Consider the following 57,671-nt stretch of genomic DNA (forward strand, 5'->3'; position numbering starts at 1 on the left):
TTGTTACATCACTCCGATCGTGGCTCGCAGTACGCCTGTGCAGAGTACCAAAAACGGCTAGCCAAATACAAAATGGTGGGTAGTATGAGCCGCAAGGGCAACTGCTATGATAATTCCTGCATTGAATCTTTTCATAGTACGCTGAAGAAAGAACTTGTGTATGTGACAACATTCAAAACCCGCGAGCAAGCCAAGAAGGAGCTCTACACTTATATAGAGTTCGATTACAACCGTAGCCGAATCCATTCCACATTGGGGAATAAGTCCCCTCACCGGTTCGAGCAACTCTACTATGAAAATCTTTTAGCATAAATCTATGGTAGTTCCTTAACTGCGTGTCCGTTTTATTGACAGAAGACCATTCCCCCTAAAATGTCAGCTTTTCAGCGAAATAAAGCCCTGTAGTTCCACCTAATACCGGAAAATGGCCCATCGAACTCAAATAGAGTCCTGTAGTTCCCCCGAACAAGTCCATCGTTGCGACAACAACGAAAAATAGACACAGCACCGCGCCTAGCTCTGCAAAAAAAGCCAAAGGGACTTCCCAAAAGTAGATAACCTACTAATGGGCAAGTCCCTTTTGACTTTAATCCAGCGACTGAAGCCTAGCTTCGTCCTCGCTGAGGGATTCCGCCGCTTGCTGCACAGCAGGCGCATCGGATTGATCCGTTGCCTGCGCCAACGAATTTTCCGCTTTGCCGATGGCATTCCGGGCCTCTTGCAGTGTTTGAGGCGTTGGGTGCGACATGGCGTGGCTAACGGCTTGGTGAACATTATCGACTGAATTTTGCGCGGATGATATCGGGTTCTGTGACTGTAAGCTTGAATCTTGCTTTGTCATCGCGAGTAGAAACCTCCTCAGAATTGAAATCGTTACAAGGGCTATGTTGAGGCAATTGCTCACATTTTATACCCTGTATTTCATTTCAATCCGATCTGAGCCATACCGCCTTTGGAAAACCGCAAATAAGCCATACGCCAGACTTGCCCCAATCGTGTTCAAAATCACATCATCCACGTCCATGCTCCCCACTCTGAGCAGCATTTGCAGCACTTCCAAGACAACAAGCGGACAGCCAAAAATTAACAGAAAAGCACGGTACTTTCGCGCCTTCCCAAACAAGAGCGGAAGCAGAACCCCAAAAGGCATGAAGACGACGATATTGCCAAATAAATTAATCACCCGCGTCCGTATGGGCAGAGAATCGGCGTTCCATATATACATCCCAATGGTCCTGAAAGGAACCACATTGTAATTGTAATCGAAATGATCGAAGGACAGCATACTCCGCCGCCCAAACCCCAAAAACATCCAATACAGCAAACAGCACGTGTAACCTATAAAGCACAGCCACATAAGCGGCCGGACAAGCTTCTTCCTCATAATGCCCGTCCCCTCTCCAGCCAACATAAGAACCCTCCCCTCAGCCTCAAGCTGATGAGAGGGTTCTTACGGAGCGCTATTTTTTCACGCCATCCAAAAATGTAAGAGAAGCAAAAGCTTTATTCAACCGGGCCTCGTTGGCTTCCGTACGAACCGCTTCGTCTATGCGCAGCGTTACGGTATAGGAAATCTGATTTTGATTGAAGATGTAGGTTGTTTCCGTATAAGGAATTTTGGCGCTTGTATAGTGAACTTCATATTTTTTGGCTTTCACGCCGCCAAATACAGTGGTCTCCTCAGCGGTAAAGGCATATTCCTTATCGTTATCATGACTCTTCTTATGCGCGGCGTCTTCGTCTTTTACCGCATCTTCATAAGATGCTTTGGTGTCCGCCCCGATCGTCAAGTAACCGCCTGTGAAGAGGAAGGACTTATTCACTTGATCTTTGTTGTTGTACGACTTGCTGCTTGTCCACATCTCCGGAATTTGCAGCGAATATTTATATTTCTCATTTTTATAAGTAACGGTACGATTCGGATCCATCAGCTCGTTCAAATCTTGAATGAACCCAAGCTCCTGATCCATGCTGGCTTTATCCACTTCGACCGTGGAGGTTAAGGTATGCAGAAGATCGTTCAGCTCAGTTCCTTCGTCATCCTGCGGATAGCTGACTTCGAGCTCGTACTTATATTTATCCTTGATGAACAAAAGGGAATACCCTGCGTTCCACTTGTTGCCCAGCGATTGCGCATAAGCTACCTTCAGAGCCGGAATGCCGGCCACAGTAAGCTCTTCAGGGTCCGAGATCTTACGGTATTTCGACACATACTGCGCTTCAAATTGCTTGCGTTCACGGTCAGCCCATGCGGCCAGCGTATCGCCGGAAGAAGCGGAGGTGACGTGTACCTGAAGCATTTGGGAATAATCGTCGTTAAAGAAAGACGAGCTTCCGGTGTAGCTGCTTTTCTGCCAGCTGGAAGGCAGTTCGAAGGTCAAGCCGTACTCATTCGTATAGGTCGTATTGCCGTTAGAGAAAACAGAGATATCCTTGAGCGATTCATCCTGCGCGTTAAAGGAAAGCTTGAAAGAATCCAGCAAATCATTATAGCTATTTTGTTTAAAATCGTTGTTATAGTGGTCTTTCATTACAAATAACTGCACTTTATACAAGCGCCCTTGGTGAAGGAATCCGCGGGTTTGAATATAGCCGCGATCCCCGGAGCGACCGACTATTTTGGCAAAAGGACTGCCCTCGCGCTTCACATATTGACGCTCCAGAATGGTCGACGGCATGTCGTCGCCGTAATCATCCTCATTGCCGCCGGTCAATTTATTCAAAAGCGCAGACGGGGACAACTCGTCGCTCTCATTGTCTACCTGGACGGACAGCGTGAATTCTCCTTTGGCATCCATGAAGTTGACGGAGTTCCCATCTTCGGACTGCCGCCCTTTCACTAAGCCGGCCGGATATTTCATCGACCATCCGAAATGGCTGTCGCCGATCTTCGTTTTACCGCGGTCTGCATCCAAATCGGAACCGTCGGCGTCTTCCTTCCATTTCGTTTCGGAATGACGCGCTTCTCCCAGCGTGACAGTCTTCGTGACGGTCGAACTCCCCGATTGGACGGTAACATCCACTTTATCATCCGGCAAATATTTCTTAATCGTTTCATTGTAGTCGACCAATGTCTTCACCTTGTTCGCACCGATGGAAACGATCAAATTATCCTGCTCGATGCCGGCTGCAGCCGCCGGCGAATCCGGATCGACGTAAGCAACCCTCAGACCTGTAGAACTTGGCAAGCCAACGACGGCTTCCCAGCTTTCTTCCAGCTCAAGTCCCAAATAAGGCCGTTTCACTTTGCCATACAATTGAAAATGCTTCAGTACATATTTGACGGTGTCCACCGGGATGGCAAACCCTAGATTTTCAACGCCGAATTCGGCATATTTCATCGTATTAATACCGATAACTTCGCCGTTCATGTTAATCAAAGCGCCCCCGCTGTTGCCGGGATTAATGGCGGCATCCGTTTGGATAAGCTGGTATTGCGAGCTCACCGAGCGGTCAAGTCCGCTGACAATCCCAACCGTAACCGAATTGCGCAAAGCAAAAGAAATCGGCGTGCCGATAGCCGCTACGGTTTCCCCCACTTTAATATCGGAAGACGAAGCGAAGGTCGCCGGCGATAAGCCGGAGGCATCGATTTTGACCAAGGCCAAATCGCTTTCCTCATCGATATTCGTGGCATGCCCGTTATAGGTGGTCCCGTCCGACGTAACAACGACGATATTCTTCATATTTTTGACAACATGCGCATTCGTCACAATGACCCCGCCCGCCTCAACAATGACGCCAGTGCCGTGCGCAAGGTTAAAACGGTTCTTCTCCAGGGTTTTATTCGAATCGTAGGAAGGTTTGCCGATAATCGCAACGACCGACGGCGAAGTCTTCTCAATAACTTTAGGAATCTCCGCGTTCGTTTCGGCTGCATAAGATGGCGACGGCCCCGTGACGGACACAAGCAAGAAGGCTGCGAGCAGCACTGTGACCCCTTTTTTCGTACAAGTACTCCAAATTCCCATGATGGTCTTCCTCTCTTAACAAAATATGGCAGTAGCTAGAATCTAGCATATTTGTGATAGAGAGACAATACAAATTTTCCCACTGACAGACTGCTTTATCGACATACCCCGATGCGATGCGGATGCGTGTAGACCGTTAGCTGGTCTCTTCGGATGAATCCAACGACGGTAATCCCCAAATCATGGGCGAGCCGAAGCGCCAAATCCGTAGGAGCGGATTTCGACAGCAGGATGCCGACTCCGATTTTGGCGGCCTTGAGAGCGACTTCGGAAGAGACTCTTCCGCTAAAAGCGATCACCTTATCCCGGACGGAAATCCGCTGCCTCAGCAGGTGGCCGTATATTTTATCCAAAGCGTTATGACGTCCGATATCCGACTTGCTTATAAGCAGCTCATCGGCCGTACACAGGGCCGCATTGTGCAGTCCGCCTGTCGCCCGGAAATCCGACGATTGCTCCTGCAGTCCGTTCATGAGATGAAAGCACTGCTGGACGGATAGCTGAAGCTTCGTGCTAACGGTTTTGGCGGTACGGGCGTCATTGTGAAAATAAAACTGGCGGCTTTTGCCGCAGCAGGAGCCGATGAACCGTTTGGATACCATTTGCCGGCTTAACTGGTGCAGATGACGCAGCTTCACATGCGCGAAGCCCCGCTCCTCTTCCAAGGCCAGCGACTCGATCTGATCCACGAATCGAATCAAGCCCTCGGAAGCCAGAAAGCCGGTAACCAAATCAGCCGTATCCTTTGGCGTGTACACCAGCGTGGCAAACTCCTCGCCATCCACTTTGATCGTAAGCGGCGCTTCCGTAGCGATCGTGTCCTCCTGAGGGAGAATCTCCGTGCCGTTATAGCGGTAGATAGACCAAGTTGTCGTTGATGAAAGCTTGGCACCCGCCTGCTTTTGCTCCTGCTCCTGTTCCTGCCCGTTATCCATCGTCCTCACCCCGCTTCGATCTCCAGTTCTTCAATCCGTCTCTCCACGTATCGCGTATCCTTGTGCGCATGGTACGTTTCCGCCTTCTCAACGATGACGGCGGTATTATATTCGGGGATGCCCGCGTGCGGCTCGTAGACGCCTTTGGGAATCAAGCCGTTCCCCTCGGGCCAATGCACTTCAATGTTGCCGGTTTTGACCTCGGCAAATTTGACACGGCCGTGCATGCTCCCGAACCGGTTGTAGACCACAATCGCCTCCCCTTCGCTTAGCGCAAGAGGGGCCGCGTCCCCGGGATGGATCAGCACATCGTAGCGATCCGCTTCATTGAACGGATCGATGTCGCTGTAGATCATCGAATTGAACTGCTTGCCGCGCCTCGTCGTCACGGCAAAGTGCCCCTCCGGCTTCCGCAGCTGCGGAAGCTCGATCGGCAGCAGCGCGCCGCGGCCATCCGGCGTCGGGCAGACGCCGTCCTCGCACAGCCACGCGCCGCCGTATTGAAACACATCGCCGCGCTCCTTCAGGTGCTGAATGCCGTTGTAGCTTGGCGCGGCCAGGGCAATCTCCGCGCGGATCGCTTCGGCGCTGCCCAAGCCCAGATGCAGCGCGGCGGCCTCGGGCTTCACGCGGCGCGCGAGATCCGCGTAGATCGCCCACTCCGCGCGAGCCTCGCCGATACGCGGGCCGGCGATCTCGGGCGAGAAGTAGACCATCCGCTCCGTCGAGGTGGATGTGCCTCCCCCGGGCTGCTCGTAGCGCGTCATCGCCGGCAGCACCACCACAGCCTCCCGCGCATCCAGCAGCGTGGAGGTGTTCAGTATGATGTCCTGGTGAACACGGACATCAACGGCCGTTAAGGCTTCGCGGACGAATGCCGGGTCCGGCATCGTCTCCAGGAAGTTGCCGCCGGATGTGTAGAACAGCCGGAGCTTCCGCTCCTGATCCTCAGGCAGGAGCGCGTTCTCCAGGGTGACACCGACGATGTCACCCTGCCAGCTTGGCAGCGCGAAGCCCCAAAGCTGCTCGATGCGGCTGCGGTCGGCGGCGCTGCTTATATCGCCGCCGGGCAGGGAGAAGGGGTCCGCGCCCATTTCGCCGGAGCCCTGCACGCCGCTGTGGCCGCGAATGGGCATCAGCCCGCAGTGCTCGCGGCCGAGGAAGCCCCGCAGGAGGGCGAGATTCGCCACCTGCGAGATGTTGTCCGTGCCGAAGCGGTGCTGTGTGAGCCCCATGCTCCACACGAAAACCGCGGAGGCGGCACGCGCCAGCAGCTGCGCGAACTCGCGCATGCGCTCGCGGGAGAGCCCGGACGACTGCTCCAGCGTCGTCCAGTCCTGCTGCGCCACGTGGGCGCGCAGCTGCTCGTAGCCGTTCGTGTGCGCCTGCACGAACGCATGGTCGATGGCGGAGCCTGGCGCAGCCTCCTCCATCTCGAACCAGACCTTCATGACGCCGTTCATGAAGGCAATGTCCCCGCCGATGTTGACTTGGTACACATCGTCGGCGAGCTTTGTCCCGAATAGCGCGGATTCGGGAATGGAAGGGATCCAGTACTGCTCCATGGACGGCTCGTAGTACGGGTTAATGACAATGATCTTCGTCCCTTTGCGTTTGGCCGCATACATATACTTCGTCGAGACCGGCTGATTGTTCGCGGCCACGCTGCCCCAGAACACAAGGACGTCCGTGCCGATCCAGTCCTTGTAATTGCATGTCGAAGCGCCGACGCCGACGGAGCGCTTCAAAGCCGTCTTCGACGGCGAGTGGCAGATGCGCGAGGCGTTGTCGATGTTGTTCGTCCCGAGCAGCCTCGCCACCTTCGCTGCCGCATAGTACGACTCGTTCGTAATCCCGCGAGCCGTCAGATAGAAAGCCATCCCCTTCGGGTCAATCGCCCGGGCTTTCGCCGCGATGGTATCCAGCGCCTCGTCCCATGTGGCGCGGCTGAATTTCCGCTCCCCGTGCCGGCGAATGAGCGGATAGGGAATACGCCCGAGCTGCCTGAGCTCGGTGCTGCTCATGCGGCTCAGCTCGTCGATGTCTGCATGCAGCAGCTCCTCGCGAATCGCCGGCATCGTATTCAGCCGCAGGACGTTCAGCCGCGTCGTACAAAGATGCGGCCCTGCCAGCGTCTGGTCGTACAGCCCGGACACCCCAAGCGCGCAGCCGTCGCATACCCCCTGCGTCAAAATCCGGTACGCATACGGCAGATTATCCCGGTTCTGCCAGGCGATTTTCGCCGTTTCCCGAATATGCTGCGGCTTCACTTTGCCGAGTCCGAACGGCACCTTGCTGACCCACAGCTTCGGATCCGGTTTGGCGGGCAGCTTGATCGGCCCGGTGTGCTTCGTTTTTCCCATGTTGAGCAGCTCCTTTATCTCGCTATTAGTTGTATATTCGTGAATTCGTGTATGTAGCAAAAAAACCACCGCAAAACACGCCCTTCCGGCTTCCTTCATAAGGAAGTCTCACAGCAATGTTCCACAGTGGTTAGTCTCCGGCAGGTTCGCTACCAAGTGCCAAGCACCTTTATTTTTTTACATGGATCGATCAGGTTCGCCGCGCGCTGTCCGGATCATCCGGTACTTCGCCTTATGCAGGTTGGCCCTTGCTGGCACAGCCTACTTCCCGCCGAACTTCTTTTCCAAATCCTGATCAAAGACGAATACCGACATCCCCAAATCCTGCTCAATGTCGATGTCAACGAACAGCTGAACGAATTTCGCCCCAAGCAGCTCCTCCATCTCCACAGGAGGATGGTCGCGGTATATTTCTTTGACCATTTCCGTGCGAGCCGTGCGGAGCATTTGCCTGCCATCGCCCGTCTTCGCCATAAACTTCTCCACCGGAGAAAGGTTTCCCGCCATCTCGCAGATCGCCCAGCATTTGCAGAAAGTCGTCATCACACGCTCCGGCCCTTTGCCCATATGCTTTTTGCGATAAGCTTTGACCAGGTTACTGAATTCGGCCTCTACTCGGTTCATCGGCCAGCCACCTTTATGTTTGCTGTTTCATTCATAGCAAGAAAGCGCATACCTGACTAGGGGAGGATGCTCTCCTCTCCTCAATCGTGATCCTCTTCATCCCATCTGCGGGAGTAAGCCTTCCGCGTTATCCAGAATGTTGCCCCAAGTATGATAACAAGGGCAATTATGCTCCAAATGATCGCACTCGTCATTTCCTTCCACTCTCCTTTATGCCTTATCTATACAATAACTGAAAAGCGCCGAGGCGCGCAAAGAACATTTTTCTTTGGATGCAAAACGAAACATCGTATTGACAGGAGGAAGAGACCTCTCTAAGATATTAATTAGCCGACTAAATAAAAAAGGAGGGTCTTCCATTGTCCCGTCACACTAATCCTGAATCTCTCACCCATATGATGTCTCATTTGCTGAAAATGCACCGCCGCACGATCGATCAGATCATTCATCCGTATGACGTCTATCCCGGCCAACCCCCTTTGCTGCTTGCCTTGTCCGTCGAGGATGGCCTCAGTCAACGCGATCTTGCCTCGCGCATTCACAATAAACCCGCCACACTCACGGTCATGGTCGACCGCATGGAGAAGACCGGCCTCGTTGAGCGCCGGCCTGATCCCGATGACCAGCGGGTGACTCGCGTCTATCTAACGGATAAGGGCCGGGAGGTCACCGTCCATGTCAAAGAAGCGATTAAAGCGACGGATGAGTTGACCTTTTCGCACTTTTTACCGGAGGAATTGCTCTTATTTCGCCGTCTTCTGCTTCAAATGCAGGAGAATTTGCGCCCTAAAGAAGATCAAAATTAGTTAGCCGACAAACAAAAGAAAGGATATCTTGCGATGTGGAAACTACGATCGTTTGTTAAACCTTATTGGCTGATTACGCTGCTTGCCCCTCTGCTGATGATTTTGGAGGTCTGCATGGATCTGTCTCAGCCCCGCCTCATGGCGACTATTGTCAATCACGGGGTTGCCGATGGCAATCTTGCCTTGGTGTGGTCGACTGGCCTGCACATGCTTGGCGTCGCCCTTGTCGGTCTTGTCGGCGGGGTCGGCTGTACGTTTTTTACCGTGAAAGCCGCTCAAAGCTTCGGCGCAGACCTGCGGATGAGCGTATTTGAGAAGGTGCAATCCTTCTCGTTCCGGCAGCTGGATACTTTTTCAACCGGCTCCCTGATCACCCGCTTGACCGGCGATGTGATGCAAATGCTGAATATCCTGCAAATTCTTCTGCGCCAATTTACGCGGGAAACTTCGCTACTCATTGGCAGCATTATCATGGCGATTGTCATTTCGCCGCGGCTTTCCTTGATTTTACTGGCTGTCGTCCCGATTCAGTTTCTTATTTTGTATGTGTTAATGAAACGCTCTACGCCACTGTTTCGCCTGATGCAGACAAGGCTCGATCGCGTCAATACCGTTATGCAGGAAAGCACCACAGGCATTCGGGTGATCAAAGCTTTCGTTCGCGCCGCTTTCGAGCGGACCCGCTTCGGCAAAGCGAACACCGCCTTGCTCGACGCCAGCCTCAGCTCCGCCCGCGCCTTGGCGACAAGCGGACCGCTGATGACATTGATTCTGAACATGAGCATTGTAGCGGTTCTCTGGTTCGGCGGCGGACAGACTTGGAGCGGCTCTATGGCTATCGGCGATTTGGCCGCTTTTATCATCTATATCACGCAAGTTTTGTATTCGCTTGTTTCGATCAGCAATACGCTGATGAATATTTCCCGGGCTCAAGTTTCCGCCGAACGCATCCGTGAGGTGCTGGAGACAGAACCGGACATGAATGAACCTGTGAAGGAGCGGCATGAAGCCCGTGCGGAGCCTAAATCGCCAATGGCCGGCTGTGAGCTGGAATTTGAGCGCGTCTCTTTCGTTTACGAGTCGGCTCCCGATCAGCCTGTGCTGGGGGATATTTCCTTCAAAGTGCTGCCAGGCCAAACGATCGGGATTCTTGGAGCGACCGGGTCCGGTAAATCGACGCTCGTCAGCTTGATCCCCCGGCTCTATGACGCAACGAAAGGACGGATTCTCCTGAATGGCGTCGATATCAAAGAGATGCCTGTAGAGCAGCTGCGCAGTCAAATCGGAATCGTGCTGCAGCAGTCCATTTTGTTTAGCGGGACGATTCGCGACAACCTGCTTTTCGGCAAGCCGGGAGCTTCCGATGCCGAAATCGAAGCGGCCGCCAAGGCAGCCGAAGCGGACAGCTTCATCCGCCAGCTGCCCGAGGGGTACGAGGCGAAGCTGGGACAGCGCGGCGTAAATCTGTCCGGCGGTCAAAAGCAGCGAATCGCGATAGCGCGGGCTCTGCTTATGCGATCGCCGCTCCTTGTGCTGGACGACAGCACCAGCGCCATCGATCTTGGCACGGAGAAACGCATCCAGCGCTCTCTGCAAGATTTGATGGCCGGCAGCACACGCATCATTATCGCGCAGCGTGTCTCATCGGTTCTGCATGCCGATCAAATTCTTGTTCTGGACGAGGGCCGCGTCGCCGCCCGCGGAACTCATGAGGAGCTGCTGGCGACAAGCGCCGTTTATCAAGACATTTACCGCTCCCAGCAAGGAAAGGAGACTGCCCTTCATGGCTAAAAAGATGACACCGCCGCGCAAGCCGCGTGCCAAACATATCGGCGCAACCCTCCTTCGCATGTGGGGCTACCTGCAGCATCAACGCGCCGGATTGCTTACCGTCATTCTTCTTACTGTCCTCGGCAGCGGTCTTGCCCTGCTCGGACCTTATTTAATCGGCGTCGCGATTGACGATTACATCGTACCGCGGGACCGGAGCGGATTGCTTGGACTCTGTCTCCTTTTGCTTGGCTGTTATTTGTTCAGCGGCGCCGCTACGTGGATCCAGTCGTATGTCATGGCCGGCGTATCCCAGCGGACCGTTTGGGAAATGAGGCAGGATCTGTTTCGTCACCTGCACAAGCTGCCCATCTCCTATTTCGACAAAACTTCGCACGGCGAGCTTATGAGCCGTACGACGAATGACGTCGACAACGTTGCGACCACGCTTAGTCAAAACTTAACGCAGATTATCACAAGTATCATTATGATTGCCGGATCTTTTATCATGATGCTGACTTTGAATATTTGGCTTACTCTCGTCGCGTTGATTACCGTTCCGATCGTTCTCTTCACAACGAAGCAAATCACTAGACACACCCAGCGCCTGTTCAAAGAGCAGCAGCAGCGGCTCGGCGAGCTCAACGGACTAATCGAAGAAACGATTTCCGGGCAAAAGGTCGTCAAAACGTTCCGGCGCGAAGCCGCAACTGTCCGTCAGCTCGATACAATCAACAAGCAGCTGCGTGCGGCTGGCACAGGCGCTCAGCAGCTTTCGGGCATGATGGGTCCCAGCATGAATATGATCAATCATTTCAGCTTTATTTTGCTGGCTGCCATCGGGGGCTGGATGGTGCTTAAAGGTTGGACGATGGTTGGGGTTATTATTAGCTTTTTGAACTATTCCAAACAGTTCAGCCGTCCCATCAACGATCTCGCCAATCAGTATAATATGATTCAGTCCGGCATTGCGGGGGCAGAGCGTGTGTTTGAGGTGATGGATCGAGAGACGGAATACGATGCGAGCGTTAGTGCCCAGCAGCTTACAGATGTTAAGGGCGAGGTCGTTTTTCAAAATGTTTCCTTCCGTTATACGGACGACGTGCCTACGCTGAGCGGTGTTTCGTTCGCTGCAGAACCCGGCGATTTGATCGCCCTGGTTGGACCGACGGGTGCAGGCAAAACGACGATCATCAACCTGCTGACCCGCTTCTACGACATCGGCGAGGGCTCCATCACGATCGACGGCCGCGATATTCGCAGCCTCGACAAAGACAGCTTGCGCAGCCGCCTCGGCATCGTGCTGCAGGATGTGTACCTTTTCTCGGATACGGTCCGAGAAAATATCCGGTTCGGCCGCTTGGACGCGACGGACGAAGAAGTCGAAGCCGCGGCGAAGCTGGCGAACGCGGACGGGTTCATTCGCAAGCTGCCTAACGGCTATGACGCCATGTTGACCGCCGGAGGCGGCAACCTGAGTCAGGGCCAGCGGCAGCTGCTGACCATCGCGCGGGCGATTCTCGCCGACCCCGCGATTCTGGTGCTCGACGAGGCGACGAGCTCGGTCGACACGCGCACGGAGCTGCACATCCAGCAGGCGATGGGCGTTCTGATGAAAGGGCGAACGAGCTTCGTGATCGCCCACCGGCTCAGCACGATTCGCGAAGCGAGTGCGATACTGGTCATCCACGGCGGCGAGATCGTGGAACGGGGCACGCACGAGGAGCTGCTGGCGCTCCGCGGGCATTATTATGAATTGTATGCCAACCAATTCAGCCAGGTTAGCTCGCTTTAGCTTTGGACAGTTCCTTCCCTGCCACTGGAACGGGAACTAGAGTCCGCTATTTCCGGCAAAAGCGGCTTTTGATCGGATTAAGAGGAACTATGATCCGTTATTCAGAGGGAATTGGCCTATTAGGGCCTCTCAACGGGCAAATAAAACCCTGTAGTTCCCCTCCATACTGAAGCCAGCTGATTTCGCTTAATTAGCGGACTCTAGTTCCCTCTCAGTAGATTCGTATAGAAAGAGCTGCTCTCCGTAGAAGATTCTACTCGAGAGCAGCTCTTTTTATTTGACCTTCCGGCTTCTGCCACAGTAGTCATTCACCGCAAAGACAAATGTAAATTAATAGAAATATATTGTATTATATAGAAAATAAGCATCTATATTAGGAGGATGAACGATTTGGACTTTTCGGAACTTCACCAGTTTTTTAACGATATTAGCAGCAGGATTGGAAATGTAGCTGATCAAACCAACAATCTTTCACTAAGACTACAAACAGATATAGCTCAGTTAAAGGGAGAACTGCATACCACGAATATTTTGCTTACTATATTTATAATCGTGAACATTGCTAGTTTGATTCTCAATTATGTTAAAAGAGAAAAAAATAAAGCTAGCTAACGATTTCTATTTCTAAACCGCCTTTCCCCTGCATAGCCGCATGAACTGTCGGATCATCAACTACTCCCGGTTCTCCTGCCGAACGTTCATTCCCGCAAGCATAACGCCGTATTGGATTGCATTTTAAACTGGGTGAGTATGTCTATTCACTTAGGTAGGTGCTCTCCTAATAGGGCTTTTTATGCTTGAAGGAAGTAAATCAGCGCCCAATCAGGGCAAGCTATCCCTAACACAAATTATCTTCAGCCCTAGTTATGCATCTTGAATCTTAGTTATATCAACACCATACAGGTATCGGGTACTCTTAGAGATGTAAGCACATTCATTTCAAAGTACTTGGGAGGTCATAGATTAGATGAAAAAATCACTCAAACAATGGATCGGCGCCGGCACGACGGCTGTTATGGCTGCAACGTTATTGGCAGGCTGTGGCAGTACGGCGAACACGGCGCAACCTTCTACTCAACCAACAGCGGGAGCAGCAGCAACGGCTAACGCAAAGCCATACGCAGGCAAAACGATCTCGCTCGTGACAGCCAACCATCCTTGGGGAGAGGCTATCAAGCCGTTACTTCCGGACTTTGAGAAAGAGACGGGCATCAAGGTGAATGTCGAAAGTTTCTTCGAGGATCAGCTGACACAGAAGCTGACGGTTCAATTCACGTCCGGTTCCGCAACGCCTGATGTTTTCATGTACCGCCCTCTGCAAGAAGGCAAGCTTTTCTACAAAAACGGCTGGGTACAGCCCCTTGATGACTATGCGCAAAAAGCAAAGGATTACGACTTTAACGATTTCTCCAAGTCAGCCATCGGCTCGACAACGGTTGAATCGAAATTAGCGGGTATCCCGATTATTACGGAGCAAGAGATTTTGTACTATCGCAAGGATCTGCTGCAAAAGGCCGGCATCGCCGTGCCGAAAACGATGGATGAGCTTACGGCTGCGGTGAAAAAGCTGCACGATCCGAAGAATGAAATGTACGGATTCGTCGCAAGGGGCCAACGTTCGCCACTCGTTACCCAGGTGTCTTCCTTCCTGTATTCGGAAGGTGCGGACTTCACTACGGGCGAGAAAGCCAGCATCAATACGCCTGAAGCAATCAAAGCTTTTACGACTTACGGCACGCTGCTGAAAGACTACGCGCCTCCGGGTGTGCTTAACATGTCTTGGCCGCAAGCCTTCGGAATCTTCGCTCAAGGGAAGGTTGCTTTCTTAACGGATGCGAACTCCCTGTATCAAAATGCGACAGATCCCGCGAAATCTAAAATCTCCGATCAAGTCGGCTTCGCTGTTTTCCCTGGCGGCAAAGCAGGCTCCAAGCCTTACAGCATCACTTCGTGGGGACTTGCGATGAATGCCAAATCGAACAATAAAGATGCGACTTGGGCGTTCATCCAGTGGGCAACGAGCAAAGATATCGTGCTGAAAACACAGCAAAAAGGCAACCCTGGCGCCCGCGCTTCGGTTTGGGATAAACCGGAAGGCACAACCGGCTTCCCGGCTGAGCTTGTCCCGGTCATCAAGGAAAGTGCCAAAACCGGTGTTGACCACGACCGTCCAACGGTTATCAGCGTAGGCGAAGCCCGTGATGCTGTCGGTGAAATCGTGCAAAAAGTGATGACGGGCGAAACGAATATCCAACCGGTTGCAGACAAGGCGAATCAAGCGCTGCAAACGATTATCGATAAAGACAAAACGAGATAAAAGCTGTTTGATGGGTGAAAAGGGTCATCTGATGACCTTTTTCTCCTTTCATGCGGGAAATGCCATAACATCAGGAAAGGGTGAATGCAGCGTGCAGTACAGTTGGTTTAACCGCAACTTAAAATGGATTTATACACTCCCGGCCGTCATCTTCGTCATGCTGATGATGCTGTTTCCAATCATCTACACCGTTCGAATCAGCTTCTACGAATGGAGCATGTCGGCTACCTCGCCTCCCGTTTGGGTGGGCCTGTCCAACTATTTAGCCTTATTCAAAGACGAGCGCTTCTGGCATGCCGCCGGCTCAACGTTTTATTTCACCTTCGCGGCGCTTGCACTGGAGGTTATTCTTGGCATCGCCATCGCTTTGCTGCTTTCCAGAGAATTCCGCGGGAAAAATCTCGTCAAAACCGTTTTCCTGCTCCCAATGGTCGCCACGCCGGTAGCCATGGGCTTGGTTTGGATGCTGATCTACGAGCCGACCATCGGTGTCGCCAACATGCTGCTCAAAACATTCGGACTCGAACCTCTGCTATGGCTGGCTTCCCCCAATCAGGTCATCCCTTCCCTTGTCATCGTAGACGTCTGGGAATGGACGCCGATGATCGCGCTCATCATCATGGCCGGTTTGGCCACGCTGCCAACAGACCCTTATGAAGCCGCTGACGTGGACGGCGCAAGTACGTGGAGAAAGTTTGTTTCCATCACACTTCCGCTTTTAAGACCAACGATTATTGTGGCTGCTATGCTCCGTTTAATCGACGTTTTGAAGACATTCGATATTATCTACGCAACAACGCAAGGCGGACCGAACTTTGCATCGGAAACGCTGAATCTGTACGGCTATGTGCTTGGCTTCCAATACTTTAAGCTCGGCATGGCTTCGTCCCTGCTTGTCATTTTCTTCGCTCTGGTGATGGGGCTTACTTTATTCATGATTTGGATGCGTAAACGAATGGAGGGAGCGACATCATGAAGAAAAAAAGAGGTCCAAGATTACTGCAAACTTTGCTCACCTTCATCGTTCTCATCGTGTTTGCGTTCCCCTTTGTCTGGATGCTGCTCGCCTCCTTTAAGACACAATCGCAAATTTTGTCGACAGGTCAAATGTTTATTTTCAAACCGACGTTTCATAACTATGTCAGCGTGTTTCAGGAATACGATTTCTTGAAATTCATCTGGAACAGCTTCCTCGTGGCATTTGGTTCAACGCTGCTATCCCTGATCTTAGGCCTCCCGGCGGCCTACGCGATTGCAAGGCATCATCTGCAGAAGCTTGGGCTTCTTATTCTAGTCGCGCGGATCATCCCGGGGATTACGTTCCTGATTCCTTGGTTCATTTTGTTTTCCAAAATCCACTTGGTGGACACATATACCGCACTCATTTTAAGTCATATGCTCGTCGGTCTGCCTTTTATCATCTGGATTATGATCTCTTTCTTCGAGGCGCTGCCGACGGAAATCGAGGAATCCGGGCTTATTGACGGCTGTACGCATCATCAGGTATTTCTGCGGATTATTTTGCCCATCTCGGGTCCGGGCGTCATTACAGCATCTCTGCTTTCGTTTATCTTCTCTTGGAACAATTTCATGTTCTCGGTCATTCTGGCCGGAGAAAAAACAAAGACGCTGCCGATCGCCGTATTTAACTTTATGTCGTATTCGGAAATCAATTGGGGCGCTCTCATGGCTGCCGCCTGCATCATTACGCTTCCGGTGTTGATCATCGCTCTGGTTTCACAGCGGTATGTTGTCAGCGGACTTTCCGCCGGTGCTGTTAAAGGCTAATCATTCAAGGTCTTCATTTGGATGGCTTCTCTTGTAGGCGTATACTCTAAGTTATAACGCTTAGCAGAACCGGAAGGTGATTTGGCATGCCCTATAAACTGAATATTTTCAGCAAAATCTTGATCATGTTGGTCTTATTGCTCATTCCTATTGTACTTCTCTACAGCTATACGAACCGGATCACGAACAACGTCGTGCAGGATCAAATTCAATCGTCGAATTTAAATCAGCTCTCCTTTTTCATGCACCAACTGGATACCGATGTGGAACGGCTGGCGATGTCTCCGGTTATTCTGGGCAGCGATCCTTATATGCGGGAATACATCAACCGAAGCGACTCGCCGAACTATGACGTGTTGAAGGAACAATCGCGAATCATTCAAAAGCTTAGCCTGCAAAGCGTATCCAGCGGCTGGGTCAATGAGCTCACCGTGGCCATTCCGAAGGGGAAGCAGGTGCTTTCCTCCAGCATTTTCGTCAATGGCACGGATGTATGGCCTTGGCAAAGAGCGATTCAGCGCACTTGGACCTACGAGGAACGCGAAAGCGACAAAGGCGTGGGTTCATTCATCCGGGAAATCAGCGAGCCGATTCGCGCCCAGACGGTGGATCAGGCCAATGTGCTCTATCAGGTGAGGTTCAGCGTCCAAAACATGGTGCAGCTGTTGGATGTGTACAAACAGGATAAACGAAGCGATCCTTTTTTTATGAATGGTCAACAGGGGTTGATCGTGAACGGCTCCTCTAACTCGAAAATTATTACAACCGTGAGGAATCAGCTCGCCCGACAGAGTCTCCAGGGCTCTGGTCAAGTTCAATTCAAGATCGACAAGCAGCAGTATTTGATCAGTTATGTGAAATCGGCGCAGCTCGGTTGGTATTTGGTGGATTATGTGCCGGTCGAGAAGATTCTCTCCCCTATTACCATGACGCGCAAATTATTTTATATCTCTATTGGGCTTCTGCTTGTGATGAGTGTACTGGCTTCTTTCCTGCTGTATCGAAACGTCCAAATCCCGATCGGCAAAATGATTCAAAGTGTGCAAAAGGTGAAACGTGGTGACTTGTCGGCCCGCATCAACTACAGCGCCAAGAACGAATTTGACTTTCTCATTCAACGTTTCAATGAAATGGCAGAGCAAATACAAGTGCTGGTCGAGGACGTCTATGCCGAGAAAATACGGTCCCGCGAGGCGACCCTTAAGCAGCTGCAATCGCAAATTCATCCGCACTTTCTATATAACTCCCTGTTCTTCATCATTAATTCGGCCGAAATGGAGGACAAAGAGTCTGTCGTGGCGATGGCGCAAAATTTGGCCGAGTTTTACCGTTATACGACAAGGGTTGAGAAGCAGGCTGTCAGATTAGGAGATGAGCTCGACTTGGTCGGGCACTACCTGAACATCCAGCACCTTAGAATTCATCGGCTGAGATATGACATTGCCGTTCCCGACGAGATGTTGGGCGAATGGGTCCCCCGCCTGATCCTCCAGCCTTTGGTGGAGAATGCGATTATCCACGGGATCGAGCGCAGCGCAGAAGGCGACCGGATCGCCATCACCGGCGAGCAGGATGAGCATTGGAACCGCATCATGATTGAAGATAACGGCGCTGGACTTGACGAGGCCGGATTGATTCAGCTTCTGAAGCAGCTGCATTCCCCGATGTCCGACGACATCGGCTGCGGGACATGGAATGTGCACCACCGGCTTTACTACCAATTCGGGGAAGGATCGGGGCTGACTTTTTATCCCGGTGACCAAGGAGGCTTGAAGGCTGTGTTAACTTGGAAGCGCGGTGCGCAGATGAGCCTTCCGGCTGATAGCGGGGAGAACAAGCTATGATTCAACTTTTGATCGTCGATGATGAGGCGCACGTCGTTGACCGGCTTCATGCCACTATTGACTGGGCGTCGCTTGGTATTGAGCAAGTGTTCAAAGCCTACTCGGGCAAGGAAGCGCTGGAGTTGCTGGAGCAATTCTCCATCGATATTGTCCTTACAGACATTCAAATGCCGGGCATATCCGGCTTGCAGCTCATCGCTGAAATTAACCGCAGATGGCAGAAAACGAAATGCATTCTCTTATCGGGCTACTCCGATTTCAATTATGCCAAAGAAGCGATCCTTCAAGGGACCGAGGATTATTTGCTCAAGCCCGTCACGGAGCACGATCTGTTAGCCGCTGTCGGGCGAGTGATGGACAAGCTGCGGAGCGAGTGGCAGGAGGTTTTCTCCAAACAGCGTCTCAGCTATACCGTCAAGGAAAATCTCCCTCTGCTGCGGGGGAATCTGCTGAGCGACCTGCTTCTGGGGCGCAAATTAACCGGGCAGTCGCTCCGGGACAAAATGCAGATGCTGGAACTCCCCGATTTCCACGAACAGCCCTGTGTGCTGATGATGATTCGGCTTGAGTCTGATTTTCTGGAATACGACATGAGCCGCCTATCCTTGATGGAATATGCCATCAGCAATATGGTGGAGGAATTGTTCGCAGAGAATTTTGACAGCTGGCACACGAAGGATGCGCATGATTATTTGATTTTTGTAATGAAAAAGAAGCCGCAGGTCGCCGGGCAAGAGGATCCGGCTTGGCTCGAACGCACCGCTTCCGTGCTTCAATCGGCCGTAAACAACTATTTGAAAGGGAAAATTTCCATTCTGTTGAGCAGTTGGGGGGAATTTCCACGGGATATGACGACCTTGTACAACGCCTCTTTGAGCGCTTTTCGCAAACAAATCGGAAGCGAGCATGAGCTGTTGATACGGCTCGGCGAAGAGTCGGTTCACCCTGAGCTTTCGGCGCTGCAAAGACTGTATGAGCCTCCTACGCTTAACCATTTGCTGGAGGCTGCCCGTTGGGAGGATACGATTGACAAGCTGACCTTGATTTTCGACGAAATGGATACGAAATTTTCCGAGTCGCAGGAGCATTTGCTCGAGGTTTACTTCTCGATCGCGTCCGCTTTTGCCTATATTGCTCATAAAAATGGCAGGCCCCTGCACCAGCTCATCGGCGGAGATTACGACCGTATGACCGAAGGCATCCCTTTCCGCACCGTCAATCAACTGCGTGAATGGAGCATTCGCTCCTTGCACCGGATGAGGGAGGATATGGATCAGGAGCGGAAGGACAGCAGAGTCACCTTAATTAATGACATCAGGTCCTTTATCGAGCAGCATCTGGCCGGCGATGTTTCGCTGCAGTCCATTGCGGATCATGTTTATCTGCACCCTGTGTATGTGTCCAAAATTTATAAGCTGGAAACCGGCGACAACTTAAGCGATTATGTCAACCGGGTGCGGATGGATAAAGCGGCCTATCTGCTGAAAAGAGATCAGGGCAAAATATATGAAATCGCTACGCAGCTCGGGTACCAACGTCCGCACTCCTTCAACCATGCCTTCAAAAAGCATTATGGCATGACCCCGCAGGAGTACCGCGATCAATATTCATAGAAACGGAGGATGCGGAGCTATATGTCTGACGTCTTGCAACGTTTGAAAAACTCAAAAGTCATTGCCATCATCCGGGGAATCGAGCCCGCGCAAGCACAGCCTCTCTTTGAGGCGTTGGAGGACGGCGGCATCGAGCTGGCCGAAGTGACGCTGAACACGCCGAATGCGCTCCAAATCATCCAGATGATGCGCAATAAATATGAAGGCCGCATGGCGATCGGTGCCGGAACCGTGCTGAACGCCGCATACGCCGATGAAGCAATTCGGGCCGGTGCGCAGTTCCTCATTTCCCCCAATATGGATCAGGGCATGATAGAACGGGCATTGGCTGGCGGCGTGCTCCCGATTCCCGGGGCTCTGACGCCAACTGAAATTGTGCAGGCCATGAACTTCGGCGCTTCGACCGTGAAGCTGTTTCCCTGCTCCTCTTTAGGCCCTTCTTATCTCAAAGAGTTAAAAGGACCGCTGAACGACGTTAACCTTCTCGCCGTTGGCGGGATCACGAAGGATAATGCTGCCGCTTATCTGGAAGCAGGGGCTTTTTCCGTCGGCATAGGAGGAAGTTTGATTTCGCTTAGCGAAATTCAAAACGGAAACTATCCTGCGATTACAACATACGCCAAGCAGCTTATGGCGGCAGTAAATCAGTAAGACCTGTAAATCATTCTTAGGTATGGGAGAGGAAGAATACCATGAAAATTACGAAGTTAGAACTGTTTAAAGTGCCGCCAAGATGGTTGTTTTTGAAAATAGAAACGGATGAGGGCATTACCGGCTGGGGCGAGCCGATCGTCGAAGGGAAGGCGGAGACCGTCGCGGCGGCGGTGACGGAAATGAGCGAGCATATTATCGGCAAAGATCCGATGCGGATCGAAGATATGTTCCAAGTGCTGTACCGCGGCGGCTTCTATCGCGGAGGTCCGATCCTGACGAGTGCCATCTCCGGCATCGAGCAGGCGCTTTGGGATATTAAGGGCAAGTTTTACAATGCACCTGTCTATGATTTGCTGGGCGGCGCTTGCCGCGAGCGCACGCGCGTGTATTCGTGGATCGGCGGAGACCGCCCGAGCGATGTCGGGCAGGCCGCTAAGCAGCAAGTAGCCGCCGGCTTCACAGCCGTGAAGATGAATGCCACGGAAGAGATGCATTATATCGACTCGCTCAGCAAGGTGGACGAGGCTATCGCCCGCATCGCCGCTGTGCGCGAAGCTGTCGGTAAAGACGTCGGCATCGGCATCGATTTCCACGGGCGCATCCATAAATCCATGGCCAAAATCCTCGTCAAAGAACTCGAGCCGTACCGGCCGATGTTCATTGAGGAGCCTGTTTTGCCGGAAAATAATGAAGCGCTGCGGGAGATCGCCCGCCACACCTCGTGCCCGATCGCTACCGGTGAGCGCATGTATACGCGTTGGGGCTTCAAAGATCTGTTGGCGCAAGGCTATGCGGACATTATCCAGCCCGACCTTTCCCATGCGGGAGGAATTCTGGAGACGCGCAAAATCGCCGCCATGGCGGAAGCCTATGACGTGGCCGTTGCTCCGCATTGCCCGTTAGGCCCTATTGCGCTGGCGTCCTGCTTGCAGCTCGACACCTGCTCGCCGAACGCGTTCATCCAAGAGCAAAGCTTGGGCATTCACTATAATCAGGGCAGCGACCTGCTCGATTATCTCGTCAATCCGGCCGTGTTCCAATATGAAGACGGCTTCGTCAAAAACTTAACCGCGCCGGGCCTCGGCATCGAAATCAACGAAGACAAAGTCCGCGAAATGGCCGCCATCGGGCACAATTGGAAGAACCCGGTTTGGCGCCAAGCGGACGGTACAGTGGCTGAGTGGTAGGGTCCAGCCGCTTTGCACCAATTGCTGTCCCCCAGGGTCTGTATCTCGACCTGTGGGGCAGCTTTTCTTTTAGGATGATTTTATAGAAAAGCGTGAATGAGAAATAAAACCGCGAATGCCAGTCCCGAACGCAGATGCCACTTCCGATCCAGCCGCTTATATCTAAACAAGCCTGAAACCGGCACCGGAAGCAGCACCAAAAGTGCAAGCAGCCCGCTAATGTTGTTGAAATCGAATTTGAAGCCATACATAAACACAGCAACCGTATGAAGCAAAATAAGAGCAATTGCGATTATCGCGATTGGAGTATGCCATCTTTTAGCAAATCGAAGCAAAACGACGATCCCCTTTTTAACCCTGTCCCTTTGATCCCAAATACGGAGTTTCACAATAAAAACAAGCACATAATTCGCTAATACGAAGAACAAGGCTAACCTTGCGTTCGAGCCAAAGCTCTTATACGTTTGCTCGAATCGACGATTGTGCAAAGTTGCCGCTGGCAGATGGATCAAGCCCCAAAGCTCCCATATCACAAACAAGACAGATACAAGGATGGCGCCGAACACCCATAGCCGTTCTTTTGGCGGGATCCATGCCGTTTTTGAATGCTGGGCTTCCTTTGTACTCATCTTAGATCCCTCCTTACTAGAATGAAATTAATATACCCTATAATTGTTAAAACCAAATGAGAAAACAAAAAAAGACCCGCAAAAAGCCTGGTCTTCAACTAAATCTTCCGTTCATCATTTTTCTACCCTAGCTTAAAATCTGACTTTATTTTGGAAAATATTATTATTCACGCCTAGATCATTGATATTTTGCGGCTTATTGCGCTTAAACTCGTTTCCGGACACTTGATTACCTGTATGTGAGGCTTGAATAAATACACCATTCTCATTGTTTCTCTCTATTTTATTCCCCTGAATATCATTAAAATCAGATAGGATATTTATTCCGCTTTGTCCATTTTGGATAATGAGATTGCCTGCTGCAAAGTTGTTGTCGAACATAGATAGAATCCCACTTCCGGAGTTATTCGTAATCGTGTCATATAAGATATAATTATTAGCGCTTTGAGCATTAACTCCGTTAGCACCGTTCTTGAATACCTTATTGCCTAGTACCAGCGTATTGTTAGGACCTTGCAAGAAAATTCCATCCGCTTTGCTATGAGATATCCGGTTGACGATGATCGCATTATTCGTGCTTTCAATGACCTCAATCCCATTGCTCGAAGTCTGATAAAGAGCATTCCCAATGACCCAGGTTCCGCTTGTATTATTCAGTTGTATACCAACGCCTAAACCTGTGCTCCCTATATTTTTCACGAAGTTCTCCGCAATCAAATTACTTTGAGAGACACTCACTCTAATTCCAATAGGGTCACTGGAACCGGCAATGCTGCTGATGTTATTTTGAATGACACGACTGGAAGAGCCATTGTCGATCCGAACGCCGCTCGAGATATAGTTTTTAATCGTAAATCCTTGAATCTCCACTCCACTCACGCTATTCAACGCGAACGCTTCGCTCAGAACATGGTTGCCATCCAAAATTGCACGATATTTTTCCTTTGCCATAATGCGGATGTTGCTTTTTTCACTTGGAACTTGTACATCCTCTTGATAAATCCCTCTATGAACCAGAATGACGTCTCCTGGGTTAGCAAGGGCAACAGCATCTTGAATAGCTGTCGGACTACCCGGAACCACATCAATAATCGACATACCATCACCTCGTTTGATAGGAATATGTTTCTATCAATAGTAGATTCATAGAGATGATAGTGAGAAACGAACAAATGACTAGTTGCCGCGCATATTTTTGGCTTTAAAAGAAGATCAGATCAAAACAAATCCAACTGCCTAGGCGCCAGACCTTCGTAATCGAGCCCCAGCATCGCCATAAGCTCCTTGGCATTCCCAGCCGCGTGTCCGCCCGAGTTATTGTTGAACACCACACATACTTCCCGTGTCTGCTCTTGAAGCTGCAGCAGCCAATTCTTCCATTCCAGTAGTTCCTGCTGATTATAGTTGTACAGATACCTCACTTCGCGCCAGTTCGCCTCGTTGTTTTGTACCCAACCGCCGGCATTCCGCCCGTGGAACCGAACCATCGTCATCTCTGGATGCGTGACTTCCAGCACTGTAGGAACAGAGCCTAGTCCCGCCTGCGGCTCATCGCAGATGCTGTGCATCCAACCCTCGCGCTTCATGAACGCAAGCGTCTTATCCCGCATGTCCTCTGTAAACCAGCTCTGATGGCGGAATTCCAAAGCCACTGGAACAAGCCCCATTCGCTCCCTGGCATCACGAAGAATGTCTACATTCGCTTTGCAGCAATCAAACCATGGCGGGTATTGAAACAACACCGTCTTCAGCTTTCCCGCTTCTTGGACAGGACGGATTGACTGCAGGAAAGCCTCGAACATCTCACCTATGCCACCGGCAAAAGGAGTCTCTACCCGCAGATGCCCCGTCATGCCTTGGTAGGCTTTAATGATGAAACCGAAGCCGTCCGGCGTTTCTTGGTTCCATTTGATATAATTGCGTTCCGGTTGAATCGCGTAAAAGGAGGTGTCCACCTCCACTACCGGAAAATGTGCGCCGTACTCGCGCAGTTTCCCTCTGCTGCCGCCAAGCTCATGGTCTCCCCACCCGGCGAGTCCGATATTGATCAAGATAAGTTCCCTCCCTTGCTTCTCTTTTTCTTTATTGTAACTTTCGCAGGGGATGTAGGACAACTAAGGCTCCTCCCAGCCGAGGAGTCGGTGGAAGGAGCCTTAGAGGAATTGCTTATTCAAATATAATTGCAAAATCAAATCCACCAACCTGGAGTATTTGGCCATTTAGTACATATTTTAACCCGTAAATGTTGTATAAATTGGCATTTATATACGGAACCGGCTGGTTGTAGAAGCTTATTTTGTAGTATGTTTTACCTTCTATAATTTCAGTTGTGCCTGTAACTGTAACCCCTGTTGGTGCAGCAACTAATCCAATTTCAGCTCCGGAAATGTCCAATGTTCCTTTTAACAATCCCGTCCCTGTACCTGGCACATAGTCACTATCCTTCAAACTAAGCAGTAAATAGTCAGCAGAGCTAGAAGCTTTAGGTAGTAGAAATCGGTATTCACTTATCTCTGCATCAACAACTAATGGAGCATACACCTGCTTAGTAACAGAGTTATACGGTTTTATTTGATCAATATGGAGGAGCAGCGGCATTTGTAAAGAAATTGTAGTTGGCGCTGCACAACCCACGTCATTACAAGCTTTGACAGCAATCGTATAAGCTTGATTTTCTTGAAGTGTATCAATGATCATCGAGGTCTGTCCATATGGAGACTCTATTTTGCGGTCATTGATATAGACCTCATAATAACTCTCATTCATTGTCCAAGAAGCTGGCTCCCATGATAAATATACCCTTGAACTCATTACCAGTGTATTCAATTTAATAACAGGCTTCGGTGCCGTATGCAATAAGAACATACCTCCCCAATAAGGCTCGCCTGATAAAAGGGCGAACTCAGCGGATTGAGCTTCCGAATACTTGTCTTTTGAAACACGTATCTTATAGGATATTCCTGGGGGAACCTGATCAAAGTTGAAGACTCCGTCTGCGTTCGTTAGAACGGAACGATCTGTTCCAATTAACTCTACTTTTGCATTTTGAATACTTAGAAGCCCATTTTCGGTTTGCTCTTGGACCATACCCTGTATAAAGCCTGGTACATTTACGCCCGGAAGCGGAATGGCTTTAATCAGGGATGGATATGGCAATGGGCATACGGTGTCTGAACACTTATTCACCGTGCTCCCGGCGAAAGATACATTCGTATTCTGCTGCTTGTATGTCACTTGATAGTTCATATCTTTCGTTTGTTTGTCAACCGTTAATAACACATAGTTCTTTAGATATGGATACTGTGTAACATTTATAACGTTAAGATCATGATCGATGCGGAAGTCCGTCACACGGGAATTCACTACGGGATAGTCGAATGAAACCAATACTAGATCAGATCGCAGGCTTTCGACTGCAACTACTTTAGAATCGTATTGCTTCACTTTTACTACAAACGTTTTTGTGGTTATAAAAGCCCCCTTATACAAAACCGCGGTTATCGTTACCGTGGCATCCCCTTCTCCCGATGCAGGTCTTCCTAACGGAGACCACGAGGAAACAAGGTCCGGTCGATCCGAACTCCATGTGACAACAGTCCCACTTAGTGAAGGAAAAATAATGTCTTTTGTAACAGAAGAAGCCGTATCGCCTGGTTGGTATTGCAGCTGAAGGGCGTTGGCCGCATCTCTTAAATCAAGAGCGATTTGCCTCCAATCATTATAAAAACTAAGGTTATACAAATCGGAATCTAATGCCTCATATTTCTTTGCAATTGCTATGGCTCTATCCGCATTTTCAATATTAACAAACTTGGTTGCAAAATCTGTTCGGTCACCGATAAATTGGGAAATAGCTTGATTAGCAAGTAGAATGGCCTTCGCTTTGACCTGTGTTTTAAGCTCATCACTCATCTGCAAAGCCCCGTTTTCACTCGAAACTTTGGCAATGGCTCCAGGGTCACCCTCAACTGCAACATTCGCGGCCGCATTTACTGTCTTAATATTCGCCGATGCGCCAACTTGAATAATTGTGCCTGTTAAACCGCTAGGCATCTCTACACGATTGATCTCTCCCGGACCATCCACTTTCAATGTGAGATTTGGAGAGGCTACGTTCACACCTTCTGTAACCGTCCCTTTTGCAGCGGTGATTTCCGCATTGCTTTTCAACACAAGAGACTTAACGACCGTAGGAAGCAAGTTCCCGCCAGATGGCGGATCGAGATTGATTCGTACACCAGGTGCTTCTACCGTCACGTCTCCATCAATTTTGCCTTTGAGCGTAACCTGCTTACCTGCTGCTGCGGAAGAAAGTCTAATTTTGCCTAATGTACCCTGCTTAGATGAGGATTCCAGAATGGCCTGGGAGCTTACCTCCGTATCCTCGACAGATGCTCCGCTCTGTGCTTCAATTCGTACATTTTGGCCTTTATTATTAACCGCGTTTACTTTCAACTGTTTTACGACAGTATTCTGCAATTTAATTGAACTTACATTTCCAGAAAGAACCTCCAACTGCGCAGAATTAATGTTCCTGAGTGTAACTTCGCCAGATGGGCCCGGATCAATAATTAGTTTTTGAACGGTAGTGGCTGGCCCGCTGACAGGACCGTATGTACCTGAAGCTTTCACAGTGATTGTATCTTGCGCGGTACCGCTGGCTAATTGCTGTTCCACAGACTGGCCTGCGCCTAACACACTTTTGTCTATAGAAATACCTTTGAAAGTGAGTTGATAGGACACATCCTTTGTTTGTGCGGAAGTCGTCAAAACAACGATCGATTTACTGCCGGCTTTGAACGCTGCCTCAACGACCTGCAAACCGTGATCGAAAACAAAATCATTTTTACTCACAGAAGCAAGCTCTAAAAGAAAGGTCACTTCAATACTGTTGTTGCTTATGGCCTCTATCGATGTAACGATAGCTCCCTTTGGTCCATTAACATCATCTCTTAAATCAAGAGCGATTTGCCTCCAGTCTTTATAACTGCTAAGTCTTCCGAAATCGGCATCAAATGCCCCGTATTTCTTTGCAATTGCTATGGCTCTATCCGCATTTTCAATTTTAGCAAGCAGGGTTGTAAGGTCTGTATTGTTATAGAAAAATTGGTCAATAGCTTGATTCGCAAGTAGAATGGCCTCCGCTTTGACCTGCGTTTTAAGCCCGTCGCTCATCTGCAAAGCCCCGTTTTCACTCGAGACTTTGGCAATGGCTCTAGGATCACCCTCGACTGCAACAATCGTGTCCGTAATTACCTGCTTAATAATAGCCGATGCTCCGATTTGAATAATTGTGCCTGTTGAACCGCTAGGTATCTCCACACGATTGATCTCTACCGGACCATCCACTTTCAATGTGAGATTTGGAGAGGCTACGTTCACACCTTCTGTAACCGTCCCTTCTGCAGCGGTAATTTCGGCATTGCTTTTCAACACAAGAGACTTAACAACCGTAGGAAGCGAGTTCCCGCCAGATGGTAGATCGAGATTAATTCGCACACCAGGTGCTTCTACCGTCACGTCTCCATCAATGTTCCCTTTGAGCGTAACCTGTTTTCCTGCTGCTGCGGAAGAGAGTCTAATTTTGCCTAATGTCCCCTGCTTAGATGAGGATTCCAGAATGGCCTGGGAGCTTACCTCCGTATCCTCGACAGATGCTCCGCTCTGTGCTTCAATCCGTACATTTTGGCTTTTGTTATTAACCGCGTTTACTTTCAACTGTTTTACGACAGTATTCTGCAATTTAATTGAACTTACATTTCCGGAAAGAACCTCCAATTGCGCAGGGTTAATGTTTCTGAGTGTAACTTCGCCAGATGGGCCCGGATCAATAATTAGTTTTTGAACGGTAGTGGCAGGCCCGCTGACAGGACCGTATGTACCTGAAGCTTTCACAGTGATTGTATCTTGCGCGGTACCGCTGGCTAATTGCTGTTCCACAGACGGGACGCTGACGCCTCCTCCGCCTCCCCCACCAAAAAAGCCGGTTGCGGCTACGCCTAACACACTTTTACCTATAGAAATACCTTTGAAAGTGAGTTGATAGGACACATCCTTTGTTTGAGCGGAAGTCGTCAAAACAACGACCGATTTACTGCCGGCTTTGAACGCCGCCTCAACGACCTGCAAATCGTGATCGAAAACAAAATCATTTTTACTCACAGAAGCAAGCTCTGATGGAAAGGTCACCTCGATACTGGTGTTGCTCACGGCCTCTATCGATGTAACGATAGATCCCTTTTGTCCATTAGCTAGTTCCTTAGCTTTCTCAACGTACTGTGAAGCATTTGTTTTAAACTCATATGCTAGTCTAGCAAGAGCTTGACGCTCTGCCTTGTCATTAGGATTAAAAAGAAGGGTACCATCAGCGCCCTCAGTCCCCTGAACGAAACCGATCCGGGCCGCTAAGGAAACTTGGTTTTTCGCCCAATCGGCAATCTGATCCTTATCAGAAAATGCATGGGTTACAGGCAGTTTAGCTGCCAATTCTTCCAATCCGAGCGCTCGAATGAAGAAAACGACCAGTTCTTGACGTGTCACGTTAGCTTCCGGAGAGAATGTCGTAAGCGAGGTTCCCTGTGTGATGCCTGAAGTAACCAGAGCGCCAACATATCCCCGATACCAGCTGTTCTCAGCTACATCCAAGAAATCGTTCGCTTTCGCCGGATCTTCTTTCACTCCGAGGGAGAGCACCAAAATTTTAGCTAATTCTGCTCTGGTCATCGCCTTCAGTGGCTGAAAGGTGCCATCCGCATATCCCGAAATAATCCCTGTATCGACCAGGTCATCAATCTCTTTCTTTGCATAAGAATTGCCCGTATCTTTTAATTCCACTTTCTCGGCCCCTGAAGCGAAGGCAGGCATTGCACTGCTGAAGACCATAGTCAACAATAGCAGAACAACAATAAAACGTTTAAACCTCATTAAAAGTCTCCTCCAAATGTCTGATAGATAGTCTTGTAGTCTTATGACTTCGAAACTATTATACTAAACTTTGGAATAAAAATATGGAAATTTAGGAAATTTTATAATTTGAAAGGATATATTTCGACACACGCCCTGCACCTAAAACGACACATGAAACAACTTCATCCAAAACATAGTCAGCACAGCCGAAAAACCATACGCTAACAGGGGTCTGATAGAAAACAACTTGAGCATAGGAAACATGACGACATTGAAAACAATCGACCACCCTAACGTCCAGCCATACTGATACTGGATCCGACCGGTTAGGGAGAACATGTACTCCACCCCGCCATAGATCAGCACCCATTGGATATAATGATAAAAGATTTTCATCCGGCTTTGCGGATAATTCGTCAGAAACAGCAGCGCTGTTGCCGGAAAAATGATAAAGGTATACATCAATTCCGTAATTGCATCCCCGAACCAGTCCGGAGTCAGCGTCCACAGCATTCGCTCTGCGCATAAATAGTTGTATAACAAATTGCCTATAGCGAAGTACATCATGGTTGACTGGTACTTTTGCCAGTTCCGCCAATCCCCCCATCGATAGGACAACCAAATCATGCAAATAGCTATAAATAAGTGCATAGTCAGCATGTCTCCTTCTCACGTTGTATGTATTATACAAACAAATTTACATTTTTATACAGTAAAATTACAATATTATACAGTTAGTGAGGGTCGCCATGCATATCCGCAAACATGTGGAAAAACTCCTTCGTTGCAGCTAAAAAAGGCTGCCTCAAAAGGTCAGGAACAACCCTTTAAGACAGCCTTCTCGGCTATGCAATTCCTATTTCGCCGCTTTCTCCCATTTCGCTTTCAGAGCGCTTTCCACTTCTGCAAAAACCTGCTCGGCGGTTTTACCATCCGTAGAGATGCCTAGCTTCGCGGCTCTTTTGTTCAAAGCGGCGGATTTCTTCGCATCTTGGCTTACTTTGAGCGCAGCTCGGATCTCTTTCGCTGTCTTGCCGTCCGTTGCGATGCCAGCCGCCGCTGCTTTCTCTTGCAGCTTCTTCAATTTCGCTGCTTGCAGTGCTTCTCTGAGCTCTTTACTCGTTTTGCCGTCTGTGCTGACACCGAGCTTAGCCGCTTCTTCTTGCAACTTCGCCTGCGCTGCCGCTTGCAGTGCTTCTCTCAATTCTTTGTTCGTTTTCCCTTCCGTACTGATCCCCAGCTTAGTCGCCTTCTCCTGCAGCTTCACCTGAACAGCTGCCTGAATATCCGCTTTCAGTTGGTCTGCTGTTTTGCCGTCCGTGGAGATCCCCAGCTTCGCTGCCGCTTTGTTCAAACGCTCCGTCTGTTTGGCTGCGCTCGCTTTTTTCAACTCCGCTTTGATTTCTTGGTTCGTTTTTCCCTCGGTCGATATGCCAAAAGCTTGCGCTTTATCCTGCAGCAGTTGCTTCAACGGATGCAAAGTGTTCCCTTGCGTCCCCTCCGCGAAAGCCGCCACCGGAACGGTTAATACAATCGCGCCTGCCAGCGCCAGTCCTGTTAGCTTTTTCAACATAAATATCACTCCTCGATTCGCCTATGGCTATCTTTGCCTTACGAACCTTATCTTAACGGATAGTTATGTCATAAGTTTGTCATGGTGCAAATCCGGCGCAGCCGGCAAAAATATTTTAAAAACTGTCCCTGTCCCAAGCTTGGACTCTACCCTTAAAGAACCGTTATGCGCTTCTATGATATGTTTGCAAATCGTCAAACCAAGCCCCGCGCCGGAGCGGTTGCGGCTTTCATCCGCTTTATAGAAGCGATCAAAAAGATGCGGCAGCTTCTCAGGCGCAATCCCCTGACCGTTATCCCATATTTCGATCCAACGCTCATTTTTGACCGCTTTCACCCGAATGCCTGCCTCCGCTCCCTCTGGGATGTGATTGATAGCGTTATCCAGCAGATTGATGAATACCTGTCTTAGCCGATCGGCATCCCCATTCACCATGAAGGGCACCCCGGCTTCCGCGCTAAGTTCGATCTGTTTGGATTTCGCCTTCATCTTCATCTGAGTGACGACAAGGACTATGACCTCGGACACGTCTATGGGTTGAAAGCTGAGTTTCACCTGCTTCTCTTCAAACGACGACAGCTCCATCAAGTCATCCACTAAGCTGCTTAGCCGCAGCGTCTCCTGGAGGGAGACTTGAATGAACTCCTTCGCATCCTCCGGCTCAACGACGCCGTCCGTTATGCCTTGCAATGAGGCTCGGATCGTCGTCAGCGGCGTCCGCAGCTCATGGGATATTTCGGAGAGAAACCTTTTGCGCCCCTCTTCGACTTTCTGCAATTTGCCGGCCATCCGATTCAGCGACCCTGACAGCGAGGCAATTTCGTCCTTCCCTCTGACAGGGACCCTCCCGCTAAAATCGCCCAAAGCCAGCGCCTCCGCTGTCTTACTCATAAGCTGAATCGGCTTCACAAAATGCCGTGAAACAAAGTACAGCACAGCCATCGCCAGCAGCGCGACCGACACCGCCGAAACGATGATCGCACGATTGATATCGTTGATCGTACCTTGAATATTCATAAGCGGCGTATATAGAAAAATAGCCCCAAGCACGCGGTTATCCTGCACCACAGGCCGCCCGACAATCAGCATTTTCACCGTACTGTTTTGAGCAAAATTGCTCCGCAGCGTCACCTGGTTCCCTGCCAGCACTTCGTCCACCCATTCCTTCTGTGCCGGGGACTCGCCGATTGACTGAATTTTATCCAGATTAGCTTTTGGATGCTTAATTAGAGCCACGCGAACGTTGGACGATTTCTCTATGGCGCTAATTTGCTTGCGGAAATCCCTCTGCAGCGTGGAGCCGTCGAACAGTTCCTTCGCCAGTTCATCGACTTGCACCGTTTTTTCCAGCAGAAGCTTTTCGCTGCGCTCATACGTCTTCTGATTCATTGAATAACCAATCGTACCTGAAATCGCCAAAATCGACACAATCGTAATGGACATGTAGATAAATAACAGCTTGCGGTAAAAAGAGTTCAGCATGCATCCGGTCCCTCAAACTTATAGCCGATGCCCCAAACAGTTCGAATATTCCAGTCCACTTTTCGTTCCGTGAGCGCGGTGAGCTTCTGCCTTAGACGCTTGATATATAAGTCTACAACGCGGTCCTCCCCTTCAAAATCCCAGCCCCATATCTTGGCGATGAGATCTTCCCGGGTAAACACTTGATTCGGATTGCGCACAAAAAACAACAGCAGCTCGTACTCTTTTTTGGGTAGAGCGACAAGCTGCCCTTCCACGGTTACGTCGTGGGATAAAGCGTCTATGCGCAGACTGCCGACCTCATAAAGATGAGCGGGCACCGCTGCTTCCGTCCGGATCAACGTTCTGCGGAGGATCGTCGTTACGCGTGCGACCAGCTCGTTCGGGTCGAATGGCTTGACCAGGTAATCGTCTGCTCCCATTTGCAAACCCTCAATCCGCTCATCCACGTGGCCCCTGGCTGTCAGCATCAGGATCGGCACATCGCTCGTCGTGCGGATTTTCTTGCACACCGACCAGCCGTCCCGCTTCGGCAGCATAATATCGAGCACGATAAAGTCAGGCTGCAGCTGCTCAAACTGCGAGAGCGCCTGCTCGCCGTCATTCGCGGTCACCACCGCATAGCCGCTTTTCTCCAAATACAGCTTCGTGATCCGGCAAATATTATGATCATCGTCTACCACCAAAACGTTTTTCACATGACACCTTCCCCTGAACATAGGATCTATGACTCCATCATAATGGATATTTGTGAACAAAAAATTTATTTTTGCTGGAAAACCACACGCCCAAACAAACAAAAAAAATCCTAGCCTAAGCTAGGATTTCCCTCTACACACTACACCTCAAACGAGCTCTTCAGCGAAACAATCAAGTTAAACACGAGTTTCTCGCTTGTCGTATACTTCGGATCCACGTTAAAGTATCCGTGGCGGAAAAACTGGAATTTATCATGCGGCTTCGCATCTTTCATACCCGCTTCCACAAACCCTTGCACGATTTGCAGCGAGTTCGGGTTCAGGTTTTCCAGGAAGGAAGCATTCTCGTCCTCTTGGTCATCCAAAATGAGCGGCTCATACAGACGGAACTCCGCCGGCACGGCGCTTTTCGCATCGACCCAGTGGATCGTGCCTTTCACTTTACGGCCTGTAAAGCCGCTGCCGCTCTTCGTCTCTACGTCATACGTACAGTGAAGCTCGATCACTTTGCCGGTGTCGTCTTTGACGAAGTCGTTGCATTTGATGAAGTATGCATGCTTCAGACGCACTTCATTGCCCGGAAATAACCGGAAATATTTGTTCGGCGGATTTTCCATGAAGTCGTCTTGCTCGATGTAGATCTCACGGGAGAAAGGAATTTGGCGATGGCCCATTTCCGGGTTCTCCGAATTGTTCTCGGCATCCAGCATTTCAACGCCATCCTCCGGATAGTTGGTGATAACCACTTTCAGCGGATTGAGAATCCCCATCGTGCGGAGCGCCTTCAATTTCAAATCCTCGCGGATAAAATGATCCAGCATCTTGGCATCGACCGTACTGTTGCTGCGGGCAACCCCGATTTCACGGGCAAAGTTCCGAATCGCTTCAGCCGTAAAACCTCTGCGGCGCAGTCCGGAAATGGTCGGCATCCGCGGATCGTCCCAGCCGTCGACAGCTTGCTCGTCCACGAGCTGTTTCAGCTTTCTTTTGCTCATCACAGTGTTCGTGAGATTCAAGCGTGCAAATTCATATTGTCTCGGCACATTCGGCATTTCGCACTCGCGGATCACCCAGTCGTAGAACGGGCGTTGATCCTCGAACTCCAAAGTACAGATGGAATGCGTGACGCCTTCGATCGCATCCTCAATCGGATGAGCGTAAGCATACATCGGGTAAATGCACCAAGCATCCCCTGTATTGTGGTGGTGCGCATGAACGACACGATAGATCACCGGATCACGGAAGTTGATATTCGGCGAGGACATGTCGATCTTCGCGCGAAGCACGCGTTCGCCGTCCTTGAATTCCCCTGCGCGCATGCGCTCGAACAAGCTGAGGTTTTCCTCCACGCTGCGGTCACGGTGCGGACTGTTGGTGCCAGGCTGTGTCAACGTTCCACGGGTTTCGCGAATTTGCTCCGCCGTTTGATCATCTACATAAGCCAAGCCTTTGTTAATCAAAATCACCGCGCGGTTGTACATTTCCTCGAAATAATTCGAAGCAAAGAAGAGACCGTCCCATTTAAAACCGAGCCATTCGACATCCGCTTTAATGGATTCCACGTACTCCGTATCTTCCTTGACAGGATTCGTATCGTCAAAACGGAGGTTCGCTCGTCCTTTGAACTCATCCGCCAATTCAAAATTTAGAACAATCGACTTCGCATGCCCTATATGAAGGTATCCGTTCGGCTCTGGGGGGAATCGGGTTACGACCTGGCTGACTTTGCCTGAATTCAAATCTTCGATTACAATATTCTTAATGAAATTGGATGGGGTGCTCGTTGGAGTCTTCGTTTCCATATTGTGCCAGCCTTTCTCCCAAAGGTTAAAGTTTTATTTTCTATCATACACTAAAAGACACATAAATATAAAGGAGCCCTAGCGATGGAAACATTCGAGCATTATTTGGATAAATACGCAGAACTCGCAATTCGTGTTGGATTAAATGTACAAAAGGATCAAACGGTCGTCATCATGACACCGATTTCTTGTGCCGACTTCGTCAGAAAGCTGACCAAGAAAGCGTACGATGCGGGTGCCAGAGACGTCGTCATTGATTGGGATGACGATGAAGTGAAGGCGCTTCGTCTGAAGCATGCCCCGGAGTCCACACTTCGTGAATACCCGATGTGGCGGGCTAAAGGCCTCGAAGAAATGGCCGAGAACGGCGCAGCTTTTTTACAAATTTACGCACCGAATTCCGATTTGCTTAAAGATGTTGACCCTGAACGTGTGGCCATCTCCAGCAAAACAGCGGCTACCGCACGCGAAGGCTTCCTAAACTACATGCGCAACAATAAAGTCAGCTGGTTGATGGTCTCTTACCCAACAGCGGAATGGTCCGCTAAAGTATTCCCGGATTTGAGCGAAGCCGAGCGCATTCAGAAGCTTTGGGAGCAAATTTTCAAACTTACCCGCGTAGACAAAGAGGATCCGGTTGCCGCATGGAACCAGCACATTAAGACTTTGACCGATAAGCAAAACCTGCTGAACAGCAAAAAGTACAAACAGCTGCATTTCAAAGCGGAAGGCACCGATCTGTACATCGAGCTTGCGCCCAAGCATCAATGGGTTGCCGCAGGCAGCGAAACCGAGAACGGCACCTTTTTCATTCCGAACATACCGACGGAGGAAGTGTTCACCATGCCTGCCAAAACAGGCACAAACGGAACCGTGCGCAGCACGCTGCCTTTGAGCTACCAAGGCTCGCTCATCGATCGCTTCACGCTCACTTTCGAGAACGGCAAAGTCGTGAAAGCGACCGCTGAAGTAGGGCAAGAAGTGCTGAACAAAATGCTCGATATGGATGAAGGCGCCCGTTACTTGGGCGAAGTCGCGCTCGTGCCGTTCGATTCGCCGATTTCAAACTCCGGATTGATCTACTACAACACCTTATTCGACGAAAATGCTTCCTGCCACATTGCGTTAGGTAACTCGTATCCTTTCACAATTGAGGGCGGAACTTCTATGAGTCTTGAAGAGCTTGCCCAAAATGGTTTTAATAAAAGCTTAATCCACGTCGATTTCATGATCGGCTCAGCGGACATGGAAATCGATGGCCTGGCTGAAGATGGGACGCGCGAGCCTTTGTTCCGCAAAGGCAACTGGGTCTAAGCGTGACAAGGCGAAAGCCTAAGCAGCAAGAAGACCGCCAAATCAGGAGCACAGGCTCCTTAACATGGCGGTCTTTCTTTATTCAAGATCTTCGCGTTTGTGGTACCGGTAAGTTTTGACGACAGCCGACTCTTTCAATTTCCACTTGCCTTTGTGCCACTTCCATACGGAGGTAGCATAACCGAGTGTATCGGCATTCGCAATGCCGGTAATTCGCTGAACACCTTTCAGTTCGCAGCTGCCGTCGCCCTTCTTATCCACCGGCATCAAGAGACTATATGCGTCTACGTTCACGATAATCGGTTTGACGACCTTGCCGTTTTTGTATACGCCGAACTTCTCGTAGTCGTCTTTGCGGTCTTTGATGTCGATTCTGAACGATTTTCCGGTCTCTTCGATCTTCATTTTCACCACATAGTTATTCTTAAAAGTGGCCTGGACCCGAAGCGGCGCAGGCAGCGGAATCGCGGTCGGCACGTTATTTTTCAGCGAATACATGTAAAAGGTCGATAACCCGCCGCTTCCGCCATTTTCCGCAGAGACATAAATTTGAGGCAGCTTCTCCCCGATAAAATCGCAGAACTGCATGTTCGGATTGTATCCCCCTTGCAGAGGAATGACGACCTGCGTCTGACCCGGGCTCGAGACAACAATGAACAGTTTGTCATAGTAAGGGCTGTTCATGTCCAACTTGGAACCGACGAGGGCCACATGATCCTTCACTCCGTCGCCGGTCACATCGATATCACGGGTCTGGATGAGCTGCCCCTGCTGCCCGGGCTGGACCGACGGTGAAGGGGACCGTTCATCGTTCGTTTCCGCTTGGGCTGCGCCCTGCCCTCCGAAACATAGACAGCCCAGAAGCAGGCCGATCGCTGCTGAATGCAGGGCTATTTTAGCGCTTTTTTGAAACATGTGAATCATCAGACTCCCTCAATCTTGGATTTGAATACGGCTTATTGTTTCAAATTTTCCCAAGATGTATGTATGCGGGAACCCTACAGAACAGGAGGCTTACGATACTTCGTCGCCTGCTCAAAAGCATACCCCAAGGCGAGCAGCTTCCCTTCGCTGAAAGCCCCTGCGGAAAACATGACGCCCATCGGCCCCTCAGCCGTATAGCCGGCAGGTACGTTCAGCAGCGGATAGCCGGCACGGGCGGCAATGTCATAGCCTTCGTCGCCAGGGAAAAACAGCGCATCTAACTGATGCTCCGCCAATACATGATCGATGCCGCGAGCACGGGTAAGCTCCTGATAGTTAGCCAAATTACGGAGATATTCCTCCTCCGTCAGTGTGCCGCTTGTTTCGTCCGACCAAATCAGCGTATTTTGTCCATACACCAGCGCCTTTTCTGCATTCTCGCTATTGAACGCAATGACCTCCTGTAAAGTATGCACAGGAACGGAAGCATCGAGCTTGGATAAATAGTCGTTGAGATCTTTTTTGAATTCATAGCGCAGCACTTCATAATTCCACTCGGCCTGCTCGCATGGCAGCGATACAGGGTCGATTACAACCGCTCCCTGCTCGCGCAGTGTGTGAATAGCCTTCTCGGCAAGGAGTCGGGCCTCTTCGCTCAAATCCTTATAGAACCAGCGGGGAATGCCAATTCTTGCCCCTTGCAGACTTTTTGCGTCCAAGAAGGTTGTATAGTCGCTCGGACGGCTGCTCCCTTCGCTCGCCAAACTCAGGGGATCCCGCACATCAACGCCGGTCAGTGCGCCCAGCAGCAGCGCTGCATCAGTGACTGTCCGAGTCATAGGTCCCGGCGTGTCCTGCGAGTGAGAAATCGGAATAATGCCTGTGCGGCTGAGCAGTCCCACTGTCGGCTTTAGGCCGACCAAGCTGTTATGATGCGCAGGATTTACGATGGAACCGGACGTTTCCGTTCCGATAGTCGCTGCCGCGAAGCTGGCTGCAGCCGCTGCGCCGGAGCCCGAGCTGGACCCGCCAACCTCGAACTGTCCCGGTCCATACGGGTTCAAGACTTGCCCGCCCCGGGAGCTGTAGCCTGACGGCATCGGCCCGGACATGAAGTTGGCCCATTCCGTCATATTCACCTTCCCGAGCAGTACGGCTCCGGACTCCCGCAGCTTGGCGGCGATGAAAGCATCTTCAGCCGCCAGCGATTGTGCCAGCGCCAAAGAACCTGCACTCGTATGCATATGGTCCCCTGTGTCGATATTATCTTTAAGCAGGATCGGGATGCCATGCAACGGTCCCCGGCTTCCTTGCTTTTGACGCTCGTCATCAAGCTCTTGCGCGATCCGGAGCGCATCCGGGTTGATTTCCAGTACAGCGTTAATGCGCTTGTTAAACTTTTCTATTCTTTTCACATACAAAGCAACGAGCTCGGCAGCACGGATTTCACCCGCTTCCATGGCCTTTTGCAGGGTTGTGATATCAGCTTCTACAATCCAGTAATCCGGTTTTTCCGACATATTTGATCGCCTCCTGTAAGATTCGAGACATGACTACCTGAGTTATACTATACTCTTTATGTGGGTATTTTTGGAATACATTTCAGCGGGCATCCTCCGCTCTTCTAAATAAGGCAGGTGACTCTCATGCAATTGATCAAACGAATAACGGACAGCGATATGCTGGGCGGCGAGCCTCAATTTATGATCCAGGTATCTCGCTATGCGTCGAGAGGTATTTTGGTCGATAGCCTGATGAATGTCGCGATGATGTATATGTCGGAATCCGATCTTTACAAGCTGCCTGGCGGCGGGATCGAGAATAGCGAACATCCGGAAGCTGCTTTTATACGTGAAATTAAGGAAGAAACAGGATACGGCGCTGAAATTACGCATGAGCTGGGCGTTATCGAGGAACATAAGAACCGCAATGGCTTTATGCAGCTCTCCTACTGCTACATAGCCAAAGCGCATCATCTTTCCAGCGCGCCCACGCTGACGGAAAATGAATTGCGGCTGGGCATGTCGTCCGTATGGATGACGCCGGGCCAAGCCTTGGAAGCAATGAATGACTCCCTGCGCAAATGTCACCGATATTCGGCGAAATTCATGCTTTTGCGCGATAAAACCATCCTTGAGCATGCGATTAACCTTCTCGCCGGACAAGGCAACGCTTATGAAACGTATTGAATCAGTGAGGTGCTATTTTTGAAGATTGACCGTTTGCTTGCCATTACTATGCTGCTATTGAACCGTAGAAGAATAAGCGCGAAGGAACTTTCAGAGCGTTTTGAAGTGTCTTTGCGAACGATATACCGGGACGTAGAAGCCATTAACCAAGCGGGTATTCCTGTCGTATCCTTTGCCGGCTTAAGCGGAGGATATGAAATTATGGACCAGTACCGGCTGGAGCGCCAATTCCTGTCGCTGGAAGAGCTGCAATCGATCATCGTCGGGCTAAAAGGGATTCGTTCCACGGTCGGTGACCAGGAAGTCGGCAACCTGCTCGATAAAGTCGGCGCGCTCGTAGCCAAATCGGAGCAAAACACAGCCGCCAGGCTGGACGATCAGCTCATCATTGACATGAACCCGTGGCGGCGAGGCAGCGAGGATAAAGAAAAGCTGACTACGCTGCGGAACGCGATTAAGGAATCGAGACAGATCACTTTTCAATATGTCTCTTCCCAAAGCGAGCAATCCGTCCGCACAACGGAACCTATGAGCATCGTAGCCAAAGGATTTGGCTGGTATTTGTACGGCTACTGCCTGCTTCGTCAAGATTTCCGCATTTTCCGGTTATCCCGCATGAAGGAAATTGAGGTGCTGCCCGAAACGTTCGAACGCCGAACGGAAGCTGTAGGGCCGCTACATTATGGCTGGGGCAAAAGAGACTCCGCTCCCCTGATCACCATGGTGCTGCATGCACAGCAGAGCATTCAAGCGCAGATTGAAGATTACTTCCAGCCAAAGCAGATCGCTTATCAGCCGGACGGCTCCATGATCATTACCGCCCAGCAGCCGGACGAGCCATGGCTGCTGGGCATGCTGCTCGGCTTGGGTCCAGGCGTCCGTGTTCTGGAGCCCGCTCATCTGGCGGCAGCCATGAAAGAAAGAGCTGAAAAAATCGTACAGCTCTATTCGTAACCCTGACATTATGCTGTCAGTAGGGTTTGTCTATACTGAGGGTATATCCAATCTGAGGAGGCTTTCCCTATGTTTAGAACAATTCAAAATTTCGTAAATGAATGGAACCACGAATCTCAAGCGACTCAGCGCGTATTCGACACATTGACCGATGCATCCCTTACCCAACAAATCGCGCCGGACTTCCGTCAACTCGGGCAGCTGGCTTGGCACATCGCCACAACCATCCATGAGATGACTTCCCGCATGGGCCTCATCTTTGAAGCACCTGAAGGCGAAGAGCATGCGCCTTCCTCCGCCAAAGCCATCGCCGATGCCTACCGCGCCCAAGCGGCTGCACTGACGAACGCCATCCAGTCCCAGTGGACAGATGCCAAGCTTGCGGAGTCCACCGACATGTATGGCGAAACGTGGGTGAACGCGACGACGCTGCGGATCTTTATCTCGCACGAAATTCACCACCGCGGTGAAATGATCGTGCTGATGCGTCAAGCCGGCTTGCGCGTGCCGGATTTCTACGGACCGACTCGCGAGGATTGGTTGGAACGCGGGATGCAGCCGCTTATCTAGTAACAACTGAGCCAACACCAAAAGGACGAAACCATCCCTCCCAAGGGGCGTTTCGTCCTTATTATTTTTGGTCGCGGCCGCTGCAACTAATGGGAAAATCTCTTCTCGATCTTCTTACTTAACACCATTGAAACCCCAACGAATAGAACCACATAGAGAAGCCTGAATGGATTCTCGATAAACCGGTGAAGATCATAGCCGATAAAAGAAACCGACATGACCATAACCGCTTTGCCAGCAAGCACCGCAACCAGAAACGAACGGAATCTCATTCCGACGAGCCCCGCCGCCATATTGATAACGACGAAGGGACCCACGGGAAAAAGACTGAGCAGGAACACATAATTAAAAGCCTGCCGGCGAGCCCAGACCAGACTTTTCTGCACCTTGGGCTTTTGCGACCACCGCACTAAATAGGGATGGCCGGCCACTTTTTTTACAATCGCAAACGTCACCAAGCAGCCGCCCACAATCCCGATCCATGAGTACAAAAAACCGAGCCACAGCCCGTATACAGCCGCGTTAACGCTAATAATAACAAGCGTCGGCAGAGGCGGAACGAACGATTTCATAAATGGAAGAAGAAGACCGGGCAAAGGGCCCAGCGACCGGTATTTATCGACCAGCATGGCCAAATTCTCTTCCGTCATATAGGACAAAAGCTCTGTCAATCCCATAGGGGACACACCTACTTTGCTTGCAATAATGAATGGCGAAAGCTCCGCCGTCTATAGGCATGATAGCACATTCTGCAAGACATGAGCACTTTTGAGTGAGAATGAGCTGGCGGAGCCATAAAGAGCCCTCAACCATGTTGGTTGGGGGCTTTGATGAACCATGGGCTGCTTCGGACACGTGTTGGGCTACGACTGAGGGCAAGGCCAGGGCAGCCTCGCCATAAAACAGAGGCTATCCCCGGCGCAAGATGCTCACGCCTCGAGCGGGCTCACCGCCTCATGGAGCAGCTGCTCCAGCTCGGCGGTGTAAGCTGCACGCTGCGTTTCGTCCCAGCCGAAGCGCTCGGCCATAAAGGCGATGGCAGGCGCCTTCCACTGCTTTGCCCACGCGATATCGAAGAAGAGGGCCCCCGTGCGGCGGATGAAGAAATCCGCCGGCTTCACAGCCATCTCGCACTCGATCGCGTACACGAGCGCAGCGAGCACAGCGGCAGGCATCCCCCGGTATGCCGCCTCATCCCAGTACTGCGCCAGCAGCTCGTACACGGCATCCACGTTGGAGCCGTACCGCCGCGCCAGCAGCGCAGCATCCGCATGCGTCAGCCCCATCCGCTGGCCTTGGCTGGCCTTGCTCTGCAAGAACGGCTCCAGCCTCGCGGAGCCGCCAACATCGCCGCCGGAAATCGGCAGCGTGCGGGTGCGGCTCGGCGACAGCGCAGCCGCCGCGGCCGATCCCTCCGCCACCAGCATGGCGGCGATTTTGTCCACGACCGTCTCCGCCATTTTGCGGTAGCCGGTCAGCTTGCCCCCGGCCATCGAGATGAGGCCGGAGTCCGATATGAAGATTTCATCGCGGCGCGAAATCTCCGAAGGATCTTTGCCCTCCTGGTGGATCAGCGGGCGCAGCCCGGTCCAGCTCGACTCGACGTCAGCCTCCGTCAAGCCGAGGGTCGGGAACATCTCGTTGGCCGCTCGCAGCACGTACGCACGGTCCGCCTTCGTAATCCGGGGATTCACGATATCCCCTTTATAGTTCGTGTCCGTGGTCCCCACGTAGGTTTTACCGTCGCGCGGAATCGCGAACACCATCCGCCCGTCCGGCGTATCGAAATAAATCGCCTGCCGCAGCGGAAACTTGCTCTGATCGAACACCAAGTGCACGCCTTTGGTCAGATGGAGCGTTTTGCCCTTCTTCGAACGATCCATTTCGCGCAGCGTATCCACCCATGGACCAGCCGCATTCACGATCTTGCTCGCATATAGCGAGTAAGACGGATTTGCTCCCGCGCCCGAGCCGTTACCGCCGAGCTGATCAGCCACCCGAACGCCAACCAGCTTGCCATTTTCAACAAGCAGCTCCTCCACTTTTGCGTAATTTACGGCTTGAGCCCCCAGCTCCACGGCTTTTTTCATGACTTCAATCGTCAACCGCGCATCGTCCGTCCGATATTCCACATAATAGCCGCCGCCTCGCAGGTCTTTCTTTTTCAAAAGAGGCTCATGACCCAGCGTTTCCTGAGGACTGAACATTTTACGGCGCTCCGCTCGTTTGACTCCCGCTAAGAAATCATAAACCCTTAAACCAAGGGAGGTAGACAGCTTGCCGAACGTGCCCCCTTTATAGAAAGGCAGCAGCATCCACTCCGGCGTCGTCACGTGCGGACCATTTTCGTACACAATCGCCCGCTCTTTGCCCACTTCAGCAACCACTTTCACATCCAACTGCTTCAAATAACGCAGTCCTCCGTGTACTAGCTTCGTCGACCGGCTCGACGTCCCTGCGGCAAAATCCTGCATATCAATAAGCGCCGTGCGAAGTCCTCTGCTTTGCGCATCAAGCGCAATACCCGCTCCGGTTATGCCCCCGCCGATTACTATTAGATCAAATGTCTGCTCCGACATGCTTTGCAGGATGTCCTTTCTTTTTAACCCGCTAAAGTTGTGTACCATCTCTGTCATCTCTGTCATCCCAATCTCTCCCCTCGAAGTATGAAAATAAAAGCCATAACAGACCTAAACACGTTCATTACGTGCAGGTCGCCATGGCTTCTCCTAGTCTCCAACCGAATATTAACTTGTTATAAAAGTTATGATTACCTATTATTTAAAAGCCATCGCGGCTCCAACCGCTTTTTTCCAACCGCCGTAAAGCTTTTCCTGCCGCTCAGCTGCCATTGCAGGCTCAAAAGCCTCATCCACCTGCCACTGCGCCGCAATCTCCGCTTGATCCTTCCAAAAGCCAACCGCCAGCCCCGCCAAAAATGCTGCACCAAGCGCCGTTGTCTCACTAATGACCGGACGATCTACCGTAACGCCCAGCATGTCGCTTTGGAACTGCATGAGGAAATTGTTTTTTACCGCTCCCCCATCGACCCGCAGCTTCGTCAGTTCAATGCCGGAATCGTCCTCCATCGCCTGCAGCACGTCCTTCGTTTGATAGGCAAGAGATTCGAGCGTAGCCCGGATAAAATGCTCCTTCGACGTCCCGCGCGTCAGTCCGAAAACAGCACCGCGCACGTCACTATCCCAGTAAGGCGTACCCAAACCGACAAAAGCCGGAACCACGTATACGCCGTCCGTCGACTCCACACGCTGCGCATAGGCCTCGCTGTCTTGAGCCGTTTCGATCATCCGCAGCCCGTCACGCAGCCACTGAATCGCCGAGCCGGCTACAAAAATGCTGCCTTCCAAGGCGTATTCAACTTTCCCGTTCAGCCCCCAAGCAATGGTCGTCAAAAGGCCGCTGCGCGACGGTATCGCGTAATTCCCCGTGTTCATCAGCATAAAACAGCCGGTGCCATAAGTGTTCTTGGCCATCCCTTTTTCAAAGCAAGCCTGCCCGAATAACGCCGCCTGTTGATCCCCAGCCGCACCCGCGATCGGAATCGCCGAGCCGAAAAAGAGGCTCTCCAACGTATGCCCATACACCTCCGAAGAAGAACGCACCTCCGGCAGCATGGAAGCCGGGATATCCAGATGGCCTAGCAGCTCTTCATCCCACTTCAGCTCGTGAATGTTATACAGCAGTGTTCGCGAAGCGTTGGAATAGTCCGTTACGTGCGCCTTGCCGCCGGTGAGCTTCCAGATCAGCCAGGTGTCCATCGTGCCAAACAGCAAATCGCCCTGCTCCGCCTTCGCTCTGGCTCCTTCCACGTGATCGAGAATCCATTTGATTTTGGTCCCCGAGAAATAAGCGTCTATTAGAAGTCCCGTACGTTCCCTAAAAAATGAGCTAAGCCCCTGCTCTTTGAGCACTTCGCAAATCTCGGCCGTCTGCCGCGACTGCCATACGATCGCATGATAAACCGGCATGCCGGTGTGCCGATCCCAGACAACCGCCGTTTCCCGTTGGTTGGTGATGCCGATACCCGCGATTTCCGCCGGCTGCACCCCGGATTCCGACAAAACCGCCGCCATCACGCCCTGAATCGACAACCATATTTCATTCGCATCATGCTCCACCCAGCCCGGTTTCGGAAAATGCTGCTTAAACTCCATCTGCGCCGTGTGTACGATGCTCCCTTTGTGATTGAACAAAATCGCTCTGGAACTTGTCGTTCCCTGATCAAGCGAAAGAATATAGGAAGCGGCTTCTGCCATAGTCATACCTCCATAAGTTAGGATCGTCGTTGATAATGCTGCCACAGCTCCGTATTCGAAGTCGTAACGGCTGTCGCTCCGGCCCCCAACGCCTGCTCTACATCCCCTACCGAACGAATGAGCCCTCCTGCAAAAATAGGAATGCCCGAACGCTCCTTCACTTCTTGAATAATGTGCGGAATGATGCCGGGAAGCACCTCGATGTAATCCGGCTGCGTTCGCTCCAGAAGCGTGTAGCTTTTTTCAAGTGCGCTGCTGTCAAGAAGAAAAAGCCGCTGAATGGCCATAAGCCCATTCTGTTTCGTCTTCGTAATGACCGTCCCCCGCGTAGAAATAATCCCGGCAGGGCGAATGCTTTGGCACAGAAACTCAGCCGCATACTCGTCGTTTTTGAGTCCTTCAATTAAATCCGCGTGCAGCAGCAGCTTTTTGCCATTGGCCCGGCCCAAATCGACAATATTTTTCAATTGTCCGATATGGCTGTCCAGCAGCACGATATAGGTATAAGAGGATTTCAGCAGCTTCTCCAAATCCTTCATTTTGCGAATCGCCGGTAAAATCCGTTGCTCTTGCAAAGACAAACTCATCATCTCCGTTCCTTCGTTCCTGTGCGTCCCTGCGGGTTAGACAACAAAAAACTCACGTAAAGATGCACCAATTATATGCAATTGGCATCCTCCGTGAGTCTCCTGTTCTCCGTCACATGTTATTAACTTACTTTCCATTCTACCGACACCTGCTTCGCCTGTCAATGAGAACAGTACCCATTTCAGTTAGGTCGAAAGCGCCTTGCGTACGGCTAAAATGTATTTCGATTGGTCGAGCGGGTTTACGCCCCGACGCCTGCGCTCCGCATGCACGTCTGGCGGACTCGGCTGATAACCGCCGAACGACGACGTGATGACTCCCCTGCCGCCGGACATCGCGCTCAGCTTCACCGGATAGTCCAGCGAAGTGGCAACGGGCAGCCGGCCCTCTACCACAAACCTGTCGCCGCTAATCTCCGGCGGATCGAAGCTCGCCCGCATCTGCACCAAATCGCTGAGCACCTTCCCGCCGTAGGCTTCCGGAACCGTAATCCGCACTTGCAGCATAGGCTCCAGCAGCGTCGTCCCCGTCTGCGCTAAGCCTTGCATGAGACCCATCGGGGTGGCGACGGCAAAATCGAGCGGATGCGTATGCCACACATGGTGCTCGCCTTCTACGAGCGTTACTTTGAGATCAGTAACTTCCCAACCGAGCAGACCCTGCTGCAGCGCCTCCGGTACGCGGCGCTCCACCTCGCTCTGGTACTGTGCCAGCAGCTGATCGGCGCGCACTTGCGAGGCGTAGACGAGCCCGCTACCCGGACCCCCCGGCTCGATGCGAAAGCGCAAAATCGCCCAGCACGGCTTGGGCATCGTATAGGCAATGAAGCCTTCGCCCGGCTGCGAAGGCGTTTCTTTATAAATGACGGAAGGCTGATCGAACCTTGCCTGCAGTCCAAAACGGGAAGCCAGCAGGCTCGTCAAAATCTCCAGCTGGATCGCGCCCATCACCTTCACGTGCAGCTCGCGTTCCTCCTGCAGCCATTGGAGATCAAGCAGCGGATCCTCGTCCGTAAGCTCTTGGAGCGCGGCGACGAGCGCCGGGTAGTGCGCATCGCTCTCTGCATGCACCTGCACAGTCAGCAGGGGCACCGCGAGCCGCGGAGCCGGCGGTACAGCGTCAGGGCTGCCCAGCACGTCGCCGATCCGCACCTGCGTCAGTCCGCAGACGGCCGCGATATCGCCCGCCGCGACAAAACCGATATCCTCGGCGCGGCGCCCGTCGATTTTGCGAATCTGGGTCACCTTCTCCTCCACGCCCTGCGTGGCATTGAGCACGGTGTCCCGGTTGCGGATCGCCCCCTCGTAGAGGCGGACGTACGCCATTCTGCCCATGGTCTTGTCCCGCTCGACCTTGAATACAACGGCCGAAAGCGGCTGCTCCGCGCTGCCGCCCGGCCCGGGCAAATAATCGAGGATAGCTTCCATTAGCTCCTCGATGCCAAGCCCTTTGCTCGATGCGCCCACGAGCAAAGGATAAGCCTGCCCCTGCCGCGCGTACCGCTGCAGGGCAGCTTTGACTTCGCGTGCCGGGGTGGGCACGCCTTCGATGTAGCTCGCGAGCAGGTGCTCGTCGAGCTCGGACAGCTTTTCGACCGCTGCCGCGAGGTCGAAGCCGGGCGCATGCGCGCCCTCTTGGAACACGCTCGCTCCGCCGCGGAACGTGTCTTCAGCGCCGAGCGGTGCATAGATCGGCACCGCCATGCCCGTGAGCTGCTTGTGGATGTCGCGCAGCACCCTCTCTGCATCGGCGCCAACGCGGTCCATTTTATTCACGTACAGCAGAGTTGGAATCTTGAGCGACTGAAGCGCGTGCCAGATCATCTCCGTCTGCGACTGCACGCCTTCAACGGCGGAAACAATCAGAATCGCCCCGTCCATCACTCGCAGGGAGCGCTCCACCTCCGATAGGAAGTCTACGTGTCCGGGGGTGTCCACCACATTAACAGACGTGTCCTTCCATGTAAAAACGGTCGTCGCACTGCGCACCGAAATGCCGCGCTCCCGCTCTACATCCATGGAATCCGTTTGCGCGGTGCCGCTGTCCACACTGCCTAGGGCGCGGATTCTCCCGCTATGATACAGCAGATGCTCAGTCGTCGTCGTTTTACCCGCGTCCACGTGGGCGAAAATTCCCACATTCCTACGCGGAATTTGTAACTCCTTGCCCTTTGAGTCGGTCATTGAAGTGCTCTGCTCCTTCTATTTACCAGTCTTTGTCCTCCTATTATACTTGAAGAACAGGCACCAAAGAATCCTTATACCAGAAGTACATCTGCGCACATCAATCAAGGTGACTTTCAAGGAGGCAAGCTGCTATGACGGACAATGCTCATTCTGATGAACAAGATCCATCTGTTTCAACACACACAGCCATCCTGCTTCATAAGGAACATCCTGCCATCCTAGCGCTTTCCGAGGCCGACAGCCGGTTAGCCTGCCTCATCCGCCTTGTCGGCGAGCTCACTTTGAGGACAAGCTCCTCTCCCTTTGAGTCGCTGGCCATGTCGATTATTTCCCAACAGCTCTCCGCTAAAGCGGCAGCGACCATTAAGGCCAGAGTGAAGCTTGTCGTACCGGAGTTCACGCCTGAGCTGATCCTTGCCGCAGATGAGGCTGCCATCCGGCAGTGCGGGGTCTCCTTCCCCAAGATCCGCTACATTCGCGATCTCAGCAGCAAAATTTTGGCCGGAGAGGTACGGCTGGACTCTTTGCAGGTACTGGATAACGCTGAGCTGCTGAAACAGCTCACAAGTGTCAAAGGCATTGGCGTATGGACAGCCGAAATGTTCATGATTTTCGCCTTAGGCAGACCGGACGTCATGTCCGTCGGCGATGCCGGCCTCCAGCGCGCTGCCCGCTGGCTTCACCAGCTGGAAGAGCGCAAAGACGGCAACTATTTGGCGCAAATCGCGTCGCCATGGGCCCCCTACCGCAGCTTCGCTTCCCTCTTTTTATGGCGGGCCGTCGATCTGGGCTTCGTGGATTCCGGCCTCCCAGTGGAGCCCTGTCTGGACGCGAGCCTCACTTGAGGCAAGGTTCTCCACTGGTGTAAAGCTTGTTTTGCTGCGTTATCGGAGACATTTTGCGGTTTTGGTGTGAGTTAGTGCTGAGAAACAACGTTACAGAGTGAGTTAGTGCTGAGGAAACAGCTGAAAAAAAGTGAGACGCCCTTTTTGGACGTCTCACAGAGATTTCACCACACCAACGCTGCCGAGAGAGCCTTTTCGGACCTCTCGCGAGACAATATTGCTCTTTGTCTCATCCATTCTCCCTGAGACGTCCCCTTTTGGGACGTCTCACAGAGATTTCACCACACCAACGCTGCCGAGAGGGCCTTTTCGGACCTCTCGCGAGACAATATCGCTCTTTGTCTCATCCATTCTCCTCCGAGACGTCCTTTTTGGACGTCTCACAGAGATTTCACCGCACCAACGCTGCTGAGAGAGCCTTTTTGGACCTCTCGCGATACAATATCGCTCTTTGTCTCATCCATTCTCCCTGAGACGTCCTTTTCGGACGTCTCACAGAGATTTCACTACACCAACGCTGCTGAGAGAGCCTTTTCGGACCTCTCGCGAGACAATATCGCTCTTTTTCACATTCATTCTCCCTGAGACGTCTTTTTCGGACGTCTCCCAGAGATTTCACTACACCAACGCTGCTGAGAGAGCCTTTTCGAACCTCTCGCGAGACAATATCGCTCTTTGTCTCATCCATTCTCCCTGAGACGTCCTTTTTGGGCGTCTCACAGAGATTTCACCGCACCAACACTGCTGAGAGAGTCTTTTCGGACCTCTCGCCAGACAATATCGCTCTTTGTCATGCTCTTCTAGCTCTTCTCACGCTCTTTGCCATGCTCTTGCCATGCTCTTTCTCACTCTCTCCCACGCCTCTCCGCTCCACTTCCCAAAAGGCCCGCTCTCCTCCTACCCTTCATTCCACTCGCTACCGCACATCAAACTTTCCCTCACTGCACCGGCATCCGCAATCCCCGCAAATACGTCTGCAGCAGTCGCCGCAAGCTCTCGTCGCGCTCGAGTTCCATGCGGAACCCGTTTCTATGTTCAAGCGACGCGAACCCATGCACCATACTCCGGAAACCGCGCACCACATGCAGCGCATCTTCCTCGCTCAACCCGTACGGCGCAAGAATCCGCAGCAAAAAAAACACAACCTCGCTGCCCGCCTCCTTCAATTCAGGATCCTCATAGTCAGGCAAGAAGGAGATCGCCTCATATAAGCCCGGATGATTTCTCGCGAATTTCACGTAGGCAAAGCCCGCGGCAAGCAAGGCATCGTCTTCCGCTTTGCCGATCACCGCCTCAACCATGGCGGCTTTAATCAGCACCAGCCCACGCCGGGAAAGCAGCCTCCGAAGGTCGGGCAAGCCTTTGATATGATTATAAAGCGATGGTGTTTTTACGTTTAATTTGGCTGCTAACGCGGCTAAAGTCAGCCCCTCCACCCCTTGGGCGTCTGCGATTTCAACAGCTGCCTGCAGTACATTTTCTGCGTCTAATCCTGGTCGTTGTGCCATTAATGTCCCATCCCTCTTCTTCTTCTCTACATGTTAGCTGCTGCAAACTGAAACTTTCTAGCGGCTTCCTCAATTGCACGATCCATCGCTGCAAGAGGCTGCTCAATCATCATGCCGTGACCGACCGCCAGAACGCTGGGCGCAAGCCCTCTCAGCTTCTGAGCACTCTCCAGCGACAACTCTCTGCTCCAAGTAGCCATGGCCGGGAAAGGAAACCACAACTTCATCAATCCCGAAACCGCCACCCCGCCGCGGACTTGAAACGCATCTCCGGCAATCAAAGCCCGGCTGCGAACATCGAGGAAAGCCATCAACCCAGGCGTATGTCCGGGAGCGGCAATAGCCTGCAGTGACCCTATTCGGTCACCCTCCTCCAGCAAAACATCCGGCTTCGTCCGTAACGACTTCGGAACGTCTCCCTTGATCGGTAGATTCGGTTCACTGGCTTCCAGTTCCTTGCTGCCTTCCAGCAGCTTGGCATCTCTTCTGGAGATATAGACCTTTGCCTGCGGCAGCTCATTTTTCAAACCGTCCAGCGCCCCAACATGATCGCCGTGTGCATGCGTAAGCACAATGCGGGTAATTGGCTTACCGATGCGCGCCGCTGCCTCAAGAATGCCTTTGACACTGAATGGCAGTGCCGCATCGACAAGCGTTAATTCATTTTCTTCCTCAACTAAATAACAATTTACCGGAAAAAACCTTGGCATAAAAGCCACCTGATACAAAAAACCGCTTTGCGTTACTTTCATTCTGAACGCCTCCTGTTTACTATTTATATTAGTATAATAACTAATAACATTAGTTTTGTAAAGGGGGATTCCACCTAAATCTCATTTCTTTGACCGTTGTGCTAAAATAAAGCTTATCGCTATACCTAATCTTGCTAAAAGTGAGGACATCCTATGAATACTGAAACATTAGAGCTTTTTCGAACGCTGACTGAAATGCAGGCAGCTCCTGGGTTTGAACGGGAAATCCGCAAGTTCGTCCGCGGCCAATTGGAGAAATATACAAACGAGTTCGTCCAAGACGGCCTCGGCAGCTTGTTCGGCGTCCTGCGGGGCGATGAAGCCGGTCCCAAAGTCATGGTCGCCGGACATTTCGACGAGGTTGGCTTCATGGTGAGCGGCATCACCGAGCACGGCACGGTCAAATTCCAGCCCCTCGGCGGCTGGTTCAGCCAAGTTCTGCCCGCGCAGCGCGTGCAGATCATGACCGAGCAAGGGCCGATCATCGGCGTGATCGGCTCAGTGCCCGTACACTTGCTGGACGAAGCGGCACGCAGCAAGCCTGCAGACATCAAGACGATGTACATCGACATCGGCGCAGAAGACAAGGCCGATGCCATCGCCATCGGCATCAAGCTCGGGCAGCAGATTGTTCCCATCTGCCCGTTCACGCCCCTGGCCAATCCGAAGCGGATTATGGCCAAGGCTTGGGACAATCGCTACGGCGTCGGCCTGGCGATTGAGCTGATGAAGGAGCTTCACGGCGGGCCGAAGCTCCCGAATGTGCTGTACGCGGGCGCTACCGTACAGGAAGAGGTTGGCGTGCGCGGCGGACGCACGGCGGCGAATCTCATCCAGCCGGACTTGTTCTACGCGCTGGATGCCAGTGCCGCCGGGGATATGACCGGCGACCGCAGTGCTTTTGGGCAGCTGGGGCGCGGGGCGCTGCTGCGCATTTTCGATCCCACGATGATCACCCACCGTGGGATGGTCGAATTCATTCTGGATACGGCGGAGACGCATAAGATCCCGTATCAATATTTTATCTCGGGCGGCGGAACCGACGCCGGACTGGTGCACGTGCAGGGCAGCGGTATCCCTTCCGCCGTTATCGGCGTCTGCGCGCGCTATATTCACACATCCGCGTCCATTCTTCACGTAGATGACTACGCCGCTGCCAAAGAGCTGCTCATCAAGCTCGTGCTCGCGAGCGATCGAACAACACTGAATACGATTCATGAACAAGCGTAATCACTGCGCATAACCCGCCATCACGGCGGGTTTTTTCATGAAATGTAGAACTCATGTTCCAATTTATGGTATAATTAGTAGAATCATAGGTTCGAAGAAAGAAGGCTGTATATGACGTATATCATTCGCGAAGCAAACTCCCGGGATACCAAGGAAATCAGCAGCTTAGTTTTCAAGCGGACAGGCAAGTTGATTTCTCCCTTACACATCGAGAACAGGCTGCATTTTATGCGTGAAAACCCGGATGAATCGCTCTATGTATATGAGGAGGAGAACCAGATCCTCGGCACTTTAGGTTTTCGTATTCGCCAAGCCGGCGATGCCGTTGTGAAGTTCAGCGAAATCTCCGTCATTTCCATCGAGGAGACTAACAAGAGCCAAACTGCTGCCGATAAGTTAAAAAGCTATGCGGAACAGCTGACCCAAGAGCACGCTTGCTCCGGGATGTGGTGGATCACAGGTTCAGAGAACAATGGCGATAGCCGGAGAGCCAGTGAGCCGCTTGGCTTTCATGAAACAGGATATCGATTCGTCAAAAGATTCCTCTAAAATGCCGAAATTTACTACAAAACTTTGAGGAGTGATTTGCTATGTCAACAGGGTTTAATACAGGGCCGTTTGCTAACCAAGGCGGCGTGGATCTTTTTATTCTTATTTTTACGATTATGGCTGTGCTTATTGGCGGCTTTATCTTATTTATGATCATTAGGGGATTTATCGTTTGGTCATCCAATAATGCCTCTCCCATCCAAAGTCTGGTCTGCAAGGTCGTTGCCAAAAGAATGCAGGTTAGCGGCGGGTCTGGAGATTCAAGTTCAAACACGAGTTATTATGCCACGTTTGAGTTTGAAGATCGCCGCAGATTAGAACTACGCGTGGGACGCGATCAGTTTGGTTATATCGTGGAGGGAGACGAGGGACTACTGACCTATCAAGGCACCAGGTTCAAAGGATTTTCCCGCGATTTGTCCGTTTAAGGCGAAAAACTGCGCATCCTTTACCAAAACTACGCAATTCGAAGCAAATCGACGAAACCGCTAAAAAAGTCAGTAAAAATCTCTTTTTAGCAAATATTCTGAATATTTACAAAATTTTAATAATAGGCTATAGTTGTCTTAGGCTCACTTGAAGGACAAGCCTTACAGCTGGTAAGGACTCCCGACAGTGGCCAGGATATTCTCCACTTAGAAAGGGGATAGTCCAATGGACAACGTTAGCGAAACATGCCCACTTTTCCTTCAAACGACGGAAGAAAAGGTGCGGGAACGGGATACGTTCATAGGGCATGTGGGAATCCAGAGGCGGTAAATGTGTTAAGCGTTTATTCGAGGAAAGGATTCGTAACAACGTAAAGTCGTAATTTGCAACGTGAGTTGGTTGATTGGAGTGTGTGTAGGGACAATTGAATACCTTCAGTGAAACTTAGAGACCACCGGTTATCATCGATAAGCGGCGGTCTCTATTTGTGCGCTTCTTTCATTCTGGCAGTGATAGCCGAACTATAAAAGTTGTCATCTCCTCCGGCTTGCTCTCTACGGAGATCGTACCGGCATGCATATCGATGATCTTCTTGACGATGGACAGCCCCAAACCGTTGCCGCCGGATGTCCGGTTTCTCGATTTGTCCGCTTTGTAGAAGCGTTCAAAAATATGCGGCAGATCTTCCTCTGAAATACAAGCTCCGTTATTGGAAATTCGGATAACAGCTTCTTTCTGATTGCTTGTCGCATGGACCCCGATCGTCCCGCCCACCGGCGTGAATTTGATCGCGTTATGAATTAAGTTCGTCCATACCTGGCCAAGCAGGTCTTCGTCAGCTGTCAGCGTCACCGGCTCCAGCTCGATGTCCATTTCGATATTTTTATCGACCCACTGCACTTCACAGGCAAGAATGTGATTGCGGATTTGCTTGTCGAGCCGGTAGCTTTTCGGTTCAAAAGGGTGATGCTGCGACTCTAACGACGATAATTTGAGCAAATTATCGCTCAGCTTGGAAAGCCGCGTGCTCTCCGCCTCGATAATTTCCAAATAGTGCTTGCGATCCTCCGGGGTGATCGTCTCGTTCTGCAAAGCACGCGAGAAGCCGCTGATGGAGGTGAGAGGCGATTGAATTTCATGGGATACATTCGAGATGAATTCCTGTCTCATTTTCTCCAGCTGCCCTAGCTCCACCGCCATGTTGTTGATGGAATCAACCAATTCTACAAAAGGCCCGTTATGGGGATTATTATCGACAAACACATTGAAATCTCCTCTGGACATGCTCCTGATCGCATGAATCAGCGTTTGAAAAAACTTCATCTGCTCGCTGCGGAAAAACCTGCCCATGATCGACATCGTAATGCCCCAAAGTAACATTCCGCCGATACAGTTAATCAGCTGGACAACCACTTCCGGGGGGCGTTTATTCATATAGGTGAAGATCCACTCTGTCGCATAGAAGACCGCCAGCCAGTACAGAATGATGAGAAGAAAAATCCCTAAGGCGAACAAAGTGCCGCGCACGCGCTTCCCGAGTGACATATTGCTTTTTCGACGCTCCCTGGCCGGTCTTCTTTCCCTCCGTGGCTTTCTGTCCCTCGGCGTCCTCCTGCTCATGACCTCAGCACCTCCATCCGGTAACCGAGTCCCCGAATCGTGGCAATGCGGAAAGCATGCTGCTCCTCCGGAAACCGCTCGCGGAGCCTGTTGATATGAACATCGACAGTCCGTTCGTTGCCCTCATAATCGAAGCCCCAGATCTGCTCGATCAACTGGTCGCGCGAAAATGTTTTGCCCGGATAGCTCGCCAGCTTGTAAAGCAGTTCAAATTCTTTGAGAGGCAGCGTCAAGCTCTCCGAGCCGACAGTTACCTCGTAGGTTTTCTTGTTCATGCTGAGGTCTCCGACCTGAACGGTTTGGGACGAAGCGATTTTATAGCGCTTCAGAAGCGCTTTGACCCGCATCGCCAGCTCCACAGGTTCGAAGGGCTTGACGAGGTAATCGTCGGTGCCCAGCTCGAAGCCTTTGACCTTCTGCGAAGTTTCGCCTTTGGCCGTGAGCATAAGCAGCGGCATCTCATAATGCTCCCGCAGCTCTTTGCACAACTCCCATCCGTCCATATTCGGCATCATGATATCCATGATCACCATGTCGACTTGGACGGTTTCGAGCAGTTTGAGCGCTTCTGCACCGTCTGAAGCTTCGACGACATCGAAGCCTTCGTTCAGCATAAAGACGCGCACCAGCTCACGAATATACGGATCATCATCTACGATTAATATAGGTGCCATTTGGTATTCAGCCTCACTTTATCACTTCTTGTTGGGTCTACTGCCTATCTCCATCTTGCAAATTTCATTGTATGAGAATAGCATAAGGGGCTTTTATAAACTGAATTTAAACCAATGGGGGCGTATCGCGATGTAAGGGCTTTTTTTGGTAAAAAATATGTGATACATTTTGAAGACAGTATCCGTTATGGGGGGATCTCACCTTATGCTTAATAATACATATTCCCAGTTTTCGATGCTAATAGGCGAGGAAGCCGAAGCTGCTTATCAGCATGAGGTGCACGCCGAAGGATATGCCGGCTTCCGCCGCCTGCTCGACGGCTTGACCGAGGCTATCAAAGCTGCCGCCGATGCGGACATCCCCGGGCTTGAACAGGCATTAGCCAAAGCTAGCCGCTTGTTCCCTGAGCCGGTTCAATTCAGCCCCTCGTGGGCATGCATTTGGGCCGAGCTTGAGGCTACCTTAATTGCGAAAAAGCATGTCCTGTCGAGCATTTCACCGGCTGAGCGCACAGGCGAATGGCAGGTCATCATGGATAATCCGCAGGTGGTTCAAGAAGTTGTCTGCTACCCTGGCTTGGACTTCCATGACGCCGCGTACCTGTACGCCTATTTCCGCCCGCAACTGGAGAAGTCGGAGTATATCCGCCTGCAGAAAATCCAAACCGTCATTCAGGAACTTGGGCGCTAGAAGAATGAAGAGGAAGAACTAAAAACTAAAAGCCCATTACCGGGCTTTTCGGGGTTTTAACAGCACCCATTCCACGAGGCAGAAGTTGATCAGCAAGCCGATCCAGACGTTCACTTGCAAAATATCAGCGACCATCTGCTGGACACCGCCTTCAGGAAGATGAAATCCCCGCATAGACGCATATAACAGCATGCAGATCGGAACAATCAATCTGGCTGATATAGCCACCAGCGTAACGGCGTAGCTGCGAATCATCCAAATGCGGTGCTCTGGGAATTGCTTGGAGACTGCGTACCGGAACCCTTTCCAAGTTGTAAACAGCCATAGGAAACTTAACGCTAGGAATGCCATAGCTTTGGTAAAGTTATCGATGTACACGGTAATAACGAGCCCTAAACAACCACTGACCATAACGCTGACGACATAAATACGTCCTAATACCCTGTGTCTGGCCGGAAAACGGATGCGAAACCGCTCGCTGAATTGGAACAAACCGCTAACAAGTGCAAGTAGAGCAGTACCGATATGCAGGACAAGAAATGGATAAAATAATGGAAAGCCCTCATTGAGCTCGCCACGGCTATTGGCAGGATTTAATGTCACATAAGGATACACCGCGGCAATCGCCACGCCTAAAATAATACAAATAGCGACTATGCTCAATTTCTTACTCATCTTTTAGCCCCCGTTTATGATCTGATCTTCACTCCTCCGTTAGTGTAACTCTTTCATCTAAATGCCTTCTAAACAGTTTCTTAAATAAATCTAAAATGCCTCATTTCAGCTTCGACTTCATCCACTCGCACCAGGACAGATCCGCTTCTACTTTGAGGGTAGCTTTTCTTATAAGAACATAATTACCGAACAAAGGGTCATGAATCTCCAGCTCTTCAAGCGCCTTCTTGCTCAGGCATTTGACTTTCTCAAAGCTCTCCCCATACTGCTCCTTTTTCTGTAGATAGTAACTCTCTCGCTCAAGCAGCATTTTCATAGCCTCATCCTTATCTACGAGACCAATGCAGTATACTTTCAACGCGAACTCATCACGGGTTACAGGCGCATCGGTAGGCAGCCCGATCCACTCTTGAAGTGCTTTTAATCCGCTAGCTGTTAACGAATATACTTTTTTATCCGGTTTATCCGACTGTGGCACATGCACAAACGCAACATATCCCTTCTGCTCCAGCTGAGCCAGGAGTGGGTATATTTGGCTGTGCTTCGCCGGCCAAAAAGGCTGAATGTGCTGCATAAGCTCATAGCCTGTTCGGGAATCTTTAGACAAAAGGCTCAATAAGCCATAAGAAAGGGTATTCATAGAAAACTCCTTGTTATGTCATAATTGACATATATGAACTTTGGTAGTATGATGATTTTCATTCAAATTATAGAGAATCCGGAGAGTAAGATCAATGGAGAGTGGAGGTAGCAAGTGAGTAAAGATGATTTACAGCAAGTCCGTTTTTGGCCGATCATGATTGCAATCTTCTTTGGATCTTTCGTGTCGATCCTGAGTATGAGTACAATTAATATTGCTATACCGATTTTGAGCGAACATTTTCATTCCGATTTAAGTAAAATCCAATGGACGATCACAGGGTTTATGCTTGCAAGCGG

51 protein-coding genes (1 of these 51 running past the window's edge) are annotated in these 57,671 nt (G+C 51.2%); 22 read left to right on the forward strand and 29 right to left on the reverse strand.

The window, feature by feature from the left end:
• Positions 1-312, forward strand: a 312-nt coding sequence (locus tag AC3WRW_RS17790) for an integrase core domain-containing protein (protein WP_492547645.1), incomplete at its 5' end; no start/stop codon positions are given.
• 55 nt (positions 313-367) lie between these two features.
• On the opposite strand, the gene AC3WRW_RS17795 is transcribed toward AC3WRW_RS17790, so the two are convergent.
• The 7 genes from AC3WRW_RS17795 to AC3WRW_RS17825 all read right to left on the reverse strand — a co-directional run bounded on the left by AC3WRW_RS17795 (position 368) and on the right by AC3WRW_RS17825 (position 7,893).
• Positions 368-535 (reverse strand): hypothetical protein, encoded by a 168-nt coding sequence (locus AC3WRW_RS17795; RefSeq protein ID WP_492547646.1) that lies wholly within the window; start codon positions 533-535, stop codon positions 368-370.
• A gap of 51 nt (positions 536-586) precedes the next feature.
• On the reverse strand, positions 587-841 hold the full coding sequence (locus AC3WRW_RS17800) for a hypothetical protein (RefSeq protein WP_492547647.1): 255 nt from the start codon (positions 839-841) through the stop codon (positions 587-589).
• A 66-nt stretch (positions 842-907) separates the two neighbouring features.
• Positions 908-1,411, reverse strand: coding sequence for a VanZ family protein (locus AC3WRW_RS17805; protein WP_492547648.1), 504 nt, complete (start codon positions 1,409-1,411; stop codon positions 908-910).
• 49 nt (positions 1,412-1,460) lie between these two features.
• Positions 1,461-3,971, reverse strand: a complete 2,511-nt coding sequence (locus AC3WRW_RS17810; protein ID WP_492547649.1) for a S1C family serine protease — start codon at positions 3,969-3,971, stop codon at positions 1,461-1,463.
• 95 nt (positions 3,972-4,066) lie between these two features.
• Entirely contained in the window at positions 4,067-4,906 is an 840-nt protein-coding gene (fdhD, locus tag AC3WRW_RS17815; protein WP_492547714.1) for a formate dehydrogenase accessory sulfurtransferase FdhD, read from the reverse strand.
• Between the two features lie 5 nt (positions 4,907-4,911).
• Entirely contained in the window at positions 4,912-7,269 is a 2,358-nt protein-coding gene (locus tag AC3WRW_RS17820) for an FdhF/YdeP family oxidoreductase (RefSeq protein ID WP_492547650.1), read from the reverse strand.
• Positions 7,270-7,530: 261 nt separating this feature from the next.
• Positions 7,531-7,893, reverse strand: coding sequence for a Na-translocating system protein MpsC family protein (locus tag AC3WRW_RS17825; RefSeq protein ID WP_492547651.1), 363 nt, complete (start codon positions 7,891-7,893; stop codon positions 7,531-7,533).
• Between the two features lie 359 nt (positions 7,894-8,252).
• Between AC3WRW_RS17825 and AC3WRW_RS17830 the strand changes: the two genes are divergently transcribed.
• The 11 genes from AC3WRW_RS17830 to dgoD all read left to right on the forward strand — a co-directional run bounded on the left by AC3WRW_RS17830 (position 8,253) and on the right by dgoD (position 21,667).
• The gene (locus AC3WRW_RS17830; RefSeq protein WP_492547652.1) at positions 8,253-8,699 is read left to right on the forward strand and encodes a MarR family winged helix-turn-helix transcriptional regulator; all 447 of its coding nucleotides are present in this window, start codon (positions 8,253-8,255) and stop codon (positions 8,697-8,699) included.
• 33 nt (positions 8,700-8,732) lie between these two features.
• Positions 8,733-10,490 (forward strand): ABC transporter ATP-binding protein, encoded by a 1,758-nt coding sequence (locus tag AC3WRW_RS17835; protein WP_492547653.1) that lies wholly within the window; start codon positions 8,733-8,735, stop codon positions 10,488-10,490.
• On the forward strand, positions 10,483-12,264 hold the full coding sequence (locus AC3WRW_RS17840) for an ABC transporter ATP-binding protein (protein ID WP_492547654.1): 1,782 nt from the start codon (positions 10,483-10,485) through the stop codon (positions 12,262-12,264). Before AC3WRW_RS17835 ends, AC3WRW_RS17840 begins: the two co-directional genes overlap by 8 nt.
• A 381-nt stretch (positions 12,265-12,645) precedes the next feature.
• Entirely contained in the window at positions 12,646-12,876 is a 231-nt protein-coding gene (locus AC3WRW_RS17845) for a hypothetical protein (protein ID WP_492547655.1), read from the forward strand.
• A 355-nt stretch (positions 12,877-13,231) separates the two neighbouring features.
• On the forward strand, positions 13,232-14,581 hold the full coding sequence (locus AC3WRW_RS17850; RefSeq protein ID WP_492547656.1) for an ABC transporter substrate-binding protein: 1,350 nt from the start codon (positions 13,232-13,234) through the stop codon (positions 14,579-14,581).
• 91 nt (positions 14,582-14,672) lie between these two features.
• On the forward strand, positions 14,673-15,557 hold the full coding sequence (locus AC3WRW_RS17855; protein ID WP_492547657.1) for a carbohydrate ABC transporter permease: 885 nt from the start codon (positions 14,673-14,675) through the stop codon (positions 15,555-15,557).
• Positions 15,554-16,369, forward strand: a complete 816-nt coding sequence (locus AC3WRW_RS17860) for a carbohydrate ABC transporter permease (RefSeq protein WP_492547658.1) — start codon at positions 15,554-15,556, stop codon at positions 16,367-16,369. Before AC3WRW_RS17855 ends, AC3WRW_RS17860 begins: the two co-directional genes overlap by 4 nt.
• Before the next feature lie 86 nt (positions 16,370-16,455).
• The gene (locus AC3WRW_RS17865) at positions 16,456-18,213 is read left to right on the forward strand and encodes a sensor histidine kinase (RefSeq protein ID WP_492547659.1); all 1,758 of its coding nucleotides are present in this window, start codon (positions 16,456-16,458) and stop codon (positions 18,211-18,213) included.
• Positions 18,210-19,826, forward strand: coding sequence for a response regulator (locus AC3WRW_RS17870; RefSeq protein ID WP_492547660.1), 1,617 nt, complete (start codon positions 18,210-18,212; stop codon positions 19,824-19,826). Before AC3WRW_RS17865 ends, AC3WRW_RS17870 begins: the two co-directional genes overlap by 4 nt.
• 42 nt (positions 19,827-19,868) lie before the next feature.
• Positions 19,869-20,477 carry a bifunctional 4-hydroxy-2-oxoglutarate aldolase/2-dehydro-3-deoxy-phosphogluconate aldolase gene (locus AC3WRW_RS17875; RefSeq protein ID WP_492547661.1) on the forward strand — a complete coding sequence of 203 codons (609 nt, stop codon included), beginning with the start codon at positions 19,869-19,871 and terminating at the stop codon, positions 20,475-20,477.
• A 41-nt stretch (positions 20,478-20,518) separates the two neighbouring features.
• Positions 20,519-21,667 (forward strand): galactonate dehydratase, encoded by a 1,149-nt coding sequence (dgoD, locus tag AC3WRW_RS17880; RefSeq protein ID WP_492547662.1) that lies wholly within the window; start codon positions 20,519-20,521, stop codon positions 21,665-21,667.
• Positions 21,668-21,747: 80 nt separating this feature from the next.
• Here dgoD and AC3WRW_RS17885 read toward each other — a convergent pair whose 3' ends face one another.
• The 9 genes from AC3WRW_RS17885 to AC3WRW_RS17925 all read right to left on the reverse strand — a co-directional run bounded on the left by AC3WRW_RS17885 (position 21,748) and on the right by AC3WRW_RS17925 (position 34,757).
• Positions 21,748-22,296, reverse strand: a complete 549-nt coding sequence (locus AC3WRW_RS17885) for a hypothetical protein (protein ID WP_492547663.1) — start codon at positions 22,294-22,296, stop codon at positions 21,748-21,750.
• A 132-nt stretch (positions 22,297-22,428) separates the two neighbouring features.
• Positions 22,429-23,394 carry a right-handed parallel beta-helix repeat-containing protein gene (locus tag AC3WRW_RS17890; protein WP_492547664.1) on the reverse strand — a complete coding sequence of 322 codons (966 nt, stop codon included), beginning with the start codon at positions 23,392-23,394 and terminating at the stop codon, positions 22,429-22,431.
• 119 nt (positions 23,395-23,513) lie between these two features.
• Positions 23,514-24,347, reverse strand: coding sequence for a DUF72 domain-containing protein (locus AC3WRW_RS17895; protein WP_492547665.1), 834 nt, complete (start codon positions 24,345-24,347; stop codon positions 23,514-23,516).
• Positions 24,348-24,462: 115 nt separating this feature from the next.
• Positions 24,463-29,220, reverse strand: a complete 4,758-nt coding sequence (locus AC3WRW_RS17900; RefSeq protein ID WP_492547666.1) for an S-layer homology domain-containing protein — start codon at positions 29,218-29,220, stop codon at positions 24,463-24,465.
• 141 nt (positions 29,221-29,361) lie between these two features.
• On the reverse strand, positions 29,362-29,853 hold the full coding sequence (locus tag AC3WRW_RS17905; protein WP_492547667.1) for a CBO0543 family protein: 492 nt from the start codon (positions 29,851-29,853) through the stop codon (positions 29,362-29,364).
• Between the two features lie 205 nt (positions 29,854-30,058).
• Positions 30,059-30,775 (reverse strand): hypothetical protein, encoded by a 717-nt coding sequence (locus AC3WRW_RS17910; protein ID WP_492547668.1) that lies wholly within the window; start codon positions 30,773-30,775, stop codon positions 30,059-30,061.
• A 63-nt stretch (positions 30,776-30,838) separates the two neighbouring features.
• Positions 30,839-32,257, reverse strand: a complete 1,419-nt coding sequence (locus tag AC3WRW_RS17915) for a sensor histidine kinase (protein WP_492547669.1) — start codon at positions 32,255-32,257, stop codon at positions 30,839-30,841.
• Entirely contained in the window at positions 32,251-32,955 is a 705-nt protein-coding gene (locus AC3WRW_RS17920) for a response regulator transcription factor (protein ID WP_492547670.1), read from the reverse strand. The genes AC3WRW_RS17915 and AC3WRW_RS17920 overlap by 7 nt, the downstream gene beginning before the upstream one ends.
• Before the next feature lie 140 nt (positions 32,956-33,095).
• Entirely contained in the window at positions 33,096-34,757 is a 1,662-nt protein-coding gene (locus tag AC3WRW_RS17925; protein WP_492547671.1) for a glutamine--tRNA ligase/YqeY domain fusion protein, read from the reverse strand.
• A gap of 84 nt (positions 34,758-34,841) precedes the next feature.
• Here AC3WRW_RS17925 and AC3WRW_RS17930 point away from each other — a divergent pair, with 84 nt between their 5' ends.
• The gene (locus AC3WRW_RS17930) at positions 34,842-36,071 is read left to right on the forward strand and encodes an aminopeptidase (protein ID WP_492547672.1); all 1,230 of its coding nucleotides are present in this window, start codon (positions 34,842-34,844) and stop codon (positions 36,069-36,071) included.
• 78 nt (positions 36,072-36,149) lie between these two features.
• Here the strand turns inward: AC3WRW_RS17930 and AC3WRW_RS17935 are convergent, their stop codons facing one another.
• Both AC3WRW_RS17935 and AC3WRW_RS17940 read right to left on the reverse strand, forming a co-directional pair.
• Complete coding sequence (locus AC3WRW_RS17935) at positions 36,150-36,986, reverse strand: YybI family spore inner coat protein (protein ID WP_492547673.1); 837 nt, start codon at positions 36,984-36,986, stop codon at positions 36,150-36,152.
• An 83-nt stretch (positions 36,987-37,069) separates the two neighbouring features.
• The gene (locus AC3WRW_RS17940) at positions 37,070-38,515 is read right to left on the reverse strand and encodes an amidase family protein (RefSeq protein ID WP_492547674.1); all 1,446 of its coding nucleotides are present in this window, start codon (positions 38,513-38,515) and stop codon (positions 37,070-37,072) included.
• Between the two features lie 126 nt (positions 38,516-38,641).
• On the opposite strand from AC3WRW_RS17940, the gene AC3WRW_RS17945 reads away from it, so the two are divergent.
• The 3 genes from AC3WRW_RS17945 to AC3WRW_RS17955 all read left to right on the forward strand — a co-directional run bounded on the left by AC3WRW_RS17945 (position 38,642) and on the right by AC3WRW_RS17955 (position 40,708).
• Entirely contained in the window at positions 38,642-39,184 is a 543-nt protein-coding gene (locus AC3WRW_RS17945) for an NUDIX hydrolase (protein WP_492547675.1), read from the forward strand.
• A gap of 18 nt (positions 39,185-39,202) precedes the next feature.
• Positions 39,203-40,138 (forward strand): helix-turn-helix transcriptional regulator, encoded by a 936-nt coding sequence (locus tag AC3WRW_RS17950; protein ID WP_492547676.1) that lies wholly within the window; start codon positions 39,203-39,205, stop codon positions 40,136-40,138.
• Between the two features lie 69 nt (positions 40,139-40,207).
• Entirely contained in the window at positions 40,208-40,708 is a 501-nt protein-coding gene (locus tag AC3WRW_RS17955; RefSeq protein ID WP_492547677.1) for a DinB family protein, read from the forward strand.
• Between the two features lie 86 nt (positions 40,709-40,794).
• Here the strand turns inward: AC3WRW_RS17955 and AC3WRW_RS17960 are convergent, their stop codons facing one another.
• The 5 genes from AC3WRW_RS17960 to AC3WRW_RS17980 form a co-directional block, all read right to left on the reverse strand.
• Positions 40,795-41,385: a TVP38/TMEM64 family protein gene (locus AC3WRW_RS17960; protein WP_492547678.1), complete on the reverse strand. Its 591-nt coding sequence runs from the start codon at positions 41,383-41,385 to the stop codon at positions 40,795-40,797.
• A 252-nt stretch (positions 41,386-41,637) separates the two neighbouring features.
• Positions 41,638-43,335, reverse strand: a complete 1,698-nt coding sequence (locus AC3WRW_RS17965) for a glycerol-3-phosphate dehydrogenase/oxidase (RefSeq protein WP_492547715.1) — start codon at positions 43,333-43,335, stop codon at positions 41,638-41,640.
• A gap of 150 nt (positions 43,336-43,485) precedes the next feature.
• A complete protein-coding gene (glpK, locus tag AC3WRW_RS17970) occupies positions 43,486-44,985 on the reverse strand; it encodes a glycerol kinase GlpK (RefSeq protein ID WP_492547679.1) in 1,500 nt (499 codons plus the stop codon).
• 17 nt (positions 44,986-45,002) lie between these two features.
• Complete coding sequence (locus AC3WRW_RS17975; RefSeq protein WP_492547716.1) at positions 45,003-45,566, reverse strand: glycerol-3-phosphate responsive antiterminator; 564 nt, start codon at positions 45,564-45,566, stop codon at positions 45,003-45,005.
• A 192-nt stretch (positions 45,567-45,758) separates the two neighbouring features.
• Positions 45,759-47,756, reverse strand: coding sequence for a GTP-binding protein (locus tag AC3WRW_RS17980; protein ID WP_492547680.1), 1,998 nt, complete (start codon positions 47,754-47,756; stop codon positions 45,759-45,761).
• 134 nt (positions 47,757-47,890) lie between these two features.
• Here AC3WRW_RS17980 and AC3WRW_RS17985 point away from each other — a divergent pair, with 134 nt between their 5' ends.
• Positions 47,891-48,604, forward strand: coding sequence for a DNA-3-methyladenine glycosylase family protein (locus AC3WRW_RS17985; RefSeq protein ID WP_492547681.1), 714 nt, complete (start codon positions 47,891-47,893; stop codon positions 48,602-48,604).
• A gap of 938 nt (positions 48,605-49,542) precedes the next feature.
• On the opposite strand, the gene AC3WRW_RS17990 is transcribed toward AC3WRW_RS17985, so the two are convergent.
• A complete protein-coding gene (locus AC3WRW_RS17990; protein ID WP_492547682.1) occupies positions 49,543-50,112 on the reverse strand; it encodes a TetR/AcrR family transcriptional regulator in 570 nt (189 codons plus the stop codon).
• A 26-nt stretch (positions 50,113-50,138) separates the two neighbouring features.
• Positions 50,139-50,864, reverse strand: coding sequence for an MBL fold metallo-hydrolase (locus tag AC3WRW_RS17995; RefSeq protein WP_492547683.1), 726 nt, complete (start codon positions 50,862-50,864; stop codon positions 50,139-50,141).
• Positions 50,865-51,017: 153 nt separating this feature from the next.
• Between AC3WRW_RS17995 and AC3WRW_RS18000 the strand changes: the two genes are divergently transcribed.
• From AC3WRW_RS18000 to AC3WRW_RS18010, 3 genes are all read left to right on the forward strand, one after another.
• Entirely contained in the window at positions 51,018-52,094 is a 1,077-nt protein-coding gene (locus AC3WRW_RS18000; RefSeq protein WP_492547684.1) for a M42 family metallopeptidase, read from the forward strand.
• A 111-nt stretch (positions 52,095-52,205) separates the two neighbouring features.
• Complete coding sequence (locus AC3WRW_RS18005) at positions 52,206-52,643, forward strand: GNAT family N-acetyltransferase (protein ID WP_492547685.1); 438 nt, start codon at positions 52,206-52,208, stop codon at positions 52,641-52,643.
• Positions 52,644-52,684: 41 nt separating this feature from the next.
• Positions 52,685-53,071 carry a DUF2500 domain-containing protein gene (locus AC3WRW_RS18010; RefSeq protein ID WP_492547686.1) on the forward strand — a complete coding sequence of 129 codons (387 nt, stop codon included), beginning with the start codon at positions 52,685-52,687 and terminating at the stop codon, positions 53,069-53,071.
• 499 nt (positions 53,072-53,570) lie between these two features.
• On the opposite strand, the gene AC3WRW_RS18015 is transcribed toward AC3WRW_RS18010, so the two are convergent.
• Together AC3WRW_RS18015 and AC3WRW_RS18020 are read right to left on the reverse strand one after the other, a co-directional pair.
• Positions 53,571-54,692: a sensor histidine kinase gene (locus tag AC3WRW_RS18015; RefSeq protein ID WP_492547687.1), complete on the reverse strand. Its 1,122-nt coding sequence runs from the start codon at positions 54,690-54,692 to the stop codon at positions 53,571-53,573.
• On the reverse strand, positions 54,689-55,366 hold the full coding sequence (locus tag AC3WRW_RS18020; protein ID WP_492547688.1) for a response regulator transcription factor: 678 nt from the start codon (positions 55,364-55,366) through the stop codon (positions 54,689-54,691). The genes AC3WRW_RS18015 and AC3WRW_RS18020 overlap by 4 nt, the downstream gene beginning before the upstream one ends.
• 205 nt (positions 55,367-55,571) lie before the next feature.
• On the opposite strand from AC3WRW_RS18020, the gene AC3WRW_RS18025 reads away from it, so the two are divergent.
• The gene (locus AC3WRW_RS18025) at positions 55,572-56,057 is read left to right on the forward strand and encodes a hypothetical protein (RefSeq protein ID WP_492547689.1); all 486 of its coding nucleotides are present in this window, start codon (positions 55,572-55,574) and stop codon (positions 56,055-56,057) included.
• Positions 56,058-56,093: 36 nt separating this feature from the next.
• On the opposite strand, the gene AC3WRW_RS18030 is transcribed toward AC3WRW_RS18025, so the two are convergent.
• Positions 56,094-56,732: a DUF2306 domain-containing protein gene (locus AC3WRW_RS18030; RefSeq protein WP_492547690.1), complete on the reverse strand. Its 639-nt coding sequence runs from the start codon at positions 56,730-56,732 to the stop codon at positions 56,094-56,096.
• Between the two features lie 100 nt (positions 56,733-56,832).
• Entirely contained in the window at positions 56,833-57,372 is a 540-nt protein-coding gene (locus tag AC3WRW_RS18035; protein ID WP_492547691.1) for a PadR family transcriptional regulator, read from the reverse strand.
• Positions 57,373-57,486: 114 nt separating this feature from the next.
• Here AC3WRW_RS18035 and AC3WRW_RS18040 point away from each other — a divergent pair, with 114 nt between their 5' ends.
• Positions 57,487-57,671, forward strand: partial view of a DHA2 family efflux MFS transporter permease subunit gene (locus AC3WRW_RS18040; RefSeq protein WP_492547692.1) — the 5' end (the start) only. Its footprint extends 1,294 nt past the window's final position; only the first 185 of its 1,479 coding nucleotides appear in the window; its start codon is at positions 57,487-57,489; the stop codon falls past the right edge of the window.

This window comes from Paenibacillus sp. FW126-R14, from assembly GCF_058789495.1.

Excerpts from the sequence above, each read along its gene's own strand:
- AC3WRW_RS18030 (WP_492547690.1), bottom strand. The coding sequence starts at position 56,732 with ATGAGTAAGAAATTGAGCATAGTCGCTATTTGTATTATTTTAGGCGTG.
- AC3WRW_RS18025 (WP_492547689.1), top strand. The coding sequence starts at position 55,572 with ATGCTTAATAATACATATTCCCAGTTTTCGATGCTAATAGGCGAGGAA.
- AC3WRW_RS17945 (WP_492547675.1), top strand. The coding sequence starts at position 38,642 with ATGCAATTGATCAAACGAATAACGGACAGCGATATGCTGGGCGGCGAG.
- AC3WRW_RS17985 (WP_492547681.1), top strand. The coding sequence starts at position 47,891 with ATGACGGACAATGCTCATTCTGATGAACAAGATCCATCTGTTTCAACA.
- AC3WRW_RS17900 (WP_492547666.1), bottom strand. The coding sequence starts at position 29,220 with ATGAGGTTTAAACGTTTTATTGTTGTTCTGCTATTGTTGACTATGGTC.
- AC3WRW_RS17805 (WP_492547648.1), bottom strand. The coding sequence starts at position 1,411 with ATGTTGGCTGGAGAGGGGACGGGCATTATGAGGAAGAAGCTTGTCCGG.
- AC3WRW_RS17810 (WP_492547649.1), bottom strand. The coding sequence starts at position 3,971 with ATGGGAATTTGGAGTACTTGTACGAAAAAAGGGGTCACAGTGCTGCTC.
- AC3WRW_RS17915 (WP_492547669.1), bottom strand. The coding sequence starts at position 32,257 with ATGCTGAACTCTTTTTACCGCAAGCTGTTATTTATCTACATGTCCATT.
- AC3WRW_RS17980 (WP_492547680.1), bottom strand. The coding sequence starts at position 47,756 with ATGACCGACTCAAAGGGCAAGGAGTTACAAATTCCGCGTAGGAATGTG.
- AC3WRW_RS17905 (WP_492547667.1), bottom strand. The coding sequence starts at position 29,853 with ATGCACTTATTTATAGCTATTTGCATGATTTGGTTGTCCTATCGATGG.
- AC3WRW_RS17865 (WP_492547659.1), top strand. The coding sequence starts at position 16,456 with ATGCCCTATAAACTGAATATTTTCAGCAAAATCTTGATCATGTTGGTC.
- AC3WRW_RS17820 (WP_492547650.1), bottom strand. The coding sequence starts at position 7,269 with ATGGGAAAAACGAAGCACACCGGGCCGATCAAGCTGCCCGCCAAACCG.
- AC3WRW_RS17960 (WP_492547678.1), bottom strand. The coding sequence starts at position 41,385 with ATGGGATTGACAGAGCTTTTGTCCTATATGACGGAAGAGAATTTGGCC.
- AC3WRW_RS17940 (WP_492547674.1), bottom strand. The coding sequence starts at position 38,515 with ATGTCGGAAAAACCGGATTACTGGATTGTAGAAGCTGATATCACAACC.
- AC3WRW_RS18035 (WP_492547691.1), bottom strand. The coding sequence starts at position 57,372 with ATGAATACCCTTTCTTATGGCTTATTGAGCCTTTTGTCTAAAGATTCC.
- AC3WRW_RS17825 (WP_492547651.1), bottom strand. The coding sequence starts at position 7,893 with ATGAACCGAGTAGAGGCCGAATTCAGTAACCTGGTCAAAGCTTATCGC.
- AC3WRW_RS18005 (WP_492547685.1), top strand. The coding sequence starts at position 52,206 with ATGACGTATATCATTCGCGAAGCAAACTCCCGGGATACCAAGGAAATC.
- AC3WRW_RS17835 (WP_492547653.1), top strand. The coding sequence starts at position 8,733 with ATGTGGAAACTACGATCGTTTGTTAAACCTTATTGGCTGATTACGCTG.
- AC3WRW_RS17840 (WP_492547654.1), top strand. The coding sequence starts at position 10,483 with ATGGCTAAAAAGATGACACCGCCGCGCAAGCCGCGTGCCAAACATATC.
- dgoD (WP_492547662.1), top strand. The coding sequence starts at position 20,519 with ATGAAAATTACGAAGTTAGAACTGTTTAAAGTGCCGCCAAGATGGTTG.
- AC3WRW_RS17800 (WP_492547647.1), bottom strand. The coding sequence starts at position 841 with ATGACAAAGCAAGATTCAAGCTTACAGTCACAGAACCCGATATCATCC.
- AC3WRW_RS17965 (WP_492547715.1), bottom strand. The coding sequence starts at position 43,335 with ATGGTACACAACTTTAGCGGGTTAAAAAGAAAGGACATCCTGCAAAGC.
- AC3WRW_RS17890 (WP_492547664.1), bottom strand. The coding sequence starts at position 23,394 with ATGTCGATTATTGATGTGGTTCCGGGTAGTCCGACAGCTATTCAAGAT.
- AC3WRW_RS17930 (WP_492547672.1), top strand. The coding sequence starts at position 34,842 with ATGGAAACATTCGAGCATTATTTGGATAAATACGCAGAACTCGCAATT.
- AC3WRW_RS17925 (WP_492547671.1), bottom strand. The coding sequence starts at position 34,757 with ATGGAAACGAAGACTCCAACGAGCACCCCATCCAATTTCATTAAGAAT.
- AC3WRW_RS17990 (WP_492547682.1), bottom strand. The coding sequence starts at position 50,112 with ATGGCACAACGACCAGGATTAGACGCAGAAAATGTACTGCAGGCAGCT.
- AC3WRW_RS17870 (WP_492547660.1), top strand. The coding sequence starts at position 18,210 with ATGATTCAACTTTTGATCGTCGATGATGAGGCGCACGTCGTTGACCGG.
- fdhD (WP_492547714.1), bottom strand. The coding sequence starts at position 4,906 with ATGGATAACGGGCAGGAACAGGAGCAGGAGCAAAAGCAGGCGGGTGCC.
- AC3WRW_RS17935 (WP_492547673.1), bottom strand. The coding sequence starts at position 36,986 with ATGTTTCAAAAAAGCGCTAAAATAGCCCTGCATTCAGCAGCGATCGGC.
- AC3WRW_RS18000 (WP_492547684.1), top strand. The coding sequence starts at position 51,018 with ATGAATACTGAAACATTAGAGCTTTTTCGAACGCTGACTGAAATGCAG.
- AC3WRW_RS17860 (WP_492547658.1), top strand. The coding sequence starts at position 15,554 with ATGAAGAAAAAAAGAGGTCCAAGATTACTGCAAACTTTGCTCACCTTC.
- glpK (WP_492547679.1), bottom strand. The coding sequence starts at position 44,985 with ATGGCAGAAGCCGCTTCCTATATTCTTTCGCTTGATCAGGGAACGACA.
- AC3WRW_RS17885 (WP_492547663.1), bottom strand. The coding sequence starts at position 22,296 with ATGAGTACAAAGGAAGCCCAGCATTCAAAAACGGCATGGATCCCGCCA.
- AC3WRW_RS17910 (WP_492547668.1), bottom strand. The coding sequence starts at position 30,775 with ATGTTGAAAAAGCTAACAGGACTGGCGCTGGCAGGCGCGATTGTATTA.
- AC3WRW_RS18020 (WP_492547688.1), bottom strand. The coding sequence starts at position 55,366 with ATGGCACCTATATTAATCGTAGATGATGATCCGTATATTCGTGAGCTG.
- AC3WRW_RS18015 (WP_492547687.1), bottom strand. The coding sequence starts at position 54,692 with ATGAGCAGGAGGACGCCGAGGGACAGAAAGCCACGGAGGGAAAGAAGA.
- AC3WRW_RS17995 (WP_492547683.1), bottom strand. The coding sequence starts at position 50,864 with ATGAAAGTAACGCAAAGCGGTTTTTTGTATCAGGTGGCTTTTATGCCA.
- AC3WRW_RS17845 (WP_492547655.1), top strand. The coding sequence starts at position 12,646 with ATGAACGATTTGGACTTTTCGGAACTTCACCAGTTTTTTAACGATATT.
- AC3WRW_RS17955 (WP_492547677.1), top strand. The coding sequence starts at position 40,208 with ATGTTTAGAACAATTCAAAATTTCGTAAATGAATGGAACCACGAATCT.
- AC3WRW_RS18010 (WP_492547686.1), top strand. The coding sequence starts at position 52,685 with ATGTCAACAGGGTTTAATACAGGGCCGTTTGCTAACCAAGGCGGCGTG.
- AC3WRW_RS17850 (WP_492547656.1), top strand. The coding sequence starts at position 13,232 with ATGAAAAAATCACTCAAACAATGGATCGGCGCCGGCACGACGGCTGTT.